Below are 55,648 nucleotides of genomic sequence, written 5' to 3'. Positions count from 1 at the left end.
ATCGAGCGTCTGGCGCCATCGCCGGAAACTGGCAGGCTGACACGCTGAGCCGGCCGCAACCGCGACCGACCGGCCGCCGCCGGGCCACTGCGCCGATGCCGGCCGTGCTGTGCCCGCGGCCGCCTTTTAGCCCGCTGGGCGTAAACACCTACCGGTGGCGCTGCGCTGTTTTCCGGGCGTACGCGCATTGCAGGCCATTGGCGCGCATGTCCCGCCACACGGGCGTTTCCGCCGGATGCCCGCGCATCGCCGCCACGATCCCGCGCGGCGGGCCTATGATCGACATGATCGCCGCCTGATGACGCGGATCACTGCCCGGCAATGTTCGCGCCGCATCGCAGTGCTATCTTCGCGACTGGATGGCGATCTACGTGCGCGAGACCAGGCGGTCTCACCTCCTGCGTAACGCGCGCCCGATCCGCAATGTCGACTGGATTCATCATGACAACGCAACCCATCCGCATCCGTCATCCTCATGGCGTCCGCACGTCCCTCGGCACCGAACGCGCGTGCCTTCGGCGCGATAGCGCCGCACCGGCTCCGTCGTGTGCCCGAACCGCCCCGCTCCCGCTTGCCGCCCCCGCGCCCGCTGACCCACACCGCGCGCCGCGCCGCGCCGTCCCGAACGGAGCGCACTGATGGAAGCGTGGCTCGGCGATCTGCAGCAACTGCTCGCGCACGGTGAAGCAGCCGTGCTCGTGACGGTCGCGCATACCGACGGCTCCGCGCCGCGCGAGGCCGGCACCAAAATGCTGGTCACGCGCGACACGGCCCGCCATACGATCGGCGGCGGTCATCTGGAATGGAAGGCAATCGAGATCGCGCGGCATCTGCTGAAAGACGGTGCGCACGTGCCGCACGCACGCCGGCTCGAACGGCTCGCGCTCGGGCCGAGCCTCGGCCAGTGCTGCGGCGGTGCGGTCGTGCTCGCGTTCGAGCGCCTGGACGTCGGCGACCTCGGCTGGATCATGTCGCTCGCGAAACGCGTCGCGGCCGGCGCCGCGACCGTCCGTAGCGTATCATTCGGCCCCTCGCCCGGCGCGCCGCTGCTGAGCGAGCCCGAACCGCAAGCCGCGCGCGCCGATTGCCTGCTGTGGGAAACCGGCGGCGTGTCGCTGATGACCGAAACGATCGCGCCGTATGCGTTCCCCGTCGTGCTGTTCGGCGCCGGACACATCGGCACCGCGCTCGTGAAGGTGCTCGCGACGTTGCCGTGCCAAGTGCGCTGGGTCGACGGACCCGATGCGGCGTTCCCGCCGGCAGACGCGCTCGCCGGAATCGGCAATCTCTCGATCGACGCGCTGGCGAGCCCGGCCGAGGCCGTCGACGCGGCGCCGCCGCGCGCGTACTTCGTCGTGATGACGCACGATCACGCACTCGACTTCATGCTGGCCGAGCGCATCCTGCGGCGCGGCGACTACGCGTACTTCGGGATGACCGGATCGCGCACGAAGCGCGCGCAGTTCGATCACCGGCTGGCAGCGATCGGCATCGACCCGGCCCAGGTCGCGCGGATGCACTGCCCGATCGGCGTCGACGGCATCGTCGACAAGGCGCCCGAAGTGATCGCGATCTCGGTGGCCGCGCAGTTGCTGCAGGCCGTCGAGGCGAACGCGTCCGCGCAGGTTCCCTCATCTTTCTGACCGACCAAGAACAACGCCATGACCCCGACATTCAAGGACAAGATTGCCCGCGCGCCGAAAGCGGAACTGCACATCCATATCGAAGGCTCGCTCGAGCCCGAACTGATCTTCGCGCTCGCGCAGCGCAACGGCGTGACGCTCGCGTACGAATCGATCGACGCGCTGCGCGCCGCATACGCATTCACCGACCTGCAGTCGTTCCTCGACATCTATTACGCCGGCGCGAGCGTGCTGCTGACCGAGCAGGACTTCTACGACATGACGGCGGCGTACTGCGAACGCGCGCTCGCCGACAACGTCGTCCATACCGAGCTGTTCTTCGACCCGCAGACGCACACCGAACGCGGCGTGCCGATCGAAACGGTGGTTGCCGGCATCGATCGCGCGCTCGCCGATGCCGAGCAGCGCGGGCTGTCGAGCAAGCTGATCCTGTGCTTCCTGCGCCACCTTTCCGAAGACGACGCGCTCGCGACGTTCGAATCCGCATTGCCGCTGTTCGAGCGCTATCGCCACCGGCTGATCGGCGTCGGCCTCGATTCGTCCGAACTCGGCCATCCGCCGACGAAGTTCGCGCGCGTGTTCGAGAAGGCGCGGGCGCTCGGGCTGAAGCTGGTCGCGCACGCGGGCGAGGAAGGCCCGCCAGCGTATATCTACGAAGCGCTCGACGTGCTGAAGGTCGACCGCATCGATCATGGCGTGCGCAGCATCGAGGACGCGGCGCTCGTCGAACGCCTCGCGCGCACGCGCACGGCGCTGACCGTGTGCCCGCTGTCGAACCTGAAGCTGTGCGTGTTCGACGACATGAAGAAGCACACGCTGAAGGCGCTGCTCGACCGCGGCGTCGCGGTGACGATCAACTCCGACGATCCGGCCTATTTCGGCGGTTACGTGAACGACAACTACTTCGCGACGGTCGACGGACTCCAGCTGACGGACGCCGAAGTGTACGCAGTGATCCGCAACGGCTTCGAAGCGTCGTTCGTCGATGCCGCGCAGCGCGATGCGCTGATCGCGCGCCTCGATTCTTACTGGCAGGCGGCGTGACGGCCGGCATCGGGTTTCGCTAGACAGATGAAACGTCGTCACGCCATCCGCTTTCCGGCGCACGATTCGGCGCTGCACCGCGTGTCGCGCATGCGCGCACCGTACACGCATGCCGCGATCGCGGCGGCCGCATCCGTGGCGACGGCGTTGACGGCGTCGTACGCCGTCGCGCGGCGAAGCCGCTTGGGGCGGCTCGTCACGCAGCGCGCTGCCGCGCCGGTTGCCATCGCGATCGCACCGGCGCTCGCGGCAATGTTCGCGGCCCCGCGTCACGCAGCGGCCGCCTCCACGCTCGCGTGCGCGATCGCCGTGCAGTACGCGCTTGCATCCGCATTCGCGGTCGCACACTGCTGCAGCGAAGCGGCGCCCACTCTGCTGTCCGTGCCAGCAAGCGCACGAACCGACCGTTTTCCTCTGTTCGCCTTACCTTGATGCAGGACCCTTCGTCATGACGCAAACCGCTTTTCGTTCCCAGCTGCTGACCTTCAACGGCGACCCGGCGCAATCGAGCCAGGCCGCGAACTACGAGGCCGACGGCCTGCTGATCGTCGACGACGGCAAGGTCGTCGCGGCCGGCCCGCATGCGCGGCTCGCGGCGACACTCGCACGCGACGCGATCGTCCACGACCTGCGCGACAAGCTGATCGTGCCCGGCTTCATCGACACGCACATCCACTATCCGCAGACGGACATGATCGCGTCGCCGGCGCCCGGCCTGCTGCCGTGGCTCGACAAGTACACGTTCCCGACCGAGCGCCAGTTCGGCGATCCGGAGCATGCGCGCGAAGTGGCCGACTTCTTCGTCGACGAACTGCTCGCATGCGGGACGACGAGCGCGCTCGTCTACTGCACCGTGCACAAGCAGTCGGCCGATGCGCTGTTCGCCGCGAGCGCCGCGCGCGACGTGCGGATGATCGCGGGCAAGGTGCTGATGGATCGCAACTGCCCCGAGTTCCTGCGCGACACCGCGCAATCGGGCTACGACGACAGTGCCGAACTGATCAGCCGCTGGCACGGCAACGGCCGGCAGCTTTACGCGCTCACACCGCGCTTCGCGCCGACGTCGACCGAGGCGCAGCTCGAGGCGTGCGGCGAACTCGCTCGCCGCCATCCGGACGTGTTCGTGCAGAGCCACGTCGCGGAAAACGTCGATGAAGTGAAATGGGTGGCCGAGCTGTTCCCCGGCCACCGCAGCTATCTCGACATCTACGATCGCTATGGGCTGCTGCGGCCGCGCGCAGTGTACGGCCACTGCATCCACCTTGACGACGAGGACCGCCGCCGGATGGCCGAGACGCGCACCGTCGTCGCCCACTGCCCGACGTCGAACTTCTTCCTCGGCAGCGGGCTGTTCGACTTCGACAAGGCGGGCGAATTCGACGTGCCCGTCACGCTCGCGACCGACGTCGGCGGCGGCACGTCGTTCTCGATGCTGCAGACGATGAACGAGGCGCACAAGGTCGCGCGGCTGTCAGGCCATCACTTGACCGCCACGCGGATGTTCTGGCTCGCGACGACCGGCGCCGCGCACGCGCTCGATCTAGCCGATACGGTCGGCACACTGGCACCACACACCGAAGCCGACTTCGTCGTGCTCGACCCGCAGGCCACGCCGCTGCTCGCGCGCCGCACGAAGCGCGCGGATTCGCTCGAGGAGTTGCTGTTCGCGTTCGCGCTGCTCGGCGACGACCGCGCCGTGTACCGCACGTACGCGGCCGGCCGGCTCGTGCACGAGCGCGGTACAGCGCGCCGCACTGCGACCCCGGCGTAACCTGCGCCGGTAAGCCTTGCTGCCGCTCCGGCGTGCGCGGCGACGCATACCGGAGCGGCCGAATCCGCATTGCACGCGGCACGCGTCGTGCTAGAATGCGGCCCTCATTGGGGAGTAGCCGCTCCGCTCGATGTCCCGCGCTTTCGGCGCGCATCGTGACGGAGGCGTCCGTCAACAGACTTGGCCGTTCGGCCATGGCGGGCGCAGCCACCAGGGCCTGGCGAGACCGATGGTTCACTGCGCGCCGCATCAGGGCCCGGCGCGCGGCGGATCGTCGCTCGCACGCACAACATCGGCCCGCGGAACCCCGTACGTGTCTCAAGCCTTCCTGATCTCCACCGGCGCCGTCGCCCTCGCTGAAATCGGCGACAAGACCCAACTGCTGTCCCTCGTGCTGGCCGCGCGCTATCGCAGGCCCGTGCCGATCATTCTCGGCGTGCTCGTCGCGACGCTCGTGAATCACGGGTTCGCCGGGGCCCTCGGCGAATGGCTCGGCGTGCTGGTCACGCCGTCGATCATGCGCTGGGCGCTCGCAATCTCTTTCATCGCGATGGGGCTGTGGATTCTCGTGCCGGACAAGCTCGACGAGGACGAAGCCAATGCGACGCGCTCGCGGCTGGGCGTGTTCGGCGCGACGCTGGTTGCATTCTTTCTCGCGGAAATGGGCGACAAGACACAAATCGCGACCGTCGCGCTCGCCGCGCGCTTCCAGGATTACATCGGCGTGGTGGCCGGCACGACGTTCGGGATGATGCTCGCGAACGTGCCGGCGATCGTGCTCGGCGACCGTTTTGCGCACCGCCTGCCGACGAAGTTCGTGCACGGCATCGCCGCGGTGCTGTTCGTCGTGCTGGGTGCGCTGGCGCTGCTGGGCGTCGGAGTTTGATTCGAGTTCGACGCACACCCGCCGCGCGCTAGCGCGCGAGCATGCGGGCGGCGCGGCCGGGGGGCCGCGCGTATCGCGATCGCGTTACTTCGCAGCCGCCGCACCCGATGCCGGGGCCGCCGGCACCGCGCGCTCGTTGGCGGCCGGCGCGGCCGGCCCGCCGCGCTTGTCGACCGGCAGCCGCACCGTACGAATCGCGCCGTTCGACAACGGGAAATCGGCGAGCGCGCTGCGCGCGAGGAACGGCATCGCGTACAGCAACGCGCCGTTGTCGCCGGTAGTGCGTGCGGTCACGTTGTAGACCTCCTTGCCGGTCGCGCGCTCGGTGATCCGGATCCCGAGCGTGTAGTCGAACACCTGATAGGTTTGCGCGACATAGCCGGCCGGCATCCCGCCCCAGGGCCCCCACGGGCCCCACGGGCCGCCCCGCCAGTACGGCCCCGGCCCCATGAACCACGGGTCGTAGTAGACGGGCTGCGGCACCGTCACCAGATCGCTGCCGACGCCGTACGTCAGCCCGACCAGATAGCGCGCCTGCGCGGCCGGCACCGGACGAAACGCGTACGCAGACAATTCGTTTGCGACGATCGGCTCGTAGGTCGACTGCTCGATGCTGTGTTTCTGCGCGTCGGTGCGCGTGAACGCGTACGTGCGTGTGGCGTCGCTGCCGCTCCAGTCCGAGAAGGCCGTGACCTGTATCGTCACATAGCTCGTGCAGCCCGCGAGCAGCGCCACGCACAGCCCCGCCACCCAGCCCGCACCGCGTTGTATCCATTCGCGTTTCATGTCGATCCTCGTCGATCCGTCATCCGTTCGTCGCACCGCGCGAAGCATACGGGATGCCGATAATACGCGGACTCCCGGAACCGGTAAAAAGTTCGCAGCGGCACGCGGCCGCAAGCCTTTGTACAATGGCCCGGTTCGCCCGGCCCGCGTCGCGGGCCCGATCCCCACTCCACCGACCTCGACGACCATGTCCGACAACGCATCTTCCACCGTGATCCGCCGCGCCGACTACACGCCGCCGGCCTTCCTCATCGATTCCGTCGCACTCGAATTCGATCTCGCACCGGCGCGCACGATCGTCAGGAATACGATGCGCGTGCGCCGCAATCCGGATGCCGCACCCAACCCGCATCTGGAGCTGATGGGCGAAGCGCTCGAATTCCTCGGCGCGCAGCTCGACCACGCACCGTATGGCGCCGTGCGCGCGCACGAACACGGCCTCACCGTCGAAAACGTGCCGGACGCGTTCGAGCTCACCATCTCGAGCGCATGCGCGCGGGACCAGAACACGACGCTGTCGGGCCTGTACGTGTCGAGCGGCAACTTCTTCACGCAGTGCGAGGCCGAAGGCTTTCGCCGCATCACCTACTTCCTCGACCGTCCCGACGTGATGGCGTCGTACACGGTCACGCTGCGCGCCGACAAGGCCGCGTATCCGGTGCTGCTGTCGAACGGCAACCTCGTCGACTCGGGCGAGTTGCCCGAAGGGCGCCACTTCGCGAAATGGGAAGACCCGTTCCGCAAGCCGAGCTACCTGTTCGCGCTGGTCGCGGGCAAGCTCGTCGCGATCGAGGAAAAAATCACCACCGGCTCCGGCAAGGAAAAGCTGTTGCAGGTATGGGTCGAACCGTCCGATCTCGACAAGACGCGCCACGCGATGGATTCGTTGATCCACTCGATCCGCTGGGACGAAAAGCGCTTCGGCCTCGAGCTCGATCTCGACCGCTTCATGATCGTCGCGGTCGGCGACTTCAACATGGGCGCGATGGAGAACAAGGGGCTCAACATCTTCAATACGAAGTACGTGCTCGCGAACCCCGAGACCGCGACCGACACCGATTTCGCGAACATCGAGTCGGTGGTCGGCCACGAGTACTTCCACAACTGGACCGGCAACCGCGTGACCTGCCGCGACTGGTTCCAGCTGAGCCTGAAGGAAGGGCTGACCGTGTTCCGCGACCAGGAATTCTCGGCCGACATGGCCGCGGGCGATGACGTGGCATCAGCGGCCCGCGCAGTCAAGCGCATCGAGGACGTGCGCGTGCTGCGCCAGCTTCAGTTCGCCGAGGACGCCGGCCCGATGGCGCACCCGGTGCGGCCGGAAAGCTACGTCGAGATCAACAACTTCTACACGATGACCGTGTACGAGAAAGGCTCGGAAGTCGTGCGGATGTATCAGACGCTGTTCGGCCGCGACGGCTTCCGCAAAGGGATGGACCTGTACTTCAAGCGCCATGACGGCCACGCGGTGACCTGCGACGACTTCCGTCACGCGATGGCCGATGCGAATGGGCGCGATCTCGCGCAGTTCGAGCGCTGGTACAGTCAGGCCGGCACGCCGCGCGTGTCGGTGCGCACCGCGTACGACGCGGCCGCGCGCCGCTACACGGTTACGCTCGCGCAGGGCTACGGCGACGCATCGCCGGCCGCGCGCGCCACGCAGCAAGGCCCGCTGCTGATTCCGTTCGCGATCGGCCTGATCGGCCGCGACGGCCGCGACCTGCCGCTGCGTGTAGACGGCGAAGCCGCTGCATCGGGCACGACGCGCGTGCTCGAGTTCACCGACACCGAGCAAACCTTCACGTTCGTCGACGTGCCGGAACAGCCGCTGCCGTCGCTGCTGCGCAATTTCTCGGCGCCGGTGATCGTCGAGTACGACTACAGCGACGACGACCTCGCGTTCCTGCTCGCGCACGACAGCGACCCGTTCAACCGCTGGGAAGCCGGCCAGCGCCTCGCCACGCGCGCGCTGCTGACGCTCGCGTCGCGCGCGGCCGCGAACGAGCCGCTCACGCTCGGCGAGAACTTCGTCGCCGCATTCCGCCGCGTGCTGACCGATGCGAGCCTGTCGCCCGCGTTCCGCGAGCTGGCGCTCACGCTGCCGTCGGAAACCTATCTGGCCGACCAGATGGCCGAAGCCGATCCGGCCGCCGTCCACCGCGCGCGCCAGTTCGTGCGCCGCCAGCTCGCGACCGCGCTGCGCGCCGACTGGCTCGCAGCTTACGAGCAGCACCAGACGCCGGGCGCGTACGAGCCGACGCCCGAGGCGTCCGGCCGCCGCGCGCTGAAGAACCTCGCGCTCGCGTATCTCGCCGAACTCGAGGATCCGGCCGACGCCGTGCGCATCGCGACCGCGCAGTACGACGCGGCGAACAACATGACCGATCGCGCGGCGGCGCTCGGCGCGCTGCTCGCCGCTGCAGCGGCCGGCGCGGACGACGCGGCCACACGTGCGCTCGACGATTTCTACCGCCGCTTCGAAAAGGAAGCGCTCGTGATCGACAAGTGGTTCGCGATGCAGGCCGCGCAGCGGGGTACGCCGGCCCGGCCGACGCTCGAGAAAGTCCGCAAGCTGATGGCCCACCCGGCGTTCAACCTGAAGAATCCGAACCGCGCGCGCTCGCTGATCTTCAGCTTCTGCGCGGCGAATCCCGCGCAATTCCACGCGGCCGACGGTTCGGGCTATGCGTTCTGGGCCGAGCAGGTGCTCGCGCTCGACGCGATCAACCCGCAGGTTGCCGCACGGCTCGCCCGTTCGCTCGAACTGTGGCGCCGCTTCACGCCCGCGCTGCGCGATCGCATGCGCGAAGCGCTCGAACAGGTCGCGTCAGGCGCCAAGTCGCGGGACGTGCGCGAGATCGTCGAGAAGGCGCTCGCGTAACCGGCCGCCGCCCAGCGATTGCCTCGCGCATTGGCGCGCAGCGAAGCCGGTGCCGTCCGTCGCGGCGCCGGCTTTTTTATCGGCCGAAGTTTGACGGGGTCGGAGCTGGACAGCGCTTTGAGCGCCTGGCCACCACGGCGCTGCAGGCCCGCTTGCGTGCACTGCCCACGCCGGAACGCGCCGTGGCCGCCACCGTGTCGTGTAACCGGACGAAAAAAGGCGGCGGCGCGCGAAGCACGGCGGGTAAAATTGCGGCAATTCAAGGATTCTTTTGGCCTCTCGGAGTCTGTCATGTCCATTGCCCGCCGCACCACGCTGTCCAAGTTCCTGATCGAGCAGCAGCGTGAGACCAACAACCTCCCCGCCGACCTCCGCCTGCTGATCGAAGTCGTCGCCCGCGCGTGCAAGGCGATCAGCTACAACGTGTCGAAGGGCGCGCTCGGCGACGCGCTCGGCACCGCCGGCAGCGAGAACGTCCAGGGCGAAGTGCAGAAGAAGCTCGACATCCTGTCGAACGAAATCCTGCTCGACGCGAACGAATGGGGCGGCAACCTTGCCGCGATGGCATCCGAGGAGATGGAAACGTTCTTCCCGATTCCCGCGAACTATCCGCGCGGCGAATACCTGCTCGTGTTCGATCCGCTGGACGGCTCGTCGAACATCGACGTGAACGTGTCGATCGGCACGATCTTCTCGGTGCTGCGCTGCCCGGACGGCAAGCAGGCCACCGAGGAATCGTTCCTGCAGCCGGGCACGCAGCAGGTCGCGGCAGGCTACGCGGTGTACGGTCCGCAAACGGTGTTCGTGCTGACGACCGGCAACGGCGTGAACTGCTTCACGCTGGACCGCGAAGTCGGCTCGTGGGTGCTCACGCAGAGCAACATGCAGATCCCCGCCGACACGCGCGAATACGCGATCAACGCGTCGAACGCCCGCCACTGGTACGAGCCGGTGCAGCGCTACGTGAACGAACTGAACGCCGGCAAGGAAGGCCCGCGCGGCGACAATTTCAACATGCGCTGGATCGCATCGATGGTCGCGGACGTACACCGGATCCTGAACCGCGGCGGCATCTTCATGTACCCGGCCGACAAGCGCACGCCCGACCGTCCGGGCAAGCTGCGCCTGATGTACGAGGCGAACCCGATGTCGTTCATCGTCGAACAGGCGGGCGGCGCCGCGACGACGGGCACGCAGCGCATCATGGAAGTGCAACCCACCGGCCTGCATCAGCGCGTACCGGTGTTCCTCGGTTCGAAGAACGAAGTCGAGCGCGTGACCGCCTATCACAACGAAGGCAAATAAATTTGCGCTGCAGCACTAGACGAAGGTGCGAGACGTCAGTACAATCGCGCCTTCGCGATGTGGCCCTGACAGGCTGCATCGCAGTGAAGTGAAAGCGGGAAATCCGCCGGATCGATGGTTTCGCGAAGCAGCAGCGGCAAGCTGAAAAAAATTTCGCAAAACCTATTGCCAAGATCGCGGAAATCACCCTATAATTTCACTTCTCTGCTGCCGGTGTAGCTCAGTTGGTAGAGCAGCGCATTCGTAATGCGAAGGTCGTAGGTTCGACTCCTATCTCCGGCACCAAGATATAAAGGCCTGACAAGTGATGCTTGTCAGGCCTTTTCTCTTTTCCGATCGCGTTTTCGGCACACGTTCCGATATTCGAAACGTGTGCACCCTTCCCCCGCGTCGTCGGCTCACGCTTCACTGCCTTGCGTTCACGCTCGACGGCGCCCGCGATCCGGCGCTCGACGATCTCGAACGATGCCTGCACGACGCCGCGCTGCCTTTCGCGCTCGTCACGCCTGCATCGCGCGCGGCACCGCATCGACTCGGGCGGTAGCCAGACGAATCGCCTGGAAAAACCCGTTCAGGGTGCATAACATTACTTAACGATTCCGACCCGTCTATCGCGTTACATTGCGAAGGCGGCGCGGCGGGTCGCAGTGCCGCCTTCATGCAGCTTGCGGCGAAACAGCCGGCGTCCGGTCATTTCGACTCAAACACAAGGAGAGGATCACCATGACTCATGGCTTGATTATGTGGCTCATCATCGGTGCGATCGCCGGCTGGCTCGCGGGACTGCTCGTCAAGGGCGGCGGGTTCGGCCTGATCGTCGACATCATCGTCGGCATCGTCGGCGCGGTGATCGGCGGCTGGCTGGCGGGACTGCTCGGCATCAGCATCGGCAGCGGCTTCATCGGTTCGGTGATCGTCGCGGTCATCGGCGCCGTGATCCTGCTGTTCGTGATCCGGCTATTCAGGCGCGCAGCCTGACGATCTTCTCGCGCGCCTTCGGGCGCGCTTTCTTTTCCATATCGGAACGGCGCGCGGCATCCGTCGCGCGCCGACATTCTCTCAACGGCGCTTGCCGCGCTGCAACCAGCCATCGAGCACGTCGATCGTCAGCAATCCGCTGCGTGCGTCGCGCGAGCCATCGCGCCCGATCCACACGGTACGCGGCATTTCTCCACGCCATCCCGCATCGAGCGCTGTCCGCAGACGTTCGGGCATCGGTTCCGCGCTCGCATACTGCGCGACCTGCGGCGGCACGTTCATCTGCGCAAGCGCCTGTGCGACGGCCGCGCCGTTATCGTCATACGCGTCCATCGCGATCATCGCGAGCTGCACGTCCGGATGCCGGCGCTGCCATGCGACGAGATGCGCGGCGTTCTCGCGGCAGTATCCGCAATCGAGCGACCAGATTTCAACCGCGAGCGGCCGTTCATGCGCGGTCGCATACAGCTTCGCGACGTCGGTCGCGCGCAGCGGCTGCAGTTCGCCGCCCCATGCCGGCAAGCTCGCGAACACCGCACCGACCCAGACCATCCATCGTTTCATCGCGCGCCCTCCACCGGGATCAGCCGGTAGCCGTCGTTGCGCGTTCGCCACGACAGATAAATGCGGCCCGCGTCGTCGAGCAGTTGCGGGTTGTCGCTTGCGCCCGACGTCGAAGCGACCACGCTTGGCGCCGACCAGTGCTCGCCGCGATCGTCCGAGCGGCGCAGCTTGATCTGCATCGAGTCGCCGTCGAACGCCTTCCACGCCAGCCACACGACGTCGCCGCGCGCCACGAGGGCCGCGTGCGACGCCTGTTCGGTTGGCCGCGCGGGATTCGCGCCGAACGCCCACGGTGTACCGCGCGGCTCGCCGTCGGTGCCGATACGCGAATAGAACACGTCGGCGCGGCCGTCGACGACACCGAACCACGCGATATGGCGCGTACCGTCCCGCGTGATCGCCAACGCCGGCCCGTGCTCGGGGCAGGCCTCGACATGCCAGTTCGAGAACGTCGCTCGCACCGGCACGACGGGCTCCGCCGCCGATACCGGCAGCACCGCGAGCGCATGATCGCGAATCTGCCCGGGGAACACGTTGCGCCATACGGCTTCGATGTTTCCAGCCGGGTCGACCGCCATCGCGATCCGGCAACATTCGCACGTGTGATCGGTCACCTTGCGCTCTGGCTCGAACGACGAACCGCCGTCGCGCGACACCGCGTAGTAGACGGCCGCGCCGTCGTAAGGCTGCGCTGCTGCTTTCGCCGCGGCGAGATCGCGCTTGTCGATCCAGGCAATCGCGATGTTGCCGGCCGGATCGACGGCCATCATGTCGAAGCGGTGCGTGATCGCTTGCCGGTCGCGATGCACGGTGACGGGCACGCTCCACGTCGCGCCCCCGTCGAGCGAACGTGCGAAGCGCACCATGCCGGTGTACGGCGCATCGAGCGGCATCGACCACGACACGTATACCGCGCGGCCGTCCGGGCTCGTCGCGAGCTTCGGCCGATTCTCCGCGCTCGTGTAGATCGGCTCGGGCATCGCGTTGACGGGCACGGGCGGGGACAGCGTGCGACCCGCGTCATCCGAATGCGCGACGACGACGTGTGCGCCCTCGACCCATGCGACCCACAGCCGGTGCCGCGCATCGAACGCGGCGCCGGTCGCGAGCGGCTGCTTCTGTTGCGTGGGCGTCGCCTGCATGCTCATGTGCGCGGCATGCGGATCGGCGGCCTTCGGCACACCGGGCGCGTCGTGCGCGCCCGCCGACGACAGCACCGCGAGCCACAGGGCGACGCCTGCTGCGACCGATTTCACAGCGACCATTTCAGTTCTCCAAAGAAAGTGCGGCCCGGATACGGGTGGAACACGTAGTAGCGGCGGTCCGTCAGGTTGTCGATGCCGACCGACGCGCTCCAGTGACGGTCGAACCGGTAGCGCGCCTTCAGATCGACGACCGTGAACACGCTCGTGCCGCCGTACACGTCGGGATTCACGTCGCTGTTGTCGAGTGTGTTGAACTGGCGGCCCGAATAGCGCACGCCGACGCTCGCGAGCAAGTGCTCGTCGAAGCGGTATGACGCAAGCAGGTTCGCGCGCATGCGCGGAATCCGCGGAAAGCGCGAGCCGACGTACGCGGGATTTGCGGCGTCTGCGAGGATCTGCGCATTGCTAGCCGACACGTTCGCGTCGATGTCGAGGCCGCGCAGCCCGACGTTCTGGCCGCTGAAGCCCAGCTCGACGCCGCGCACGCGCACGCGGTCGACGTTCGAGATGTTGGTGACGGTCGACGCGCCCGACACCGTCGTCTGGCTGTAAATCGAATCGCGCAGGTCGCTCTGGAACACGCTCGCGCGCACGACGCCGACACCCACGTCGCGCTCGGCCGTGAAGTCCCAGTCGATCGCCTTCTCCGGCCGCAGGCTCGGGTTGTTGTTGACGATCGCGTTGTTCGAGATCGTGCCCTGGAACAGTTCGCCGACCGTCGGGAAACGCGTGCCGGTCGCAAACGACAGACGGAAGCGCCAGACGTCCGTCGCATCCCATTGCACGGCGACCTTCGGCGACAGCGCGTTTGCACTGCGGTCGGCATAGCCAAGCGTGCCGCTCGCGTTGCCGAGCGCGCCGCCGTACGCATCCCAGCGCTCGTAGCGCAGGCCGAGCGTTGCGAGCCAGCGCGGTGCGAAATGCCACGCATCCTGCGCGAACAGCGCCTGTGTGCGCGTATCGCCCCGGTACACGCTGGCGACCGACGTGGTCGGCCCGGCCAGCCAGTCGGCCGTGTTGTACGTGACGTTGCGCAGGAAATAGTTGTCGTAGTGATAACCGACCGTGAATGTGTGGCCCTTCACTTGCGGCGCCTCAGCCTTGAGATCGAGCGTGCGCCAGCCGGTGCCGTCACCCTGGAACAGCGTGCCGGCACCGCCCTGCACCGTCGACGCCGAGCGCAGCACGTCCCGCGACACGTCGTACGCGGACACCACGCCCGACAGCCGCCAGCCCGAATCCAGCCGGCCGTTGAGTCCGAGCGCGTACAGCCAGTTCTCCTGGTCGCCGCGCTGCGGCGCGAACGCGCTCGGCGCGACGGTCATGTTCCGGCCGCCGATCGACACGTTGCCGCCGTATACCGGATTGCCGGCCGCATCGCGCAGGAAGGTAGCGCCGTGCTGCCGGTAATGGTTCTCCCAGTGGCCGAGCGTCAGTGTCGCGTCGACGTGGTCGGTGAACGCGTAGCCCATTCGGACCGTCTCGTTCAGCTGCTCGGTGCGCTCGATGTTCTGCGCGCCGACGATCGTGCGCGGCTTGCCGTTGGGCCCGATGTCGGTCGCCGCGCCCGTCACGGGCACCGCGCCGCCGAGCCGCGGGTTGTACGTGGAATTGGGGCTCGCGTACTGCATCGGCTGACCGTCGTTCTCGAGCCTGTCCAGCGACAGCGAGAACCAGAATTTGCCGACGCGGTTCGCGATCCGCGCGGTCTGGTGATTGCCGCCGAAACTGTCCGCAAAGCCATAGCCGTCGTGATAGCGCTGCGTGAAGAACTGCGTCGACAGCGATGCCTCGAGCTTGTCGGGGCGCCGCGTCGTCAGCAGCACGGTCGAGCCGATCGCATTGCCCGGGTACAGCGCCGAAAAAGGACCATACAGCACGTCCACGCGGGCGATGTCGTCCGGCGCGATCAGCGACCAGCGCGGCGGATACGCGTAGCTCGAACCGAGCAGGTTCGACAGCAGCAAGCCGTCGGCATACACGAGCCCGCGCGCACTCTGCAGTTCGTTGAAGTCGCGGCCGGCGAACACGCTGTTGCGGTCGCCGATGTAGCGCTTGCGCACCATCAGGTTGGGCGCGTATTTCAGCGCATCCTCGGTCGTGACGTTGGTGTGCGCGTCGATCTGCTCGCGCGTAATCGAGTGGACGACGGCCGGCGTATCGGGATCGATCGCCTGTCGCTGCGCGGTGATACTGACCGCACTCAGCGTATCGCCCGTCGGAGCCGGTGCGACTGCGGCAACCGCAGCAGCATCGGGCCCGGCCGGATTGCGGGAATCGCGCGCCGCCGGAGCGGAGGGTGCGCGATCGATGGAGGCCGCCTGTGCGGCCGGCCAGGCAAAAGCGGCCGCGCACGCGAGCGCGAGCCGACCGCGCGACGCTCGCGCGGCGAAGGTATGCGACATGGAGCCATTCCTGAAAACGTGACCGGATACCGCCGGACACGAGCCGCCGCGCCACGCCGATGCGGCGCGACGCGCGATCCGTGTCGCGAGCGGCACGCGCGCCACCGGGGCGCGCGGACGATATCAATCAGACAGGGACGTTTTCAGGCGGGCCGCGCGGCTGCGCGAGCCGAATGCCGTTGCGCGGAAAATCGGCAACGACAGGCGCGGCAGCGCGGTAGGCGAACGTGCGTACGAAACCCGGCAGCGCCGGCAGGCTCGTGCCGAGCGCAACGTTCGCTGCGAAGCCCGGACAGTACACGCAGTGCGCCACGCCGGCATGGTCGAGCGACGACGTGCCGCGGTCGTCGCCGGACTGTGCGAGCACGATCTGGCGGGCGCCTGCCGCACTGCACAATTCGAGCGTGAGCTCGCCTGAACCGCTCGACGCGAGGCGCGCATAGCCGACGACGGGCGACAGTACGTTCAGTACCAGCGCCAGCCATACGAGGCCAATCCATCGCGTCGTTCGTTTCATCGAGGTCCAGGAAAAAGTGCGCGCCAGTATAACAAGCGCCCCGATTGTTGCCGACTGCGCAGCCTGCAATAGCGGGCATCACGCGGCGCGCGGCGATGCATGTGCCGTTAATACAACAGAGACAAAATCTAACGATTCGCCGCTGGCATAAATCCAAGCACGAGGTTGATAATTATTGAACCTGCTGGAGAAACGACCATGGACGAAAGACCAACCCGCATGCCCCCGCCCGAGCAAGTGATGAGCCCGGATCCGGAACCGGTCGGCGTGGAATTCCTCGCCGAATTGCCCGAGCACGTCCGGGCATTCTTCGACGAGCAGCACAAGCTGTACTCGCCGAAGTGAACCTGCGTTCCGTTCTGTAACCGCCGCGTGTCGATCGAGATCGTGCGGTTCATCGCTGCGTTTTCGGCGCAGATCGCATCGCACCCGGGCTGCAACGGCCTGACGGTGCCGGATCAGCGCGCCCGCTGATTCTTCTGTCGCGACGTTCCGCCGCGCGACTGTCTTCGTCTATCCTTCTGGTTTTCCGTCTCCGGCCCACCGGGCTACCCCGACCATTCCAATGAAGCAAGCCATTCGTGCCAGCCTCGCTGTCGCCGTGCTCGGCGTCGCCGCCCTTTCGTCATCGACAGTCGCCCGCGCAGACGGCGACGATACCGCGCTCACCAATCTCGTTGCGCTCGCATCTCAGCGACTTGCGCTGGCTGAACCCGTCGCACGATGGAAATGGGCCAACCACAAGGCCATCGAGGACGGGCCGCGGGAGGCGGCACTGCTCGCGTCGGTGGAAAAGCGTGCGGAACAGTCCGGTGTCGATGCGGCCTTCGCCCGGACGTTCTTCCAGGATCAGATTGCCGCGAGCAAGGAGGTGCAGAACGCGCTCTTTGCAACGTGGCGCGCGACACGCCCGCCCGAAGGCACACCGCCCGACCTCGCGACCAGCACACGACCGGCGCTCGACCAGCTCACGCAGAAAATGCTGGCCGGTCTCGCGCAGGTGGCGCCGCTGCGCGACGCACCGGACTGCCAGGCGCGGCTTGCCCGCAGCATCGCGAGTTGGAAGACGCTCACCCGCTACGATGCGACCGGGACACGGGCTCTCGGCACCGCGCTGTCGCATGTCTGCGCCGCCGGCGGCGCCAGCGCGATCGGCTGAGCGCGCGCGACGGCACCCGCGGCCAGTGGCGTGCCGCGCTCAGCCAGCCGGCACGGACGCCGCGAGCGGGATCAGTTGCAGTCCGCGTGCGAGATGGGTCTGCAGCAGGCGATGGGTGTGCGGCTCGAACGACCGTTCCGGCCCGTCGGCCGCGAGCTGCGCGGCCGCATCGAGCGACTCGGCTGCACCGAGGTAGCGCCAGCCGTCGATCACGTGAAAGAAGCGGCGCTCGCCGCTCGCTTCGAACGCGACCGCGCCGTCGAACGGCCAGGGCGCGCTGCCCGGCCGCGCCGCGTTCGCGGCGGGACGCCGGTTGTATGACGGACGCAACTGCGCGATCCACTGCGCTTCAGCGAGCATCGCGCCCAGTTCGTTGCCGGTCTCCTGCCATTCGACACGCCGCACCTGCTGGGCAAGCCGCATTTCCTTCGACGAGCGTCGCTCGCCGGTCAGCAGCGCGCGCAGGCGCTGCCGCACGCGCACGCTGCGCCCGACGTACAGGGCTGCATCGCCGTCGCCGAACAGCGCATACGCTCCGCATCCGGCCGGCGCGGTATCGAGCCACGCTTCGGTCAGGTCACCGCCCAGGCGAAAGTGACGCGTCGTGCGCGCGATCTGGTCGCGCAGCCGCTCGATCGGCACGATTTCGTGCAGTCGCCGCCAGAACTGCCACAGCAGATCGGCATCGGCGAGCGCCCGGTGGCGAGCCGCCGGTACGAGGCCATGCCGCTCGATCAACGCATCGAGGCCATGCCGCGACTCGCGCGGAAACAGCGCGCGCGACAACCGCACCGTGCAAAGCACGTCCGGATTGAACGCAATGCCGGCACGCTCGAATTCGGCTCGCAGGAAGCCGCGGTCGAAGCTCGCGTTGTGCGCAACGAACAGCTTGCCGTCGAGTCGCTCGAACAACGCGGGCGCGAGCGACGCGAACGACGGCGCATCTCGCACCATCTCCTCCGAAATTCCGGTCAGTTGCTGGATGAAGGGGGGGATCGGCTGCCCCGGGTTGACGAGCGTCGTCCACGTCGATACGCCGAGCGGCCCGATTTCGACCACGCCGATTTCGGTGATGCGGTGTTCGGCGGACGAGCCGCCGGTGGTTTCAAGATCGACGAAAACGAGCGGCTGTTCGCTGGCGGGATCGGACGGACGGGAATCGGACATGAAAAGACAGGGAAACGATGCTTCCGTGAGTATGCACCGGCATGCGTGCTCACGACCAGTGCGGGCCGGCATCGGTTCGCCCGACGGCGCCTTCCGCGCGCCAGAATGCAAAAGGCCCCCGCATTGCGGGGGCCGGACATGATCGGCAATGCGTGGCGTGTCAGACCGCCTGGATATTCGCTGCCTGCTTGCCTTTCGGCCCGACTTTCACTTCGAAGGAAACGCGCTGGTTTTCCTTCAGCGTTTTGAAGCCGTCCATCCGGATTTCGGAAAAGTGGGCAAACAGATCTTCCCCGCCGTTGTCCGACGTAATGAAACCAAAGCCTTTAGCATCGTTAAACCATTTTACGATACCGGTATCCATACCTTCGTTCCCCACTCGTTTAGATCAAAAAAGCTACTGTTATAGCGCCTCCCGCATTCCCGCGGCAGCACGCCGAGACCCACCCTCAGCGCTCCGCCAGGGGACGGAGTGCTGACTTTATAAATTGGACAATCCGCGCGCGTCAAGGAAATTTTTCGCGCGTTGTTTATCAAGAAAACATCAATAGCGCTGGAATCGATACACCATCGTCTTTTATTAATTGATCCGCGCGGGAAACCTGTCAATATTACCTGGGCACGCTCGTAGATAATCGAGATGATGAAAAACCTACCGGGCGAAAATCGGGTCGGAAAAATCCTCGGGTTTTTTCCGGGTTGCGAAAAACGAAGCGCGTTGCGATGCTGAAGTCATCAGGATGAAAGGAGAAGGTCATGTGGCTGGACGCACTCAAGCGCTTCGCGAGCCGGTTCGCGCGCGTGCGCCGAAAGTCCCGCGCGCTGGCCGAGTCCCGTGAGCTGCTTTGCGACACCGAGTTCGACCCGACGTGGCACGGCGATCATTGGCAGAACCTGTTGGCGTCACCGTTGGACGCCCGTCACTATGTGATGGAAGACTGGACGTACACGCCGCCGCAGGCGGAAACCGACGACACGGAACCGGCCGTCAAGCGCAAGCGACGCTCGTACATGCAATAGGAAGGTGGAAGGACCAGGACGACGGGCAAAAAAAAGCGCGACTGGGAAGTCGCGCCGACAAAGGTTTGGAGATCTTTTCCGTCAACGAAAAAGTCTGCTTCGGAAAGCAGAGATCGCAGTATAGCGAGAGAACATCCTTTCATTATCCATAGTGCGCACAAACCTCTATTGCCGATGTGTCAATAATCGGCTTGCACGCGCGCGGACAGCGCCTTGCACGTCCTCCTGTCGCAATCGTGCAACGGCTTCTTGCAGTGGCCTGATGAAGCGCTGCGCATGCTGCATCGCGGCGAACCGTTGATGGCTGCGGCTCGCCGGGCATTCGTCCATTCTTGCGCGTTCTAAAATACAGTATTGCAGTCAACGGTTTCCTTCAGCGCCCCGCGTGATCCGTACACTGCAGATGGATTTCCGACGAGGGGCGGCGCCCCGCGCGCACGGTATCGACGACCCGCGATGCCGCAGATGCCCGCAACAGGTTCGATCGACCTCATCCTGTTTGGAGACAGATCATGAAAAAGACCCTGATCGTCGCGGTATTGGCCGGCGCGTCCGCCACCGCCGCCCATGCGCAAAGCAGCGTCACGCTGTACGGGCTGATCGACGCGGGCATCACCTACACGAACAACCAGGGCGGCCATAGTGCGTGGCAGGAGACGTCCGGCTCGATCAACGGCAGCCGCTGGGGCTTGCGCGGCACCGAGGATCTCGGCGGCGGACTGAAGGCGATCTTCACGCTGGAAAACGGCTTCGGCATCAACAACGGCACACTGAAGCAGAATGGCCGCGAGTTCGGCCGGCAGGCGTTCGTCGGGCTCGCGGACACCCGCTTCGGCTCGTTGACGCTCGGCCGCCAGTACGACAGCGTCGTCGATTACCTCGGCCCGCTGTCGCTCACCGGCACGCAGTACGGCGGCACGCAGTTCGCGCACCCGTTCGACAACGACAACCTGAACAACTCGTTCCGGATCAACAACTCGGTCAAATACCAGAGCGCGAACTACGGCGGCCTGAAGTTCGGCGCACTGTACGGCTTCTCGAACTCGACCGATTTCTCGAACAACCGTGCATACAGCGTGGGCGCGTCGTACAGCTACATGGGCTTCAACGTCGCGGCCGCGTACATGCAGTTGAACAACAACATCAACGCGCTGGCGCTCGCGGCCAGCGATCCGGGCGCGGTGGCCGGCGACTGGACGTTCGCGGCCAGCCGACAGCGCACGTGGGGCGCCGGTCTCAACTATGGGTTCGGCCCTGCGACGGCTGGCTTCGTATTCACGCAGACGCGGCTGACCGATTCAGCCCGCATCAGCGCCGGACAGTCTGGCGTAACGGGCGGCATCCCGCTTGCGGGCGGCACGCGCTTCAACAATTACGAAGTCAACGGCCGCTATGCGCTGACGCCGGCGTTCTCGCTCGCAGGTTCGTACACCTATACCGACGGCCGGATCGACGGCCAGACGCCGAGCTGGCACCAGTTCAACCTGCAGGCCGACTACGCGCTGTCGAAGCGCACCGACCTGTACCTCCAGGGCGAATATCAGCGGGTCAATGCGGATGGCCTGGCGATCGGCGCGAACATCAACGGGCTCGGCACCGCGTCGTCGACGAACAAGCAGATCGCGGTCACGGCCGGCATGCGCCACCGCTTCTGAGCCGGTCGCCCTGCGCGTCATTCGCGTGACGTCGCGATCACGAAGCGCCCCGCAAGGGGCGCTTTTACGTCGATGCGGCGTGGCGCGTGCGATTCACGCGTCGCCGGGCGCCGGATAGCGGACGTCGAGCACGTCGATCGGCTGCGGACCGGCCGGCGTCATCAGCGTGACCGTGTCACCGATCCTGGCCTTGATGAGCGCGCGCGCGACCGGTGAGATCCAGCTGACGTGACCGCGATCGAGATCGACCTCGTCGATCCCGACGATCGTGACGGTATGATCCTCGCCGTCCTCGGTCGCGTAATCGACGGTCGCGCCGAAAAACACCTGATCGACGTTCTCCTGCCGGCTCGCGTCGACGACTTCCGCGAGATCGAGCCGCTTCGTCAGGAAGCGGATCCGGCGGTCAATCTCGCGCAGCCGCCGCTTGCCGTAGATGTAGTCGCCATTCTCGGAGCGATCACCGTTCGACGCAGCCCACGACACAAGCCGCACGACCTCGGGACGCTCTACGTCGATCAGGTTCAGCAGTTCGTCCCGGAGCCGCTTGTGGCCGGCCGGCGTGATGTAGTTCTTAGTGCCCGCAGGAATCGCGGGCTGCCCCGCTTCGAGATCGTCGTCGTCGCCGTCCGACTCTTTGACAAACGCCTTGTTCATGATGCAGATTCAATACGTGGATGACCGATGCTTCAAGGTTACACGAAGGTGACCGCGCAAGATTGTGCGACATATTTCGCGAATAAGGCTTCCCTTTTTATACAACTCTGCTATACTTCCGCTTCTGCGTGCGGCTGTAGCTCAGTTGGATAGAGTACTTGGCTACGAACCAAGGGGTCGTGGGTTCGAATCCTGCCAGCCGCGCCACCTTTTTCGAGGGCCTTCCGAACCGAAGGCCCTTTCAGTTCGAAGTAGTAGCAGTTTTGTTGTTGCGTGCGGCTGTAGCTCAGTTGGATAGAGTACTTGGCTACGAACCAAGGGGTCGTGGGTTCGAATCCTGCCAGCCGCGCCACCTTTTTGGGGGCCTTCCCATCGTAGAAGGTTCCGACAGTTGAAGTAGTACCGCTTTGCGTGCGGCTGTAGCTCAGTTGGATAGAGTACTTGGCTACGAACCAAGGGGTCGTGGGTTCGAATCCTGCCAGCCGCGCCACCTCAGAAGGGCCTTCCTCCGGGAAGGCCCTTTTTTCTTTTCCGCTCCCCTCTTCTCGGTTGCGCACACGTGATCGCGGCACGCGGGCCGGTCATCGCGGCACCTGCACCGCGTGCGCATCGCATACAAAAACGGCGGCCTCGTGGCCGCCGTCGTAGCGTGGCTGCGACGCAATGCGCGGCTTCAGTAATCCTGCCGCTCGCGCTCGATGCGCATGCCGCCGTCGTGACGTGCATGCGCGCCGTCGTCGGTCGAGCGCTCGCGCATGATCCGCATCACATCCGGGTTGGTCCGTACGCGCCGCATCACGTTTGCAAGGTGCACGCGGTCGCTGACCTGGATCACGAAACGCAGCACCGTCGATTCGTGCGTCAGATCCTCGTCCATCGCGATGTGAACGATGTTCGCATCGGCCGACGTGATGTCCGCCGCGACGCGCGCGAAGATGCCCTTCGTGTTCTTCACGAGCGCCTTGACCGCGACGTCGAACAGACGGCCCGGCTGCGGCGCCCATTCGACGTCGATCCAGCGGCCCGGATCGCGGCGATGGATGCGCTGCGCGACACGGCAATCGGTCGTATGAATCGCCATCCCGAGGCCGATGCCGATGTAGCCCATGATCGCGTCGCCCGGAATCGGGCGGCAGCAGGCGGACAGCTGCACCGACATCCCTTCGGTGCCGGTAATGACGACCGGCGGCGCGTTGTGCACCGGATGACGCTCGGACTTCGGCAGATCGTCGTCCGCATCGCGGCCGCTCATCAGCACCTCGATGCGCTTGGCCATCACCGCGGCAACGCGGCGGCCAAGGCCGATGTCCGCAAAAATCTCCTGGCGGCTCTTGTTGCCCGTCCACTGCACGAGCTTTTCCCATACTTCCGGGCCGACGTCGGACAGCGCGAGCCCGTAGGCTTTCAGGCTTTGATCGACGAGTCGCTCGCCGAGCTGCACCGACTCGTTCAGGCGCATCGTCTTCAGGTAGTGACGAATCGCGGAGCGCGCCTTGCCGGTGCGCACGAATCCGAGCCACGCGGGGTTCGGCTTCGAATACGGTGCAGTGATCACCTCGACGATGTCGCCGCTCTTCAGCTCGGTACGCAGCGGCAGCAGTTCATTGTTGATCTTCACGGCCACGCACTGGTTGCCGAGATCGCTGTGGATCGAATACGCGAAATCGAGCGCCGTCGCGCCGCGCGGCAGCGCCATGATCTTCGACTTCGGCGTGAACACGTACACCGCATCCGGGAACAGATCGATCTTCACGTGCTCGAGGAATTCGCTCGAATCGCCGGCTTCGCTCTGAATGTCGAGCAGCGACTTCAGCCACTGGTGCGCACGCTTCTGCACGTCGTTCAGGTCGGCGCCGCCGTTCTTGTACAGCCAGTGTGCGGCCACACCGGCCTCCGCGATCTCGTGCATCTTGCGCGTGCGCACCTGGAACTCGATCGGCGCGCCGAACGGGCCGACGAGCGTCGTGTGCAGCGACTGATAGCCGTTGATCTTCGGAATCGCGATGTAGTCCTTGAACTTGCCGGGCACGGGCTTGTACAGCGCATGCAGCGCGCCGATGCACGTGTAGCAGTCGAGCGGGCTGTCGACGACGACACGAAAGCCATACACGTCGAGCACCTGCGAGAACGACAGCTGCTTGTCGCGCATCTTCCGGTAGATGCTGTAGATCGTCTTTTCGCGGCCGGTGATTTCGGCGTCGATCTTCGCGTCGGACATCGCGCGCTGCGCGGCCTCGAGGATCTTGCCGATCACTTCGCGGCGGTTGCCGCGCGCGGCCTTCACCGCTTTCTCGAGCGTCGCGTAACGATGCGGGTTGAAATTCGCGAAGCTCATGTCCTGCAGCTCGCGATACGTGTTGTTCAACCCGAGACGATGCGCGATCGGCGCGTAGATGTCGAGCGTTTCGCGGGCGACGCGGCGGCGTTTTTCCATCGGCACCGCGCCGAGCGTGCGCATGTTGTGCAGGCGATCGGCGAGCTTGACGAGGATCACGCGCACGTCGCGCGCCATCGCGAGCAGCATCTTGCGGAAGTTTTCCGCCTGCGCTTCCTCGCGGCTGCGGAACTCCATCTTGTCGAGCTTGGATAGCCCGTCGACCAGTTCGGCGACCTTCGGGCCGAACCGCTCGGCCAGCTCGCTCTTGGTCACGCCCTGGTCTTCCATCACGTCGTGCAAGAGCGCCGCCATCACGGCTTGCGCATCGAGCTTCCAGCCGGCGCAGATTTCCGCGACGGCGACGGGATGGGTGATGTAGGGTTCGCCGCTCTGGCGATATTGACCGAGGTGGGCTTCGTCGCTGAAGTGGAACGCCGCCTTGACCTCTTTGATTTCCTCCGGAGGGAGATACTCGGCAAGCGCGGCCGTCAGATTCGCGATCGAAACGACGCCGTGCTTGCGCGGCTGCTCCGGAGTGGCGGTCGGCCCGAACAGATGCCGGAAGGACTGTTCGAGGACCGCGTCGATGTACTGGCGCGCAGGCGACTGGGCCATGGCTTCGGTGGTCGAATCCGCGGAGGCGGACGATGGGGTGGTGCTCATATTCGCCTCCAGGTCGAGTCGTTGCGCGCAGGGATTACATGGCTGGAACGGGCCGGATGCGCGTTACACCGGCACCTTCTTCAGCATCTCGACGCCGACCTGGCCGGCAGCGATTTCGCGCAGCGCGACGACGGTGGGCTTGTCGCGGCTCTCGATCTTCGGCGTATGGCCTTGCGCGAGCTGCCGCGCGCGGTAGGTGGCGGCGAGCGCCAGTTCGAAGCGGTTGGGGATTTGCTTCAGGCAGTCTTCGACGGTAATGCGAGCCATGTTGGAAATTCCTTCTGAATATAGTCCTTATTCTACCTTATGTCCCTCAACCCCCGCGTCATTCCGCGTGGGGCAGATGGATGCCTAGCTCGATGAACAGCTCCGCATGTCGCGCGTACTGCGAAGCAAAGCGCAGGCGGGTCGCAGCGACGATGCATTCGAGCTCCGCCAGCGCACGATCGAAATTCTCGTTGATCACGACATATTCCGCTTCGGACGCGTGCGCCATCTCGCTGCCCGCGGCGAGCAGGCGTCGCGTGATCACGTTCGGCTCGTCCTGGCCGCGCTTTTTCAGACGCTCCTCGAGCGCGTCGAGCGACGGCGGCAGGATGAAGATGCCGACCGCGTTGCGGAACTGCTTCTTCACCTGCTGCGCGCCCTGCCAGTCGATTTCGAGCAGCACGTCGTGGCCGCTCGCCATCTGCTCTTCGATCCAGACGCGCGACGTGCCGTAGTAGTTGCCGTGCACTTCCGCGCTCTCGAGGAATTCATGCGCGGCGTGACGCGCGCGGAAATCCTCGACGGTCGTGAAGTGATAGTGCTGGCCATCCTGCTCGCCCGGGCGCGGCTTGCGTGTCGTGTACGAAATCGACAGACAGATGTCGCGGTCCTTCGACAGCAGCGCGTTCACGAGCGTCGACTTGCCGGCGCCCGACGGCGCGATGACCATGAACAGGTTGCCGGGATAGACGCCGCCGTGCAGCGCATGCGGCGCGTGGCCGTCGCGGTGTGGGTCGGTCATGTCAGCCTCCGCCGGGCCGCCCCAAGGCGGCTGACCGCCGCTTCGGGCGGCAGTGAACGCAGTGAGCGTGGGGGTCGTTTCATCTGTTACTCCAGGTTTTGCACTTGCTCGCGCATCTGCTCGATCAGCAGCTTCAGCGCCATCGATGCGTCGGCGAGTTCCTTCGCCGCCGCCTTCGATCCGAGCGTGTTCGCTTCGCGATTCAGTTCCTGCATCATGAAGTCGAGCCGCTTGCCGACGCGGCCGCCCTTCTCGATCACATGACGCGTTTCGTTCAAATGCGCGGTGAGTCGCGACAGCTCTTCCGCGATGTCGATTCGGATTCCGTACATCGTCACTTCCTGACGGATGCGCTCCGCGGCCTCCTCCCGCGTGACGTTCGCGGCGCTGCCTTCGGGCGCCGCGATACCGAGCGCTTCCTGCAGCCGCTCGACGATCTTCTGCTGATGCTTCGCGATCAGCTCCGGCACGAGCGGCGTGATACGCGCGACGATCGCTTCCATCTCGGTGACGTTGGCCAGCAGCATCGTCGCGAGCTGCGCGCCTTCGCGCGAACGCACGACGACGAGCTCGCCGATCGCTTCCTTGCCGCACGCGAGCACCGCGTCGCGAATCGCCTCGGCCGACACCCCGCTCTCGGCGAGCACGCCCGGCCAACGCAGGATCTCGCCCGCGCGCAGGCGGCCGACGCCCGGAAATGCGTCGAGCACGGAACGCTCCAGTTCGGCGAGCTGGCCGAGCGCGGTCTGGTTCAGCGCACCCGCGCCGATGCTCTGCTCGCCGCGCTGCAGATTGATGCGCACGTCGACCTTGCCGCGCGACAGTTTGTTCATCAGCATCTCGCGCAGCGCCGGCTCGCACGCGCGCACGTCGTCCGGCATGCGGAAATTCAGGTCGAGGAAGCGCGAGTTCACGGTGCGCAGTTCGACCGACACGCTGGTACCGCCGTTGCCGGCCGCCGTCGCGAGTTCGCGCGTCGCGCTCGCATAGCCCGTCATGCTGTAGATCATGGTTCGTCTCGCCGTCTGGGTGCCCTTTTCGGGCGGGAATATGTCGAGGCGCCCGGCGCATTCCAAGGCGCGGGGCGGGAAGCGCGCATTATCCCATTTTTGTGCCGCACCCCGCCGGGCGCGCGTGCCGTTCGGCGCTAAAATCGGGGTTTCCTCTTCCGTCCACGACTCCCCGATGACGTCTTCCCTGTCCCGCCCGAGCGGCCGCCGCGCCGACGAACTGCGCAAGGTCGCGCTCACCCGCCACTACACGAAACACGCCGAAGGCTCGGTGCTCGTCGAATTCGGCGACACCAAGGTGATCTGCACCGCAAGCGTCGCCGAACGCGTGCCCGAGTTCCTGCGCGAGCGCGGCCAGGGCTGGCTGACCGCCGAATACGGCATGCTGCCGCGCGCAACCCACACACGCAGCGACCGCGAAGCCGCCCGCGGCAAGCAGACGGGCCGCACGCAGGAAATTCAGCGCCTGATCGGCCGCGCGCTGCGCGCGGTGTTCGACCTCGACGCGCTCGGTCCGCGCACGATCCATATCGACTGCGACGTGATCCAGGCCGACGGCGGCACGCGCACCGCGAGCATCACCGGCGCATTCGTCGCCGCGCACGACGCCGTATCGAAGCTGATCGCGGCCGGCAAGCTCGCGCGCTCGCCGATCACCGACCACGTCGCCGCGATCTCGGTCGGCGTGTACGAAGGTGCACCGGTGCTCGACCTCGACTACGCGGAAGATTCGCAGTGCGACACCGACATGAACGTCGTGATGACGGGCGCCGGCGGTTTCGTCGAAGTCCAGGGCACCGCCGAAGGCGTGCCGTTCTCGCGCGCCGAGATGAATGCGCTGCTCGATCTCGCGCAAAGCGGAATCGGCCAGCTCGTGCAACTGCAGAAGGACGTGCTGGGCGCCGGCCATGTCTGACGATCGCACCGTCGCACCGCTGTCGCGCATCGTGCTCGCGTCCAACAACGCCGGCAAGCTGCGCGAATTCACCGCACTGTTTTCCACGGTCGGCATCGAGATCGTGCCGCAGGGCGACCTGGCCGTACCCGAAGCCGAAGAGCCGTTCGGCACGTTCATCGAGAATGCGCTGACGAAAGCGCGGCACGCCGCGCGCGTCACCGGGCTGCCCGCAATCGCCGACGATTCGGGCCTGTGCGTGCGTGCGCTGCGCGGCGCACCGGGGGTCTATTCGGCGCGATACGCGCAGCGCGCGGGCCGCGACAACGGCGACGCGGCGAACAATGCGTACCTCGTCGAGCAACTGCGCGGCGTCGACGACCGGCGCGCATACTATTGCTGCGTGCTCGCGCTCGTGCGTCACGCGGACGATCCCGAGCCGCTGTTCGCCGAAGGCCGCTGGGCGGGCGAGATCGTCGACACGCCGCGCGGCGAGCACGGATTCGGCTACGACCCGTATTTTTATCTGCCGTCGCTCGGCGCGACGGCGGCCGAGCTCGAGCCAGCCGTCAAGAACACGCACAGCCATCGCGCGCTCGCGCTGAAGGCGCTGCTCGCGCGGCTCGCAGAGGAACCCGCATGATCGTTTTCGTCACGCATTCGCAGCCGGAGGCCGTATGAGCCGGGCCGCGGAAACCGGCGCGCGCGTCGTCGCGACGTTCACGTCGCCCGGCCAGGTGCGACTCACGTCGCTGCCGCCGCTCGCGCTGTACGTGCATTTTCCGTGGTGCGTGCGCAAGTGCCCGTACTGCGATTTCAACTCGCACGAATGGAAAGGCGAGCGATTTCCCGAAACCGAGTATCTCGATGCGCTGCGCGCCGATCTCGAGCAGGCGCTGCCGCTCGTATGGGGGCGCCAGGTGCATACGGTGTTCATCGGCGGCGGCACGCCGAGCCTGCTGACGGCAGCCGGCCTCGATCGTTTGCTGTCCGACGTGCGTGCATTGCTGCCGCTCGACGCCGATGCGGAGATCACGCTCGAAGCGAATCCCGGCACATTCGAGGCCGCGAAGTTCGCGCAGTTTCGTGCGAGCGGCGTGAACCGCCTGTCAGTCGGCATCCAGAGCTTCAACGAAGGGCATCTGAAGGCGCTCGGCCGCATTCACGACACCGCGCAGGCGCGCGCGGCCGTCGAGATCGCCGCGAAGACGTTCGACAACTTCAACCTGGACCTGATGTTCGCGCTGCCGAACCAGACGCTCGACGAATGCCGGGCCGACATCGAAACCGCGCTGTCTTACGCGCCGCCGCATCTGTCGCTGTATCACCTGACGCTCGAGCCGAACACGCTGTTCGCGAAGTTCCCGCCGGCGGTGCCCGACGACGACGCGTCGGCCGACATGCAGGAGTGGATTCACGCACGCACGGCCGAGGCCGGGTACGAGCGCTACGAGGTGTCCGCGTATGCGAAGCCGAACCATCAGTGCAAGCACAACCTGAATTACTGGCGTTTCGGCGACTATCTCGGGATCGGCGCGGGCGCGCACACGAAGCTGTCGTTCCCGAACCGGATCCTGCGGCAGGCGCGCTACAAGCATCCGGCGACCTTCATCGAGCAGGCGATGGCCGGCACGCCGGTGCAGGAAGAGCGAGAAGTGGGCGCGCGCGACCTGCCGTTCGAGTTCATGCTGAACACGCTGCGGCTCGTCGAGGGCTTCCCAGTGCACAGCTTCGTCGAGCGTACCGGTTTGCCGATCGGCACGATCGAGCCGGCGCTGCAGGAAGCGGAGCGGCGCGGGCTGATCACGCGCGATTTCGCGCAAATCGCGCCGACCCCGCTTGGCCAGCGTTTCCTCAACGATCTGCAGGAATTGTTCCTGCGCGACGATTGACGCGGAACGACGCGACATTTCGGTTACAATGCCGCCTCGTGTGGAAGCGTGGCCGAGCGGTTTAAGGCACTGGTCTTGAAAACCAGCGACGGGAAACTGTCCGTGAGTTCGAATCTCACCGCTTCCGCCACGCAATTCGCCAAACCCCGTCCATTCATCGAATGACGGGGTTTTTGTTTGCCCGCTGCATTTTTTTGCCGCATCGCGCGCCCAACGGCCCGACGCATCGCCGCCGATGCCGTTACAATCCGGCGCTCCGAACCGCGAAACGGGAAACCACGTCATGAAGCCCTTCATCGCCTCGGCGCTCGCCGCCCTGCTCGCCGCTGCCTGCACGCACGCAGCGGCCGCCGACTCTGCCTCCGGCGCCGACGCGCCGACGCCGTCGTGCGCGATCGCGTACGTGAAGGGCGTCGGCGGCTCGCCGCGCAGCCTGCGCGAATATCTCGCGAGCCCGACGCCGTACAACTACCTGAAGGAAAACGAACTCCAGTGCAAGGTGTCGGACGACGGCCGCGCGTCTAACTGCACCGGCGTCACCTATATCCGCAACGAGCAGGTCAGCGTGTACGACGATTCCGACCCGGCCACGCTGACGGTCGTCGCGCCGGTCGAACTCGAGCACGGCGAGAAGTATCCGGTGATCCTCGTCGTGCAGCGCAAGGACGCACGCTGCACGCGGTAATGCGGGGCGCGGCCCGCATCGCGCCATGGCCTCGCCGGACGGCGCGTCATCGCCTAGAATTCGATCAGCACGGCGACACGACCGCCGCCGCGACTCGATGCCGTTCGCGCCATCCGCGCGTGCGGCGCACGGAGACCGCCATGACCGAACTGTCGACCGCGACCGATCACGTCGATTACGAAGGCTTCGAGATCCACGTCGTACCGGGCCTCGTTCCCGGCAGCGACGCGCGCTATACGTACACCGGCTACGTATGCCATCCGGGCGTGAATCCGGCCCTCCCCGATCATGCGGTGCCGTTTCACGCGGACGGCGAGGAAAGCTTCGCGAACGCCGACGACGCGATTCGCGAGGCCGTGCACATCGGCAAAAGCATCATCGACGGCACGCATCCGGACCTGTCCGTTCTGTCGCTCGTGACGCACGGCTACTGAGCGCATCCGACTGTGCCGCCATCGCCGCTTCGCGGCGAGCGGGCACGCGCGTTGCGCACGCGTCGCGTGCCGTCAAACATCACATCACTTCAGAACGCCGCCCGCCGCACAGCCGGGCGATCGTTCGCGCGCATGCCGTCACGCATCGCGCGTTATGCGTTTCTCCCGATAACGCGCCGCGCCGGGGCGACTATCATTTTTTTATAGTCACCCTCCGGTTCACCTCCCATGCTGCCTCTATCCCGCCCGGGCGCCGACCGGCCGCGCATTGCCGCGCTGGTCGCCGCGCTGTTGCTTGCTGCCTGCACGATCACGCCGCCGCCTTCGCTGCACTCGGTGGTGACGATCCCGTCGATCACGCGCGGCGCGAATCTCGACCAGTACCGCGTGGAAGTCGCGCGGTGCGTTGCCGAGCACAATCCGTCCGCCGTATCGCGCGGCACACCGCAGGCGATGCTGCGTTCGCTCGTCGTCGTCGCGTTCACCGTCGATCGCGGCGGCCGCCTCCTCAATGCGTCCGTCTATCGGAGCAACGGCGACAGCGAAGCGGAAGCGCTCGCGCTCGCATCGCTGCGCCGCTCGGCGCCGTTGCCGGCGCCGCCGTCGAGACTGCTGGACGGCGACGGACGGATCGAGCTGATGGAAGGCTGGCTGTTCAACGACGACGGCCGCTTCCAGTTGCAGAGCACCGCGTCCGCGCAAGCCCAGTCGATCGACTGAGCCGCACGCCGCCCGCGATTGCCGCCATGTCGCGGCGCTGGCTATAATTTTCCGCAATCGCGCGGCCACCTTCCGCGCGCGCGTTCGCGCGCCGCACCCGGCATGCGAGCCGACCACGCCGGCACCGGGCGGCGGCGACCTATCCGTCTCCATCGTCGACCGGCGGGTGACGTCCGCGCCACGGCGCGCGCTCACGCCGCCACCGCATCATCCGCCCGGCTGCATCCGGCAGGCATCCGCGCCTGCCCGACCGCACGCCCCAACGACAAAACGGAGACATCCATGTCCGCATCTCCCCCGGCCGTTGCACACGCAACCGGTTCGGCCGCCGCCGTCAGCCACCGGCGCATCGTGTTCGCCAGCTTCATCGGCACCGCGATCGAGTTCTACGATTTCTATGTGTACGCAACCGCCGCGGCACTCGTCATCGGCCCCGTGTTCTTTCCGCACGGCTCGGCGACCGCGCAGGCGCTGTCCGCATTCGTCACGTTCGGCATCGCATTCATCGCACGACCGATCGGTTCGTTCCTGTTCGGCCACTTCGGCGACCGGATCGGCCGCAAATCGACGCTTGTCGCGTCGCTGCTCGTAATGGGCGTATCGACTACCGCAATCGGCTTCGTGCCCGGCTACGACGCGATCGGCACGCTCGCGCCGGTACTGCTGTGCGTGCTGCGCTTCGGCCAGGGGATCGGCCTCGGCGGCGAATGGGGCGGCGCGGCGCTGCTGGCGACCGAGCATGCGCCGCAAGGCAAACGCGGCTGGTTCGGGATGTTTCCGCAGCTCGGGCCGTCGGTCGGCTTCCTGATGTCGAACGGTCTGTTCTTCGCGCTCGCGCTGTCGCTGTCCGACGAACAGTTCCGCAGCTGGGGCTGGCGTATCCCGTTCCTCGTCAGCGCGGTGCTCGTCGCGCTCGGCCTGTACGTGCGGCTGAAGATCAGCGAAACGCCGGCGTTCCAGGCCGCGCTCGACCGCAACGAGCGCGTGCGCGTGCCGGTCGCGGCGCTCGTGTCGCAGCACTGGCAGCCGACGTTGCTCGGCGCGCTCGCGATGGTGGTCTGCTACACGCTGTTCTATATCTCGACCGTGTTTTCGCTGTCGTACGGCGTGTCGGCGCTGCATATTCCGCGCCAAAGCTTCCTCGGGCTGCTGTGCTTCGCCGTCGTGTTCATGGGGCTTGCGACACCGCTGTCGGCGTGGGCGTCGGACCGCTTCGGCCGCAAGCCGGTGCTCATCGCCGGTGCAATTGCCGCGCTGCTGTCCGGCTTCGCGATGGAACCGCTGCTCGGCAGCGGCTCGATGCCGCTCGTCGCGCTGTTCCTCACGATCGAGCTATTCCTGATGGGCGTGACGTTCGCGCCGATGGGTGCGCTGCTGCCCGAACTGTTCCCGACCAACGTCCGCTACACGGGTGCGGGCGTCGCATACAACCTTGGCGGGATTCTCGGCGCGTCGATTGCACCGTACATCGCGCAACTGCTTGCCGCGCGAGGTGGGCTGTCGTGGGTCGGCGGCTACGTGTCGGTCGCGGCGGCGATCAGCGTAATCGGTGTGCTGTTGATGCGCGAGACCCGCGACACGTCGCTGCTCTGACCTTCGGGGCGCCCCGGGTTGTGCAGCGGGCGGCGCTGCCTATACTCGATTCCGGGGCGCCGCCGTGCGCACACGGGTTCGCTTCCCGAAGGAGCCGCCGCGATAAACGTTCATCTCAACAATGCCGACCTCGTCATGATCCTCGCGCTCGCGCTGGGCGGCGCGCTGCTGCTCGCGGCGCGCTTGCGACCGAAAACCTGGCGGGGTTTGCTGTTCGACGCATTGCTGGCGAATCTGGCGGCCATCGCCGCCGTGGTCGCCGTCGAGGCGCTGCTCGCCTGAACCGGCCAGCGTTACCACGCGCGCCGGTTCGCGCCGCCAATCGGCGCTACGCCGTCAATCGAGCGCGCAACGCGCCATACGCCGGGCAGACTGCATCGATGGCATCAAGCGCCTGCGCAACCGACGGCGGTGCACCAGGCTCTCCGATCGACAGCGCGTTCGGCGCGCCGCCGATCCCGCAATGGTGGCGCGACGTCGCAACGAAAATCATCACGGTCGGGCGCTTCAGTGCATGGGCCATGTGCACGAACCCCGTGTCGACCCCCACCACCAGCGCGGCCCGGCCGATCGCAGCGCCCAATTCGCGCACCGACATTGCCGGCAGCACAACCGCGCCGGGCGCGCGCGCGGCAATGTCGCGCGCATCGTCATGCTCGGCCGCCGATCCCCACGGCAGCAGCACGCGCAAGCCACGCGCCATCATCTGCGTCGCGAGCGCGGCCCAGTGATTGGCCGGCCATTGCTTGTCAGGGTTCGACGTCGCGTGAAACAGCAGCATGAACGGCGCGCCGTCGGTCACGGCAGCCGGCAGGCTCGCAACCTGCGGCGCGACCACACCATAGTCGGCAATGCCTTGCGGGACATAGCCCAGCGCCTCGCCCGCGCTCACGCGCATCCCGTGCCAAGCGTCGCAGTCGGGCCGCGGGCCGAACCGATGTGAATACGCGAAACGCGCGCCCGTCTCACCGAGATCCTGCGTTTGATAGCCGAACCGGCGCACGGCGCGCGCGAGCGCGGAGATGATCGCGCTCTTGTAGACCCCGTGCAGGTCGATGACCGCATCGTAACGGTGCGCGCGCAGCGCGCCGATCGACGCCGAAATCGCCTTCAGGTCGCCGCCGTTGCGCAGCTTCTTGAACCGCCGCAGCGGTGCGCAAAGCACGTTGGTCACGCCCGGGTGCCAGCGCACGACTTCGGCGCACGACTCGTCGACGGCCCAGTCGACCTGAACGCCGGCAAAAGCGCGATGGAGGTCCGCGACGACGGGCAGCGTCTGGACGACATCGCCGAGCGACGTCACTTTCACGATGAGGATACGTTTCACGTTTCTTGTGGGAATGGGGGGTGGACGGCCATTTGGTGATGCTAACGATGCTTGCCGCGCCGATACATTACATCGACATTACATTTGCAACAAATTGCATCTCGTTTGTGAATAATTGTCGAGTCCGGACGGATCCCATTCTTTTTATAATGCGTCTTTGCCTGCCGGCCCGGTTCCCCGATGCAACGCCCCTCTCTCGCCGCCCTGCTTCCCGGATTGTTTCCCGCCCTCACGCGCCGCTCGCTGCGGATCTGGCGCCAGTACGGCGTGTTCTGGCTGGGTGCGATCGCGGTTGGCCTCGCAGCCGTATTGTATGCGCGACTGATCGACTGGGGCTACGACGCCTTCCGCACGATGCGCGCGCATGCCGCGTGGCTGCCGTTGCTGCTGACGCCGGCGATCGCCGCGGCGTCGGCGTGGCTCACGCGCCGCTTCTTCCGCGGCGCCGAGGGCAGCGGGATCCCGCAGGTCATCGCAACGCTGCATGCCAGCCCGAGTTCATTCGGCGCGCGGCTTCTGACGCTGCGCATCCTGTTCGGCAAGGTGCTGATTTCGCTGATGGGGATCCTCGGCGGGTTCACGATCGGCCGCGAAGGCCCCACCGTGCAGGTCGGCGCGGCACTGATGTTCAATCTGCGGCGTTTCTATCCGCGCTCGAATGCGCTGATCGAACGGCAGCTCGTGCTCGCGGGCGCGGCCGCGGGCCTGTCGGCGGCGTTCAATACGCCGCTTGCCGGGATCGTGTTCGCGATCGAGGAACTGACCCGCAGCTTCTCCGCGCGTGCAAGCGGCGTGCTGATTACCGCGATCATCCTGGCGGGCGTGGTCGCGCTCGGTCTGAACGGCAACTACACGTACTTCGGCACGATCGATGCGGGCCAGCATTTCCCGAAGATGCTCGCCGTCGCCGTGCTGGTCACGGCGATCGTTACCGGGATCGCCGGCGGCCTCTTCAGCTGGCTTCTGCTCAATACCGGGCGCTGGCTGCCCGCGCGCGTGCTCGGCCTCTATCGCGAGCGCCCGATCGCGTTTGCGGCGCTGTGCGGCTTCGTGATCGCCGTCGTTGGCATCGTATCGGGCGGGACGACGTTCGGCAGCGGCTATGCGGAGGCGCGCGGCCTGCTCGACGGCCACGAACAGCTGTCGCTGTTCTATCCGGTCCTGAAGATGGTGTCGATGGTGGCGTCGTATCTGCCGGGGATCCCTGGCGGCATCTTCGCGCCGTCGCTGTCGATCGGCGCAGGCTTCGGCAACGTGCTGCACGTCGTGTTCGACGACATGAGCCTGCCGATGCTGATCGCGCTCGCGATGGTCGGCTATCTCGCGGCGGTCACGCAGTCGCCGATCACATCGTTCGTGATCGTGATGGAAATGATCAACGGCCACGCGCTCGTGATTTCGCTGATGGCCACCGCGCTGGTGTCGAGCCGCGTCGCGCGCTTCTTCGCGCCGCCGCTTTACGAAACGCTCGCGCAGCGCTATCTCGCGCCGCCGCCGGCCGCCGCGCCGCACGCGGCCGATTCGGCGCAAGCTGCCGAGGAAACTGCAACGGCGACCAGCGTGACCGAGCCGCAGGATGCGGCGGCGGCGCCCGCCGATCCGCTCGACACGCTGCGCGAACAACCCGCGAACGCATCGGACGTTCCGGCGGCAACCCACGGGGCCGCTCCGGCAGCGGCGACGCAGGAGCGCGACGACCCGCCCGCTTCGGACGCGAACGGCGCCGCGCAGACGGGCCCGCGCGAACCTCAGTAAATGACGACAGGTGCCGGCCGATAGTAGACGGGACGCGCCGGCACGACGATGCAGCCGGCGACGGTGATCGCGACGAGCGCGATGGCGATGGCGGTTTTCTTCATCGTGCGCGCCCGTTACGCCCAGTGGCCGCGCGTCCAGAACCAGTTCGGACCACGCTGGTCCCAATGGCCCGGCACCCAGTGCATGCCGATCCGTTCGGCTTCCCAATGGCCGCCAATCCAGACGTAGCGCCCATGATCCCAATGCCAGTGGCCGCGCTCCCACACATAGCCGACGCGGGCGTCAGGCACGACCTCGTAGCGCACGGGCGGCGGCGCGTTCGGCGCAACGACGACGATTTCTTCGGCAGGGGCGGCCACGGGCTCGGCGACGATCATGCGGCCGGACTGCACGAGCACCGGCGCGCCGACGAGAATTTCGTCCGCGCGGGCGGCGAGCGGCGCGACGATGGCGGACAGGCCCGCGGCGAGCAGCGCGAGAGAAACGATACGGCGTTGAACGGTAGAGACAGCCATCACAACCTCCTGATTGACGAATGACGCGAACGTATTCACTTCAATGCGGGAGGACGGCGAACGGCAGACAGACGCCGTGTTACGGCGAGCCCGAAAGTGCAACAGGGCGTAAGACGCGCACGGCGGCGTACACCGCCGTGCGGGGGAAAGCGGCAACGTTCAGGCTTGCGGGATCTCGATCTTCACTTCGAGGACTTCGAGATCGTCCTGCCGCTCAAGGCTCACGCGGATGTCGTCGTTCGAAATATGGACGTACTTCGAGATGACCGCGACGAGTTCTTTCTGCAGCGCCGGCAGGTAATCGGCCGGCGGACGGCCGCCGACCCGCTCGTGCGCGATGATGAGCTGCAGGCGCTCCTTCGCGACCGATGCGGACTTCTTCTTCTCGCCGAGGAGAAACGAAAGGATGGACATGGACGGCCTCCGTTACTTGCTGCCGAAGAGGCGCTGCAGCAGGCCCGGCTTCTGGTAGTCGGTGAAGCGCAGCGGCTTGTCTTCGCCGAGGAATCGGGCGACCACGTCCTTGTACGCTTCCGCGACGTCGGTGCCGTCGATATGCACGGCCGGCAAACCCTGGTTCGACGCATGCAGCACGGCTTCCGATTCAGGCACCACGCCGATCAGCTTGATGCGCAGGATCTCGCTGATGTCCTCGAGCGACAGCATCTCGCCTTCGCTCACGCGCTTCGGGCTGTAACGCGTGATCAGCAGGTGTTCCTTGATCGGCTCCTTGCCTTCGGTCGCGCGCTTCGTCTTCGACGACAGAATGCCGAGAATGCGGTCCGAGTCGCGCACCGACGACACTTCCGGGTTCGTGACGATCAGCGCTTCGTCCGCGAAGTACATCGCGTGCAGCGCGCCGGCTTCGATACCGGCCGGCGAATCGCAGACGATGTATTCGAAATCCATCGCGGCCAGGTCGTTCAGCACCTTCTCGACGCCGTCACGCGTGAGCGCATCTTTGTCGCGCGTTTGCGACGCCGGCAGGATGAACAGGTTCTCGCACTTCTTGTCCTTGATCAGCGCCTGATTCAGGTTCGCTTCGCCCTGGATCACGTTGACGAGGTCGTACACCACGCGCCGCTCGCAGCCCATGATGAGATCGAGGTTACGCAGGCCGACGTCGAAGTCGATCACGGCCGTCTTGTGGCCGCGCAGCGCGAGGCCGGACGCGAAGCTCGCGCTGGTCGTCGTCTTGCCCACGCCGCCCTTGCCCGAAGTCACCACGATGATTTTTGCCATTTACCCAATACCCTGTGTTCGTCAATGAGAGCCGATCGATCCGGAGCGTGCCGCGTGAATCACGTCAGGCGCAGCGGTTCGATCATCAGTTTTTCCTCTTCGAGCCGGATCTGCACCGATTTGCCCAGTATGTCGGCGGGCAACGGGTTCTCGGTCGTGCGATAGATACCCGCGATCGAAATCAGTTCCGGTTCGAGACACGTGCAGAAGATGCGCGCGTCGTGATTGCCGTGCACGCCCGCGAGAGCGCGGCCGCGCAACGGCGCGTAGATGTGGATATTGCCTTCCGCGATGATCTCGGCGCCGTGACTGACCGGCGCGAGCACCACGAGGTCCCCTTTCGCGTAAATCTGCTGTCCCGAGCGCAGCGGCCGATCAACGACCAGCGTCTGGCCGCCCGCCGAAACCGGCGTCGGAGCAGGCTCCGGCGCCGGTTCCGCCGCCGCGGCGGCAGACGTGGCAACGGCAGCGGCCGGCTGCGCCGCATCGTCGGCCGGCTTCGCGGCCGCCACGCGGCGATCGCGCGCTTCGAGCAGCGGCAGGCCGGCTTCCGCCGCCCACGCCTGCGTCGGCAGCGCGACCACGCCCACCGGGCGCATCCGCACGTCGTTCAGCATTTGGCCGATATCGGCGAGCGCGACGCGTTCACCGTCCGCGAGACGGCGAACGTCGATCGCGACGACGTCGTCGGCGAAAAACTCGGGAGTCGCTTCGAAGCGCTTGACCAGTTCGGTACGCAACGCATCGAGATCGGTCGTCTTCACGGTGAACAGCAACGTATCGACCGATCCGCTGCGCAGCTCGAAGAATGGCGATTTTTTAAGCGACATGGACACTCTGCAAAAATTTTTTGCGTATTTTACAGGCGTCCGCGCGTGCGGCCATTATTTTTGGGGAATCTGGATGGCGACGGTCGCGGCCGCCGCACCGCGGGCCGGAGGGCATCGAGACGGCGCGAGCGAGGTGCGATCGCGCCGTGCGGCCTCGGCCGTCATGTGTCAGGGTGCATTGATGTGGGACACGAACAACGACTTCATCGCGCCGGGCATCCGCGCGATCGGTGCATGCTCGCCCGTGTTGCCGAAACCCGCCCGTTCGTAGAAGCGAATCGCGTTGCGGTTCGCATCGGCGATCCATGCGTAGACGTCCTGCGCGCCGCGCTCGGTCAGCCACGCGGTGGCCGTTTCGAGCAACAGCACGCCGCCGCGCAAGTGGCGGACCGCGTGCGCGACCCACAGCTCGCTGACGAACGCGCGCCGCTCGGGCGAATTGTCGAAATATGCACCGATCATGCCGGCCGGGTGGCCCTCGGTGTACAGAACGAAGGTCGTCGATTCGTCGGACGCGGCGCGCAGCGCGGCGATGGCCGCCGCCGCGTCGGCATCGACGGTCAGCAATTCGGCCTCCGGCGCTTCGCCGGGCGCGTACGGCTCACGCAGCGATGCGGCGCGGAGTTCGCGATACACGTTGCCCTGGTCGGCAGCGATACGACGAACGGTCAAGGTCGAACTCATGCAGGCACAGCCCCCTTCGGACAGCAAGTTACTAGCTTCAACCGAAAGCGGGGCATGAGTCAAATCGTTATTTTCAAATGGCGGCGCGAATCGAAAGTCGGCAGGCACCGCGCGGGCTGCCGCCCCCATGTGCTTGTGCGAGTGCAACATCGGCCTCGGCTGCATGCTCGCGTAGCGCCGCGCGGACGCCGTCGGCACGTGGGTCGCCGTGCTTGCGTTGTCATACGCGGCATTTCTGCGCGCGCATTCGCAGTTTCCCCGTCGCGATCGCAATCGTCCGTAATATGCGGCCGCGCATGCACCACGACGACGCGCGTGCGGATGCAGGAGTTATTGCATTGCAACATTCGTTGCGGCGTCCCGAAGCCGGTCGCTGACGCGCTTGTCGCGACGATTTGGTCAGACGAGAAAATCGTCCGCACGGGCGGATCGCGCGCCACCGCCGGTTTCAATCACCCCTTCGTCGGCCCTTCCCGACCGGCGCAATGGATGCGCCGCCGTTTGGAGTTTCCCGCCTAGCGCCCGGGTTTGGAAAGCCTGCACGACCGTCGTATAACTGGCACAACCGGACCATCGATCGGGTGCCGCGCTCCATGCCGCGGCCGAACGACGATCGGACCGGCAACAGAACGAGACATGCGGCCGCCTCGCCCCGCGCGCAAGCCCGCGCCAACAGGAGGGAGACAATGGCAATGACCGACGGACCGGCCGCGCGCTGGTCGGATGGCAAACGTTATCTGTGGCTGCTTGGCGCGCTGACGATCACGCTGCCGATCCTCGCGGCCCAGCTCGCGCTGTCGACGGGCGTGCACCTGTTCTGGTGGTTCGGCCCGCTGTTCGCGTTCGGCGTGATACCGATTCTCGACACGCTGATCGGCGACGATCGCGACAACCCTCCGGAAACCGCCGTCCCGCAGCTCGAGCGGGAACGCTACTACCGCTATATCGTCTATCTCGCGACGCTCGTCGAATACGTCGCATTCTTCATGTGCGTGTGGATCGTCGGCACGCATTCGCTGGCGTGGTACGACTACGCAGGCTTCGCGTTGTCGCTCGGCGCCGCGACGGGCATCTCGATCAATACCGCGCACGAACTCGGGCACAAGACGAGCCGCTTCGAGCGCTGGCTCGCGAAAATCACGCTCGCGCCGGTCGCGTACGGGCACTTCTTCGTCGAACACAACCGCGGCCATCACGTGCGCGTCGCGACGGCCGAGGATCCGGCAAGCGCGCGCTTCGGCGAATCGTTCTGGGCGTTCCTGCCGCGCACGGTGACGGGCAGCATCCGTTCGGCGTGGCGGCTCGAGAAGACGCGCCTCGAACGGCTCGGGCAGTCGCCGTGGACCTGGCGCAACGAGGTGCTGCACGCGTGGGCAATGACGGCTGGCGTCTGGGGCATCGCGATCGCGCTGGCCGGCAAGGCCGTGATCCCGTTCCTTGTGATCCAGGCCGTGTACGGCGCGTCGCTGCTCGAAGTCGTGAATTACATCGAGCACTACGGGCTCGGCCGGCGCAAACTCGCGAGCGGCCGCTACGAACGCTGCACGCCGCAGCATTCGTGGAACAGCAATCACGTCGTCACCAACCTGTTCCTGTATCAGCTGCAGCGGCACGCCGATCATCACGCGAACCCGACGCGCTCGTACCAGGCGTTGCGCCACTTCGACGACTCGCCGCAATTGCCGGCCGGCTACGCGACGATGATCCTGTTCGCGTATGTGCCGCCGCTCTGGTATCGCGTGATGAATCCGCGGGTCGTCGCGCACTATGGCGGCGACATGGCGCAATCGAACATCAAGCCGTCGATCCGCGCGCGTGTGCTCGCGCAGTATTCGGCCGCGGTGTGACATGCGTCGGCGCGGTCGAACGCACGAGCGTCACGCGGCCAGCGGCAACTTGAATACCGAGACCGCGTGCCGCAGCGCACTCGCCTGTTCGGCCAGCGCCTGCGTCGCCGCCGACGCCTGCTCGACGAGCGCTGCGTTGCGCTGCGTCGCCTCGTCCATCTGCGTGACCGCGACGTTCACCTGCTGGATGCCGCCGCTCTGCTCCTGCGACGCGGACGAGATCTCGCCCACGATCGTCGTCACCCGCTGCACCGCGCCGACGATCTCGTGAATCGATTCTCCCGCTCGGGCGATCAGTACGGCACCGTCGTCGACGCGACGCGTCGATTGCTCGATGAGCGTCTTGATCTCCTTCGCCGCGGCAGCACTACGCTGCGCCAGCGTGCGCACCTCGGATGCGACGACCGCGAAGCCGCGCCCCTGTTCGCCCGCCCGCGCCGCCTCGACGGCCGCGTTCAGCGCGAGGATGTTCGTCTGGAACGCGATGCCGTCGATCACCGCGATGATCTCGCCGACCTTCGCCGAGCTCGCGGCGATTCCGCTCATCGTCTCGACGGCGTCCGTCATCACGCTGCCGCCCGCGGACGCGATGTCCGACGCGTCCCTTGCGAGCTGCGCCGCGTGCTGCGCATGCTCGGCCGACTGGCGCACGATGCCTGTCAGCTCGGTCATGCTGGCGGCCGTTTCCTCGAGCGACGCGGCCTGCGCCTCCGTGCGCGACGACAGGTCGTGATTGCCCGATGCGATCTGCGCACTCGCCGTCGCGACGGCTTCGGCATGCGTGCGCACCTCGAGCACCACGCTCGACAGGCTGGCCTGCATCGTCTGCAACGCGCGCAGCAAGTCGGCGATCTCGTCGCGACCGGCCACGTCGACGTCGCGCGTCAGATCGCCGCCGGCCACCGCCTGCGCACAGGCGACTGCACGATCGAGCGGCCGCAGGATCGCACGGCTGAACAGGAATGCGCCAATCAGCGCGATGCCGAGCACGATCAGCATCAACACTACGCTCGCCACGGTCGCGCGGCTCGCATCGCGGCTCGCTCGCGCCGACACCGCGGCACTTTCGTCGGCGATCGTCTTCGCCGCGCGCTCGAGCAACGTCGCTGGCGCACGATCGACGCCCGCGACGGCAGCATCACCGGCCGCCGGCTCGAATCCCGCCGCCTTGAATGCGTCGAAGCCGCGCCGATAACCGTCGCCCATCGCCGCATGCGCGCGCATGAACTGCTCGACGAGCGTGCGGCTCTCGCCGGGCGGCAACTCGTTGACGAGCTGCGCGGCGAGCGTATCGACCGCGCGTTCGCGCGTCTGGAATGCCTGCCAGTACGTGGCGAGCTTGTCGGGCTGCTTGCCGCGCAGCAGCGTGTCCTTCCACTCCTGGACCTGCAGCTTGAACTGCACGAGCGTCGCCGATACGAGCCGCTCGTCGGCGACATGCGTCTGCACGTCGTTCGCGAACGTATCGATCGACCGGTTGAGGATGTGGATGCCGTACAGCGCGCCGCAGAACATCAGCAGCAGCGCAACGGCGAATGCGAAGGGAATCTTGTAGCTCAGTTTCATGGGACCTTGGATCGATGCATAACGACGACGGCGCGAAAAGCGCGCGTCGCCGTCCGCTGTTAACGGCGCACGAAGCCAGGGCTGAAGCGCGAACGGCGGCTGGGCCGCCGACGCTGGGCGGTCGGGTGCGGCCGCGACGGCCGACCGGCAGGCGTGAGCGCCCCCGCCGACGCGTGGAGATGGATGCGAATGCCGATGCGCGGGGGCGCATACCGCGGCATCGACAATGCACGGGAATGGGCGACCAAAACGAAAAACCCCGTGATCCTTTCGAATCACGGGGCTTCGTATTTTGGCGGAGAGGGTGGGATTCGAACCCACGGTACGGGGAAACCGTACGCCTGATTTCGAGTCAGGTACATTCGACCACTCTGCCACCTCTCCTTCCTTGCTGCTTCATTTCCCGGTTGGTCGTGTCCGGGAAAGCAAAGATTATAGAACGATATCTTCGAAACTCACAAGCCCTTTTTGCAAATTTTTTTGCCGGCCGTCGAACGGCGATCGTTGCGCGATCTCACGACGCCTGTGCGGGCGCTTCGATGCGCTCGAGTCCGCCCATGTACGGACGCAGCGCCTCGGGCACCGTAACCGAGCCGTCGGCGTTCTGGTAGTTCTCGAGCACCGCGACGAGCGTGCGGCCGACCGCGAGACCGGAGCCGTTCAGCGTATGCACGAGTTCCGGCTTGCCCTGCGCGTTGCGGAAGCGCGCCTGCATCCGGCGCGCCTGGAACGCCTCGGTGTTCGAGCAGCTCGAGATCTCGCGATAGGTGTTTTGCGCGGGCAGCCACACTTCGAGATCGAACGTCTTCGCGGCCGAGAAGCCCATGTCGCCCGTGCACAGCGTGATCACGCGGTACGGCAGGCCGAGCTTCTGCAGGATCGCTTCCGCGTGGCCGACCATTTCGTCGAGCGCCGCGTACGATGCGTCCGGCGCGACGATCTGAACCATCTCGACCTTGTCGAACTGGTGCTGACGGATCATCCCGCGCGTGTCGCGGCCGTACGAGCCGGCTTCCGAGCGGAAGCACGGCGAATGTGCGGTGAGCTTGATCGGCAGCGCGGAGCCTTCGACGATCGATTCGCGCACGGTATTCGTCAGCGAAATCTCGGACGTCGAGATCAGGTATTGCGTGATGGTGTTCTCGGCACCGCCCTTCTCGACGCGGAACATGTCGTCGGCGAACTTCGGCAGTTGGCCCGTGCCGTACAGGATTTCCGGGTTCACGATGTACGGCGTGTACGTCTCGCTATAGCCGTGCTGCTGCGTGTGCGTATCGATCATGAACTGCGCGAGCGCGCGGTGCAGGCGTGCGATCGAGCCGCGCAGCATCGTGAAGCGTGCACCGGCGAGCTTCGCGCCCGTCTCGAAATCGAGGCCGAGCGGCGTGCCGACGTCGACGTGATCCTTTACCTCGAAGTCGAACTGGCGCGGCGTGCCCCAGCGGCGCACTTCGACGTTGTCGGCCTCGTCCTTGCCGACCGGCACGCTTTCGTGCGCGATGTTCGGCATGCCCAGCATCAGGTCGGACAGACGCGCCTGAATCTCGCCGAGCTTCGCTTCCGACGCCTTCATTTCTTCGCCGATCCCGCCGACTTCAGCCATCACGGCCGACGTGTCCTCGCCCTTCCCCTTCATCGCGCCGATCTGCTTCGACAGGCTGTTGCGGCGCGCCTGGAGCTCTTCGGTACGGGTCTGGATCGCGCGGCGTTCCGCTTCGAGCGCGGAGAACGCGGCGACGTCGAGGGTGTAGCCGCGATCGGCGAGGCGCTTCGCGACGCCGTCGAGGTCTTTGCGCAGCAACTGGATGTCGAGCATGGGAGGACTTTGGAAAATCGTTGTGTAAGACGGGAATTCTAACGCACCGCGGGGCCGCTACGGCACTGGCCGGACGGACGATGGCGCAAACGCGCGCCGCGCATGGCAGTATTGCGGTGCGCATCGCGTATCGCGCCGCCGGCGAAAGCGCGCCGTGCAACAGCGCCGCGCAGCGCGCGACGGCGGCTCCGCCCTGATATCACCATTACCCGAGGGACCCCGATGGCCATCGAACTCGACAGGGACGTCCGCGACCGCGCGGTCGCGTCGCTGCAACGCTATTTCGCGGAAAACTTGGACGAGCCGATCGGCAACATCCAGGCCGGCGCGCTACTGCACTTCTTCGTCGAGGAAATCGCGCCGGCAATCTACAACCTCGCGATTGCCGATGCGCAGGAGCGCCTGCAGGCGCGGGTCGCCGAGCTTGACATCGAATGCCACGCGGAGCCGTTCGAGTACTGGAAAAAGCAGCCGGGCCCCAAGCGCTGACGCACCGGCCAGCTGCGCCGGGCGGCGGTCAGTCCTTCTTGCCGGCCTCGCGGTCGAGCTCGCGCAGCCATGCGAGCTTGTCGGCGATCTTCGATTCGAGCCCGCGCGGCACCGGCTTGTACCAATGCGGCTCGCGCATCCCTTCCGGCAGATAGCTCTCGCCGGCCGCATACGCGTTCGGCTCGTCGTGCGCGTAGCGGTACGCGTGACCATAGCCGAGTTCCTTCATCAGCTTGGTAGGCGCGTTGCGCAGATGCACGGGCACTTCGCGCGACTTGTCCTGTTTCACGAACGCCATCGCCTGGTTGAACGCGTTGTAGCCCGCGTTGCTCTTCGCCGCGCACGCGAGATAGATTACCGCCTGACCGAGCGCCAGCTCGCCTTCCGGAGACCCGAGCCGCTCGTAGGTTTCTGCTGCGTCGTTCGCCATCTGCAGCGCGCGCGGGTCGGCGAGGCCGATGTCTTCCCACGCCATCCGCACGATCCGTCGCGCGAGATATTTGGGATCCGCACCGCCGTCGATCATCCGGCAGAACCAGTACAGCGCGCCGTCCGGGCTCGAGCCGCGCACCGACTTGTGCAGTGCCGAGATCTGATCGTAGAAATTGTCGCCGCCCTTGTCGAAGCGCCGTGCGTTCAGCGTCATCGCATTGCTGACGAAATCGGCGTCGATGGTCGTGACCCGGGCCGAGGATGCAGCCGTTTGCGCCTGCTCCAGCAGATTCAGGAAGCGCCGCGCGTCACCATCCGCGTAACCGATCAGCGTATCGATCGCCTTGTCGTCGAACGCAAGCCCATCGAGCGCGATTTCCTGCGCGCGCTTGAGCAACTGCCGCATCTCGTCGTCGTTCAGCGACTTCAGCACATACACCTGCGCCCGTGACAGTAGCGCCGAGTTCACTTCGAAACTCGGGTTCTCGGTCGTCGCGCCGATGAAGGTCACGAGCCCCGACTCGACGAACGGCAGCAACGCGTCCTGCTGGCCCTTGTTGAAGCGATGGATTTCGTCGACGAACAGGATCGTGTGGCGGCCGGTGCGGTTCAACGTGTCCTTCGCCTGCTCCATCGCCTCGCGTATGTCCTTCACGCCGCCGAGCACCGCCGACAGCGCGATGAATTCGCAGTCGAAAGCGAGCGCGGTGAGGCGTGCAAGCGTCGTCTTGCCGACACCGGGCGGCCCCCACAGGATCATCGAATGCGGTTTGCCGGATTCGAACGCGAGCCGCAGCGGCTTGCCTTCGCCCAGCAGATGCGTCTGGCCGATCACCTCGGCGAGCGTCTTCGGCCGCAGCGCCTCGGCGAGCGGCCGGCGCGGCTCGACTTGAAACAGGTCGGACATGAACCCTCGCTCCAGATCAAACGATGGCGGCCGGACCGGCCGCCGGACCAGACATTATGACAGCGGCACGTCCGTGCCGCCGCGGGTGGCGCGTGGTAGCCGCGCGTCGTACTCGCGTCCGGTGACCGGGTCGGGTGTACACGTCATGTGCCCGCGCCTGGTGCCCGTGCCCGGTGCCCGCGCCCGGTGCCCGCGCCCGGTGCCCGCGCCCCCAAACAACACGGGCCTGCCGTTGCCGGCAGGCCCGTGGCGGGAAAACGGCGTAACGAACGTCAGCCGTTGATCACGTCCGCGCCTTTCGGCACGACGAACTTGAACGCATCGCCCTTCAACGGCGGGTTCGTCTGGATGTTCGTGAACGTCAGCAGCGTGACGTTGCCGAACACGTCGTGCAACTCCATTGCCGCAAGCGTGCCGTTGCGAAAGCCGATGCCGATCCGCTGGAACTGCGTGTCCTGCGCCTTCGGCAGCATCTCGAGCCATTCGATGCCGCCCTTCTCGCCAGCATCGCGCAGCGTGTAGTTCTTGTCGAGGTCGTTGCTGCCGAACAGGATCGCGGCCGGGCTCGCGCCAAGCGCGCCGTTCAGCTTGCGCTCGGTGACCTGGTTCAGGTCGCGGTCGTACACGTAGAGCTTGTCGCCGTCGGCCTGCAGCACCTGCTGGTACGGCTTCTGATAAGTCCAGATGAACTTGCCCGGGCGCGAGAACACGAACGTACCGCTCGAATTGTCGTTGGGCTTCGGTGCGGCTTGCGCGGCGCTCGCGCCCTTGGCCGGCGCCTTGACGATTTGCTGCGTGAAATCGCCCTTCGCCGAACGCACCTGCGACACGAAGGCCTTCAGCTGCTCGGTGCCGCCCGCGAACGCGTGCGTCGCCGCGAGCATCAGCGATGCGCCAACGCACGCCGCGCCGAGCCAGCGCCGCGTCGAACGAAGGGAAGGGACGAACGAAAGTTGCTGCATGATGCGGTTTTCTCCCTGGGTGGCCGGCGCTGCGAGCGCCGCGGACTCATTCCGCGTCGCGCACCGGCACAAGAATTTCGCGGTTGCCGCTCGACGACATCGCCGACACAAGCCCCGACTGTTCCATCTGTTCGAGCAGCCGCGCCGCGCGGTTGTAGCCGATCCGCAAATGGCGCTGCACGAGCGAGATCGACGCGCGGCGGTTCTTGATGACGATTTCGACCGCCTGGTCGTACAGCGGATCTGACTCGCCGCCGCCTTCACCGGTTCCCGCACCGGCCGAGCCCTCGTCGCCGTCGGCGGCGCCGCCTTCGAGCAGCCCTTCGACGTAGTTCGGCTCGCCCTGTTCCTTGAGCTTCTCGACGACGCGATGCACTTCGTCGTCGGCGACGAACGCGCCGTGCACGCGCACCGGCAACCCGGTGCCCGGCGGCAGGTAAAGCATGTCGCCCATGCCGAGCAGCGATTCGGCGCCCATCTGGTCGAGAATCGTGCGCGAGTCGATCTTCGACGACACCTGGAATGCGATTCGCGTCGGCACGTTCGCCTTGATCAGGCCCGTGATCACGTCGACGGACGGACGCTGCGTCGCGAGGATCAGGTGGATGCCGGCCGCGCGCGCCTTCTGCGCGATCCGCGCGATCAGCTCCTCGACCTTCTTGCCGACGACCATCATCAAGTCGGCCAGCTCGTCGATCACGACCACGATGTTCGGCAGGCGGCCGAGCGGCTCGGGATCGTCCGGCGTCAGGCTGAACGGATTCGGAATCTTTTCCTCGCGCTTCGCCGCGTCGTCGATCTTGTTGTTGTAGCCGGCGAGGTTGCGCACGCCGAGCTTGCTCATCAGCTTGTAGCGGCGCTCCATTTCCGCGACCGTCCAGTTCAGCGCGTGGCCGGCCTGGCGCATGTCGGTGACGACCGGACACAGCAGATGCGGAATGCCTTCGTAGACGCTCATTTCGAGCATCTTCGGATCGATCAGGATCAGGCGCACCTGCTCGGCGGTCGCCTTGTACAGCAACGACAGGATCATCGCGTTGATCCCGACCGACTTGCCCGAACCGGTCGTGCCGGCGACGAGCAAGTGAGGCATCTTCGCGAGATCCGCGCACACGGGCTTGCCGCCGATGTCCTTGCCGAGGCTCAGCGTCAGCGCCGACGATGCTGCCGCATAGACCTCCGAGCCGATGATCTCGGACAGATGGACTGTCTGGCGGCGCTGGTTCGGCAGCTCGAGCGCCATGTAGTTCTTGCCGGGGATCGTTTCGACCACGCGGATCGACACGAGCGACAGCGAACGTGCAAGATCCTTCGCAAGGTTGACGATCTGGCTGCCCTTCACGCCGGTGGCCGGCTCGATCTCGTAGCGCGTGACGACGGGGCCCGGATACGCGGCCACGACGCTCGCCTCGACGCCGAAATCCTTCAGCTTCTTCTCGATCAGGCGCGACGTGAATTCGAGCGTATCGGCCGAAATCGCTTCCTGCGTCTTGGGTGCGGGATCGAGCAGCGACACCGGCGGCAGCGTCGAGTCGCCCGGCAGATCGGTGAACAGCGGCACCTGGCGCTCGCGCTCGACGCGCTCGGACTTCGCCGGCGTGACGACCGGCGGCACGATCGTCACGGGCTCGTGATCCTCGATGCGCACACGCTCTTCCTCGACCTTGCCTTCGCGACGCACGGCCGCTGCCTCGCCGAGCTTGCGGTCGCGCTCGGCCTCGCGGCGCAGCTTCGCGACGTTGACGGCCGACAGGATCGCGCCGCCGACGCGCTCGGCGACCGACAGCCACGAAAAGCGGAAATACAGCGACAAGCCGATCGCCAGCAGAATCAGCAGCAGCAGCGTGCCGCCAGTGAAGCCGAACGCGTGCGACATCGCGCCGGCGACGGCCTCGCCGATCACGCCGCCCGGCGCGCGCGGCAATTGCACCTTCAGCGACCACATCCGCAGCGCTTCGATGCCATCGCACGCGAGCACGACGAGCACGAACGCGAAGATTTCGGTAAGCCAGCCGATCGGCCGCTCCGGTTCGTCGACGACCGCCTCGTGACGCGTGATGCGCCGGTAGTTGACCGCGATGCGCCGCGCGAGCGGCACGATCAGCCAATACGCGGACAGCCCGAACAGCAGCAGGATGATGTCGGCCGTCCACGCGCCGACGCGCCCGGCCCAGTTCGAGATGTGGTCCACCTGCGCGGCATGCGTCCAGCTCGGATCGCGCCGGCTATAGCTCAGCAGGGCCATCACCAGAAAAGCGCAGAGCGCGACCTGGAGAATCCAGCGGATCTCCGTGAGGAGCTTCGACATCCGGTGCGGCAACGCCTGTGCCTGGGCGGAATAAGGAGCTTTTGCCATGAATCCGTATAAAGAGGACGGGCCGCGCGCCCGCCTGTCGTTCGATCGCGCTTATTGTAAACGCTGCATCGGGCCGCCAAGTGTAAATGACGGTTACATCAAAGCGACGCGCCGCTCATCCGGTGGCTAAGGCGGCTACGGCGGATGCGAGCCGGACGCGCCGGCTGCGACAATGCACCGCGCGGTGCGCCGCCGCCGGTAGTCGGCGCTTCCGCCCGGCCGCCCATGGCTGCGCGCGCCGGCCAGCCGCGAAACGCTATCGTCGCGATTGAAACTCTCGTTCGGCAGCGCAGCAACGGGGCCTTTATAATGCGCGTCTGATACCCATCTACGACGGCATCCCGGTCAACCAGACCGCTCGGCGCGCCTTACCCAGCCCGCCGCGGCCGACTTTTACGGATTCGCACATGTCCACGCCCAAACACGCCAAAGTCCTGATTCTCGGTTCCGGCCCCGCCGGCTACACGGCCGCCGTCTACGCGGCACGCGCCAACCTGTCCCCGGTGCTGATCACCGGCATCGCGCAGGGCGGCCAGCTGATGACGACGACCGACGTTGAAAACTGGCCGGCGGACGCGAAGGGCGTGCAAGGCCCGGAACTCATGGCGCGCTTTCAGGAGCACGCGGAGCGCTTCAACACCGAAATCGTCTTCGACCACATCCATACCGCGAAGCTGCACGAGAAGCCGATCCGGCTGATCGGCGACTCGGGTGAATACACGTGCGATGCGCTGATCATCGCGACCGGCGCATCCGCGCAGTATCTCGGCCTGCCCTCCGAGGAAGCGTTCATGGGCAAGGGCGTGTCGGCCTGCGCAACCTGCGACGGTTTCTTCTATCGCAACCAGGAAGTCGCGGTGATCGGTGGCGGCAACACGGCCGTCGAGGAAGCGCTGTACCTGACGGGCATTGCGAAGAAGGTCACGGTGATCCACCGCCGCGACAAGTTCCGCGCCGAGCCGATCCTGATCGACCGGCTGCTCGAGAAGGAAAAGGAAGGCGTCGTCGACATCAAGTGGGATCACGTGCTCGACGAAGTGACGGGCGAGGAGTCGGGTGTCACGGGCCTGCGCATCAAGAACGTGAAAACGGGCGCGACGCAGGATCTGACCGTGCAGGGCGTGTTCGTCGCAATCGGCCACAAGCCGAACACCGACCTGTTCCAGGGTCAGCTGGAAATGAAAGACGGCTACATCCTGACGAAGAGCGGCCTGCAGGGCAACGCGACGTCGACGAGCGTGCCGGGCGTGTTCGCCGCCGGCGACGTGCAGGACAACGTGTATCGCCAGGCGATCACGAGCGCCGGCACCGGCTGCATGGCCGCGCTCGACGCGCAGCGCTACCTGGAAAGCCTGCACGACAAGAAGTAAGCCGCAAGCGTTTGCCGCGGCGGGCGCTACAATGGCGTCCGCTGCCGTGCAGCGCGCTTGACCGGAAAGCCGCTGCCGCGCAGCGGCTTTTTTGTGCCCGCGCGCCCGAACGCGCTTGCCCCGTTATCGAATCATGGCGAAGAACCAGCCTCATCCGAGCGATCCCGCGAAGCGGCAGATCGCTGCCCGTTCCGCGAATCCCGCGCCCGCGGCGCCGCCGCCCGTGCCGGCCCCCTCCGCGCTGCGCGGCCAGGGCCTCGCGGGCCTCGGCGCGTTGCGCAGCGCACTGCAGGGCGAAGCCGAGCGTCGCGAGCGCGCGCGGATCGAAACCGCGCAGGCCGCACGCAAGGCCGAAGCCGACGCGAACCTGTTCCGCAACGAAATCGGCGCGATCCGCCCGCTGAACGCGCCGCCGCGGGCAGCGTCCGGCCGCATCCCGCCCGCGCCAGTGCCAAAGCAGACCCAGCGTGACGAGGAAGCGGTGCTGAACGCGACGCTGTCCGACGAATTCGATCCGGAGACGCTGCTCGACAGCGACGAATCGCTGTATTACCACCGCCCGGGCATCAGTCGCGACGTCGTGCGCAAGTTGCGCAGCGGCGCGTGGATCGTGCAGGCGCAGCTCGACCTGCACGGGATGCGGCGCGACGAGGCGCGCGACGCGCTCGCCGAATTCATCCGCGAAGCCGGCAAGAAAGGGCTGCGCTGCCTGCGCGTAATCCATGGAAAAGGGCTCGGGTCGATCGGCAAGGAACCCGTGCTGAAGGGCAAGGTGCGCGCGTGGCTCGTGCAGAAGGAGGAAGTGATCGCGTTCTGCGAAGCGCGCGGCCACGACGGCGGCGCCGGCGCGGTGCTCGTGCTGCTGCAGCCGCTGACGGCGCCTGCCGAACGGGGGCCGCGTGCCGCATCCTAGGCTGACGCTTGCGATCGCGGTGCTTGAGGCGATCGCGACGCTGGCTTTCGCGATCTCGGGGTTCATCGAGGCGCGCAAGAATCGCCTGGACTCGGTCGGCACGTTCGTCGTCGCGCTCGCCACCGCGTTCGGCGGCGGCACGCTGCGCGACATCCTGCTCGAGCGCCGGCCGTTCTACTGGGTCGTGCACGACGACTACGTGATCGCCATCTTCGTGCTCGCGCTGTTCGCACCGTTCGTGCTGCGCTTGCTGTCGCGGCTCTCGGCCGAGCGGATGCTGCTGGTGGCCGACGCGATCGGGCTCGGCATCTTCAGCATCTCGGGCACCGCGATCGCGCTCGATGCCGAGATGCCGCGCTTCATCGCGGTGATGATGGGCGTGATCACCGGCGTGGTCGGCGGCATCATTCGCGACGTGCTGTGCAACGACATCCCGCTGATCCTGCGCGATTCGCGGCCGTACGCGACCTGCGCGTTCGTCGGCTGCTGGTTTTATCTGCTGCTCGTGTGGCTGCAGTGCGACCTGGTGTACAGCATGCTGCTCGCGACCGCGCTTACGCTCGTCGCGCGGCTCGTCACGTTCAAACTCGACGTGCGGTTGCCGCACTGACGCAAACCGTTTTCCAGCATCTCAAGGGACCGATTCGGCAGTCCCTTGCCGCTGGACGCTCGTGATTCAGATCAAAACGAGCGAGTGCATATCGACACAATTCTTTACATTCTCCTTTCATTTCGCGACAAAACCATGCTACGTTCCGCCGCATGATTTCAACCTAGCGGCAGCGACATGGTCATCTTTTATGCGGTGGTCGAAGACGATCCACTGGACAGTGGCGGCTACGTCCTCGACGGGGGCAAATGCGGAACGATCGTCGGTGACGACGGCAAGCATCGAAGAATCACGTTCGTCGGACAACGTGCATGGTGTAGCACCTGCGAAAGCATCGGAACAATTGAAGCTGCACCCTGGGCTCCAAATGCAAAGCGATTACGCGACTTCACATGCGCAGGAAGAGTTCAGGCGCTGAGCGGAGATTGGGTTCGATGCCAATGCGACCGTCCTCCACGCATCAACTCCCGGTACGGACGCAAATGGAAAATAGAAGGAATAGCGCACAACGTGGAAATACCCGCCCCCGCCGCGATGTCGTCCCTCCAGCCGCCTGTGCCGCTCGTCTATGACGATCGCTTCGTCCTTCGGGACATTGCCGGCAATCCTCTGAGCTACGCCCGTTATGCGCTGCGGCGTGACACGGGAACGTTCGAATACGGCACGACGGACAGGCTGGGATACACGCACCTGCTTGCCTCGGTGCGGCACGCGGAAAACATAACGATCTATCTCGCGGAATAGCCATGCCGGACCATACTCACGTGTCGCCTGACGGCAATCGATACAAGCGGATCGCAACACGCACGACCACGCCAACGAGCGATACTTCACCGAAGCCGGTCACTGCGCGGTTCAAGACATTCTGGAAAACGGTCCGTCAGTGGACTGATACCGACATCGCTGAATACCATCTCACGCTGCCACAGCTGGCAACACAAATCCAGACAGAAACTTATTGGGATCGCAATGGAAGCACGCGCGCGAATCGATTTACGTGCGAGGACTTCGCACTACGCGTGCTTATCCAGTTTTCCGCCTTGCGAGGGCTGCCGCTCTGCCTGACAACGGACGTACGAAGCTATCGGAATATCGAAATCTACGGCGAGTCCGAGCATGGACGATACGATTCGACAATGTACGGTTTCGCCGATATGGTATCGCTGACTTTCGGCGCACCAGACTTACAGCGTACAGATTCGAACACCGTGCATCTCCACGCGCCGGAGTCACTGCTGCCTGGAGACATGCTTGTACAGGCCAATGATCGCGCAGGCATCGGACACCACGTTCAAATGGTCATAAGGGTCTCGCCGTCGTCCATTGCGATCATGCAGGGTAATTCGAGTGGCGTGATCGTTCGCCCGTTCACAACAATCATGCGAATCTTCGGTCGCAATCGTGCGGATCCGCGAAGTGGCAGCTACGCAGGCATGAGGGTCGAGAATGGGCATTACACATCCGGCGAGGACGGGTGGGACTACAGAAACGAGACAACAGGCGCCGAAGTCAAAGACTTTCTGAAGCAGTTTCAGCTGTATCGCTGGAATTTCACCGCATTTAACCAGTAAGCCGTGGAACGGACATGCGTGCGCTTTTTCTGATGATCGCGGATAGCGATCTATTCGGTGCACTCGCGACAGTGTGTTTGCTTGTCGCAGTGGCCGGCTTATTTCCCAAGATACGCCGCTCGAATCTTTATTTTCCAGCCGTCTTCACGTGTCTTCTGTTCATGCCTGCGCTACACGCGATCGGTTCATATTTCCTCTCACTGCCGCATCCGTGACTGCACCGTGCGGCCCTCAGACATCGAGGAAAGGCTGTAACGACCGCGAATGCAGCGGCCTGGCTTACGCCCGGGCAGTCGACGAGCAGCCAAACCATCTGTGGCCTGAACACATCGTCGATAGCCCCAAGCGTGTTTGCCTCACGCAATCCGCTCTTCCGACGCCGGATCGAACAGCACCGCCTTCGACACGTCGAACAGCAACGACTGCGTCTGCCCCGGCTGCGGATTCGCGGCCGGATGCACGCGGCTCACGATCCGCTTGCCGTTCACCTGCGCGAACACGTGCGTGTCCGGCCCCGTCGGCTCCGTCACGTCGACGCGCACGTCGATCGGCTGCAGCTTCGACGCCTCGCCGTGATGCGCGTTGCGCGCGTCGGTGATGCGCTCCGGACGCAGGCCGAGGATCACCTCGCGGCCGACGTGGCCGTTCATCCGCTTCGCGTCGAACGGCAGGTTCAGCGCGCTGCGCCCAAGCCCCGTGTCGATCTCGAGCGCGACGCCGCTGCCCTGCTCCACCAGCTTGCCGTTGATGAAGTTCATCGGCGGCGCGCCGATGAAGCCGGCGACGAACAGGTTCGACGGCGAATCGTAGATTTCCTGCGGCGCGCCGAACTGCTGGACGACACCGTCCTTCATCACCGCGATCCGGTCGCCAAGCGTCATCGCCTCGATCTGGTCGTGCGTCACGTAGACGATCGTCGTGCCGAGGCGCTGGTGCAGCAGCTTGATTTCCGCGCGCATCTCGATGCGCAGCTTCGCGTCGAGGTTCGACAGCGGCTCGTCGAACAGGAACAACGACGGATCGCGCGCGAGCGCGCGGCCCATCGCGACGCGCTGGCGCTGGCCGCCCGACAGCTGGCCAGGCTTGCGGTCGAGCAGATGCTGGATCTGCAGCATCGCGGACACCCGCTCGACGATCTGCTGCTGCTCGCTCTTCGGCACCTTGCGGATGTTCAAGCCGAACGAGATGTTCTCGCGCACCGTCATCGACGGATACAGCGCGTACGACTGGAACACCATCGCGATGTCGCGATCCTTCGGCGACAAGTCGTTGACGACCTTGCCGTCGATGCAGATCTCGCCGCTCGTCACGGTCTCGAGGCCGGCGATCATGTTGAGCAGCGTCGATTTCCCGCAGCCCGATCCGCCGACCAGGATCAGGAACTGTCCGTCCTCGATCTCGATGTCGACACCCTTCAGGACCGGCACCCCGTTCGGGTAGGTCTTGTACACGTCACGGATGGAAAGGCTTGCCATGCTGTGAATCCTCTGTCTCGTCTCGCGCGGCGCTACGGCGCCGCGTCGGGTTCGTTT

The 55,648-nt window shown here is 65.9% G+C and carries 54 protein-coding genes, 6 tRNA genes and 1 riboswitch (1 of these 61 only partly in view); of the genes, 35 read left to right on the top strand and 25 right to left on the bottom strand.

Annotation, left to right across the window (positions count from 1 at the left end):
- From KDW55_RS01095 to KDW55_RS01070, 6 genes are all read left to right on the top strand, one after another.
- Positions 1-40: the end of a disulfide bond formation protein B gene (locus KDW55_RS01095; RefSeq protein ID WP_212159828.1), read on the top strand. Its footprint begins 473 nt before the window's first position; the window shows 40 of its 513 coding nt (coding positions 474-513); its start codon lies beyond the left edge, outside the window; its stop codon occupies positions 38-40.
- 598 nt (positions 41-638) lie between these two features.
- On the top strand, positions 639-1,643 hold the full coding sequence (xdhC, locus tag KDW55_RS01090; protein WP_069241099.1) for a xanthine dehydrogenase accessory protein XdhC: 1,005 nt from the start codon (positions 639-641) through the stop codon (positions 1,641-1,643).
- A gap of 18 nt (positions 1,644-1,661) precedes the next feature.
- A complete protein-coding gene (locus tag KDW55_RS01085) occupies positions 1,662-2,687 on the top strand; it encodes an adenosine deaminase (protein ID WP_040143670.1) in 1,026 nt (341 codons plus the stop codon).
- 27 nt (positions 2,688-2,714) lie between these two features.
- Positions 2,715-3,119: a hypothetical protein gene (locus KDW55_RS01080; protein WP_212159827.1), complete on the top strand. Its 405-nt coding sequence runs from the start codon at positions 2,715-2,717 to the stop codon at positions 3,117-3,119.
- 16 nt (positions 3,120-3,135) lie between these two features.
- A complete protein-coding gene (guaD, locus tag KDW55_RS01075) occupies positions 3,136-4,458 on the top strand; it encodes a guanine deaminase (protein WP_212159826.1) in 1,323 nt (440 codons plus the stop codon).
- Positions 4,459-4,552: 94 nt separating this feature from the next.
- Positions 4,553-4,693: riboswitch (yybP-ykoY riboswitch) on the top strand.
- A 78-nt stretch (positions 4,694-4,771) separates the two neighbouring features.
- Positions 4,772-5,344 (top strand): TMEM165/GDT1 family protein, encoded by a 573-nt coding sequence (locus tag KDW55_RS01070; protein ID WP_040143667.1) that lies wholly within the window; start codon positions 4,772-4,774, stop codon positions 5,342-5,344.
- Between the two features lie 84 nt (positions 5,345-5,428).
- Here the strand turns inward: KDW55_RS01070 and KDW55_RS01065 are convergent, their stop codons facing one another.
- Complete coding sequence (locus KDW55_RS01065) at positions 5,429-6,130, bottom strand: DUF4136 domain-containing protein (RefSeq protein ID WP_212159825.1); 702 nt, start codon at positions 6,128-6,130, stop codon at positions 5,429-5,431.
- Positions 6,131-6,317: 187 nt separating this feature from the next.
- Here KDW55_RS01065 and pepN point away from each other — a divergent pair, with 187 nt between their 5' ends.
- From pepN to KDW55_RS01040, 5 genes are all read left to right on the top strand, one after another.
- Positions 6,318-9,011, top strand: coding sequence for an aminopeptidase N (pepN, locus tag KDW55_RS01060; protein ID WP_212197799.1), 2,694 nt, complete (start codon positions 6,318-6,320; stop codon positions 9,009-9,011).
- Between the two features lie 291 nt (positions 9,012-9,302).
- Positions 9,303-10,316 (top strand): class 1 fructose-bisphosphatase, encoded by a 1,014-nt coding sequence (locus KDW55_RS01055; RefSeq protein ID WP_040143664.1) that lies wholly within the window; start codon positions 9,303-9,305, stop codon positions 10,314-10,316.
- A 209-nt stretch (positions 10,317-10,525) separates the two neighbouring features.
- Positions 10,526-10,601, top strand: a tRNA-Thr gene (locus KDW55_RS01050).
- Between the two features lie 85 nt (positions 10,602-10,686).
- Entirely contained in the window at positions 10,687-10,860 is a 174-nt protein-coding gene (locus KDW55_RS01045; RefSeq protein ID WP_156789004.1) for a hypothetical protein, read from the top strand.
- 179 nt (positions 10,861-11,039) lie between these two features.
- Complete coding sequence (locus KDW55_RS01040) at positions 11,040-11,294, top strand: GlsB/YeaQ/YmgE family stress response membrane protein (RefSeq protein WP_006476609.1); 255 nt, start codon at positions 11,040-11,042, stop codon at positions 11,292-11,294.
- Positions 11,295-11,375: 81 nt separating this feature from the next.
- On the opposite strand, the gene KDW55_RS01035 is transcribed toward KDW55_RS01040, so the two are convergent.
- The 4 genes from KDW55_RS01035 to KDW55_RS01020 all read right to left on the bottom strand — a co-directional run bounded on the left by KDW55_RS01035 (position 11,376) and on the right by KDW55_RS01020 (position 15,985).
- Positions 11,376-11,858: a TlpA disulfide reductase family protein gene (locus tag KDW55_RS01035; protein WP_069241094.1), complete on the bottom strand. Its 483-nt coding sequence runs from the start codon at positions 11,856-11,858 to the stop codon at positions 11,376-11,378.
- Entirely contained in the window at positions 11,855-13,123 is a 1,269-nt protein-coding gene (locus KDW55_RS01030; RefSeq protein WP_212159824.1) for a sialidase family protein, read from the bottom strand. Before KDW55_RS01030 ends, KDW55_RS01035 begins: the two co-directional genes overlap by 4 nt.
- On the bottom strand, positions 13,111-15,468 hold the full coding sequence (locus KDW55_RS01025) for a TonB-dependent receptor (RefSeq protein WP_212159823.1): 2,358 nt from the start codon (positions 15,466-15,468) through the stop codon (positions 13,111-13,113). The genes KDW55_RS01030 and KDW55_RS01025 overlap by 13 nt, the downstream gene beginning before the upstream one ends.
- Positions 15,469-15,595: 127 nt before the next feature.
- A complete protein-coding gene (locus KDW55_RS01020; protein ID WP_040143661.1) occupies positions 15,596-15,985 on the bottom strand; it encodes a DUF2946 domain-containing protein in 390 nt (129 codons plus the stop codon).
- Positions 15,986-16,183: 198 nt separating this feature from the next.
- Between KDW55_RS01020 and KDW55_RS01015 the strand changes: the two genes are divergently transcribed.
- Entirely contained in the window at positions 16,184-16,330 is a 147-nt protein-coding gene (locus KDW55_RS01015; RefSeq protein WP_009690993.1) for a hypothetical protein, read from the top strand.
- A gap of 220 nt (positions 16,331-16,550) precedes the next feature.
- A complete protein-coding gene (locus tag KDW55_RS01010) occupies positions 16,551-17,144 on the top strand; it encodes a chorismate mutase (protein ID WP_069241091.1) in 594 nt (197 codons plus the stop codon).
- A 39-nt stretch (positions 17,145-17,183) separates the two neighbouring features.
- Here the strand turns inward: KDW55_RS01010 and KDW55_RS01005 are convergent, their stop codons facing one another.
- Positions 17,184-18,311, bottom strand: a complete 1,128-nt coding sequence (locus KDW55_RS01005) for an exonuclease domain-containing protein (RefSeq protein ID WP_069241090.1) — start codon at positions 18,309-18,311, stop codon at positions 17,184-17,186.
- A 160-nt stretch (positions 18,312-18,471) separates the two neighbouring features.
- Positions 18,472-18,675: a cold-shock protein gene (locus KDW55_RS01000; protein ID WP_027783827.1), complete on the bottom strand. Its 204-nt coding sequence runs from the start codon at positions 18,673-18,675 to the stop codon at positions 18,472-18,474.
- Positions 18,676-19,067: 392 nt separating this feature from the next.
- Here KDW55_RS01000 and KDW55_RS00995 point away from each other — a divergent pair, with 392 nt between their 5' ends.
- Together KDW55_RS00995 and KDW55_RS00990 are read left to right on the top strand one after the other, a co-directional pair.
- Entirely contained in the window at positions 19,068-19,331 is a 264-nt protein-coding gene (locus KDW55_RS00995) for a hypothetical protein (RefSeq protein ID WP_212159822.1), read from the top strand.
- Between the two features lie 512 nt (positions 19,332-19,843).
- The gene (locus tag KDW55_RS00990; RefSeq protein ID WP_040143657.1) at positions 19,844-20,986 is read left to right on the top strand and encodes a porin; all 1,143 of its coding nucleotides are present in this window, start codon (positions 19,844-19,846) and stop codon (positions 20,984-20,986) included.
- A 93-nt stretch (positions 20,987-21,079) separates the two neighbouring features.
- On the opposite strand, the gene greB is transcribed toward KDW55_RS00990, so the two are convergent.
- On the bottom strand, positions 21,080-21,643 hold the full coding sequence (gene greB / locus KDW55_RS00985; RefSeq protein ID WP_069241089.1) for a transcription elongation factor GreB: 564 nt from the start codon (positions 21,641-21,643) through the stop codon (positions 21,080-21,082).
- A gap of 130 nt (positions 21,644-21,773) precedes the next feature.
- On the opposite strand from greB, the gene KDW55_RS00980 reads away from it, so the two are divergent.
- The 3 genes from KDW55_RS00980 (at position 21,774) to KDW55_RS00970 (ending at position 22,133) form a co-directional block, all read left to right on the top strand.
- A tRNA-Arg gene (locus tag KDW55_RS00980) sits at positions 21,774-21,850 on the top strand.
- Between the two features lie 68 nt (positions 21,851-21,918).
- Positions 21,919-21,995 (top strand) — tRNA-Arg (locus KDW55_RS00975).
- Between the two features lie 61 nt (positions 21,996-22,056).
- A tRNA-Arg gene (locus KDW55_RS00970) sits at positions 22,057-22,133 on the top strand.
- A gap of 183 nt (positions 22,134-22,316) precedes the next feature.
- Here the strand turns inward: KDW55_RS00970 and KDW55_RS00965 are convergent.
- From KDW55_RS00965 to KDW55_RS00950, 4 genes are all read right to left on the bottom strand, one after another.
- Complete coding sequence (locus tag KDW55_RS00965; RefSeq protein ID WP_040143655.1) at positions 22,317-24,683, bottom strand: bifunctional (p)ppGpp synthetase/guanosine-3',5'-bis(diphosphate) 3'-pyrophosphohydrolase; 2,367 nt, start codon at positions 24,681-24,683, stop codon at positions 22,317-22,319.
- A gap of 63 nt (positions 24,684-24,746) precedes the next feature.
- On the bottom strand, positions 24,747-24,950 hold the full coding sequence (gene rpoZ / locus KDW55_RS00960; RefSeq protein WP_006025620.1) for a DNA-directed RNA polymerase subunit omega: 204 nt from the start codon (positions 24,948-24,950) through the stop codon (positions 24,747-24,749).
- 58 nt (positions 24,951-25,008) lie between these two features.
- Positions 25,009-25,692 carry a guanylate kinase gene (gmk, locus tag KDW55_RS00955; protein WP_040143654.1) on the bottom strand — a complete coding sequence of 228 codons (684 nt, stop codon included), beginning with the start codon at positions 25,690-25,692 and terminating at the stop codon, positions 25,009-25,011.
- Positions 25,693-25,778: 86 nt separating this feature from the next.
- Positions 25,779-26,702 carry a YicC/YloC family endoribonuclease gene (locus tag KDW55_RS00950; RefSeq protein WP_040143653.1) on the bottom strand — a complete coding sequence of 308 codons (924 nt, stop codon included), beginning with the start codon at positions 26,700-26,702 and terminating at the stop codon, positions 25,779-25,781.
- Between the two features lie 175 nt (positions 26,703-26,877).
- Here KDW55_RS00950 and rph point away from each other — a divergent pair, with 175 nt between their 5' ends.
- The 9 genes from rph to KDW55_RS00905 all read left to right on the top strand — a co-directional run bounded on the left by rph (position 26,878) and on the right by KDW55_RS00905 (position 33,203).
- Positions 26,878-27,618 (top strand): ribonuclease PH, encoded by a 741-nt coding sequence (gene rph, locus KDW55_RS00945; protein ID WP_040143652.1) that lies wholly within the window; start codon positions 26,878-26,880, stop codon positions 27,616-27,618.
- Positions 27,611-28,240, top strand: coding sequence for an RdgB/HAM1 family non-canonical purine NTP pyrophosphatase (gene rdgB / locus KDW55_RS00940; RefSeq protein WP_059543865.1), 630 nt, complete (start codon positions 27,611-27,613; stop codon positions 28,238-28,240). Before rph ends, rdgB begins: the two co-directional genes overlap by 8 nt.
- Positions 28,241-28,274: 34 nt before the next feature.
- Positions 28,275-29,489, top strand: coding sequence for a radical SAM family heme chaperone HemW (gene hemW, locus KDW55_RS00935; protein ID WP_212159821.1), 1,215 nt, complete (start codon positions 28,275-28,277; stop codon positions 29,487-29,489).
- 42 nt (positions 29,490-29,531) lie between these two features.
- Positions 29,532-29,619, top strand: a tRNA-Ser gene (locus KDW55_RS00930).
- A gap of 153 nt (positions 29,620-29,772) precedes the next feature.
- Positions 29,773-30,174: a hypothetical protein gene (locus KDW55_RS00925; RefSeq protein ID WP_212159820.1), complete on the top strand. Its 402-nt coding sequence runs from the start codon at positions 29,773-29,775 to the stop codon at positions 30,172-30,174.
- Positions 30,175-30,314: 140 nt separating this feature from the next.
- A complete protein-coding gene (locus KDW55_RS00920) occupies positions 30,315-30,608 on the top strand; it encodes a hypothetical protein (protein ID WP_059543868.1) in 294 nt (97 codons plus the stop codon).
- A gap of 228 nt (positions 30,609-30,836) precedes the next feature.
- A complete protein-coding gene (locus tag KDW55_RS00915; protein ID WP_040143647.1) occupies positions 30,837-31,328 on the top strand; it encodes an energy transducer TonB in 492 nt (163 codons plus the stop codon).
- A 282-nt stretch (positions 31,329-31,610) separates the two neighbouring features.
- A complete protein-coding gene (locus tag KDW55_RS00910; protein WP_040143646.1) occupies positions 31,611-32,921 on the top strand; it encodes an MFS transporter in 1,311 nt (436 codons plus the stop codon).
- A 102-nt stretch (positions 32,922-33,023) separates the two neighbouring features.
- Positions 33,024-33,203, top strand: a complete 180-nt coding sequence (locus KDW55_RS00905) for a hypothetical protein (RefSeq protein WP_040143645.1) — start codon at positions 33,024-33,026, stop codon at positions 33,201-33,203.
- Between the two features lie 46 nt (positions 33,204-33,249).
- Here the strand turns inward: KDW55_RS00905 and waaC are convergent, their stop codons facing one another.
- On the bottom strand, positions 33,250-34,248 hold the full coding sequence (gene waaC / locus KDW55_RS00900) for a lipopolysaccharide heptosyltransferase I (RefSeq protein ID WP_209821499.1): 999 nt from the start codon (positions 34,246-34,248) through the stop codon (positions 33,250-33,252).
- Between the two features lie 180 nt (positions 34,249-34,428).
- Between waaC and KDW55_RS00895 the strand changes: the two genes are divergently transcribed.
- Entirely contained in the window at positions 34,429-36,003 is a 1,575-nt protein-coding gene (locus KDW55_RS00895; RefSeq protein WP_040143643.1) for a chloride channel protein, read from the top strand.
- A 116-nt stretch (positions 36,004-36,119) separates the two neighbouring features.
- Here the strand turns inward: KDW55_RS00895 and KDW55_RS00890 are convergent, their stop codons facing one another.
- The 5 genes from KDW55_RS00890 to KDW55_RS00870 all read right to left on the bottom strand — a co-directional run bounded on the left by KDW55_RS00890 (position 36,120) and on the right by KDW55_RS00870 (position 39,406).
- Positions 36,120-36,521: a YXWGXW repeat-containing protein gene (locus tag KDW55_RS00890; protein ID WP_040144900.1), complete on the bottom strand. Its 402-nt coding sequence runs from the start codon at positions 36,519-36,521 to the stop codon at positions 36,120-36,122.
- A 159-nt stretch (positions 36,522-36,680) separates the two neighbouring features.
- A complete protein-coding gene (gene minE / locus KDW55_RS00885; RefSeq protein WP_006486661.1) occupies positions 36,681-36,935 on the bottom strand; it encodes a cell division topological specificity factor MinE in 255 nt (84 codons plus the stop codon).
- Positions 36,936-36,947: 12 nt separating this feature from the next.
- Positions 36,948-37,763, bottom strand: a complete 816-nt coding sequence (minD, locus tag KDW55_RS00880; RefSeq protein WP_040143641.1) for a septum site-determining protein MinD — start codon at positions 37,761-37,763, stop codon at positions 36,948-36,950.
- Between the two features lie 59 nt (positions 37,764-37,822).
- A complete protein-coding gene (gene minC / locus KDW55_RS00875; RefSeq protein ID WP_040143640.1) occupies positions 37,823-38,593 on the bottom strand; it encodes a septum site-determining protein MinC in 771 nt (256 codons plus the stop codon).
- Between the two features lie 168 nt (positions 38,594-38,761).
- Positions 38,762-39,406 (bottom strand): GNAT family N-acetyltransferase, encoded by a 645-nt coding sequence (locus KDW55_RS00870; protein ID WP_226208937.1) that lies wholly within the window; start codon positions 39,404-39,406, stop codon positions 38,762-38,764.
- Between the two features lie 557 nt (positions 39,407-39,963).
- Between KDW55_RS00870 and KDW55_RS00865 the strand changes: the two genes are divergently transcribed.
- Complete coding sequence (locus KDW55_RS00865) at positions 39,964-41,124, top strand: alkane 1-monooxygenase (protein WP_069241080.1); 1,161 nt, start codon at positions 39,964-39,966, stop codon at positions 41,122-41,124.
- Between the two features lie 30 nt (positions 41,125-41,154).
- Here KDW55_RS00865 and KDW55_RS00860 read toward each other — a convergent pair whose 3' ends face one another.
- The 3 genes from KDW55_RS00860 to serS form a co-directional block, all read right to left on the bottom strand.
- Positions 41,155-42,690: a methyl-accepting chemotaxis protein gene (locus KDW55_RS00860; RefSeq protein WP_209825028.1), complete on the bottom strand. Its 1,536-nt coding sequence runs from the start codon at positions 42,688-42,690 to the stop codon at positions 41,155-41,157.
- Positions 42,691-42,983: 293 nt separating this feature from the next.
- Positions 42,984-43,074: transfer RNA gene (locus KDW55_RS00855), tRNA-Ser, on the bottom strand.
- 130 nt (positions 43,075-43,204) lie between these two features.
- Entirely contained in the window at positions 43,205-44,506 is a 1,302-nt protein-coding gene (gene serS, locus KDW55_RS00850; protein WP_040143636.1) for a serine--tRNA ligase, read from the bottom strand.
- Positions 44,507-44,728: 222 nt separating this feature from the next.
- On the opposite strand from serS, the gene KDW55_RS00845 reads away from it, so the two are divergent.
- Positions 44,729-44,995, top strand: coding sequence for a DUF2164 domain-containing protein (locus KDW55_RS00845; protein ID WP_209825283.1), 267 nt, complete (start codon positions 44,729-44,731; stop codon positions 44,993-44,995).
- A gap of 28 nt (positions 44,996-45,023) precedes the next feature.
- On the opposite strand, the gene KDW55_RS00840 is transcribed toward KDW55_RS00845, so the two are convergent.
- The 3 genes from KDW55_RS00840 to KDW55_RS00830 all read right to left on the bottom strand — a co-directional run bounded on the left by KDW55_RS00840 (position 45,024) and on the right by KDW55_RS00830 (position 49,652).
- Entirely contained in the window at positions 45,024-46,334 is a 1,311-nt protein-coding gene (locus KDW55_RS00840; protein WP_040143634.1) for a replication-associated recombination protein A, read from the bottom strand.
- Between the two features lie 272 nt (positions 46,335-46,606).
- A complete protein-coding gene (lolA, locus tag KDW55_RS00835) occupies positions 46,607-47,296 on the bottom strand; it encodes an outer membrane lipoprotein chaperone LolA (protein WP_040143633.1) in 690 nt (229 codons plus the stop codon).
- 46 nt (positions 47,297-47,342) lie between these two features.
- Entirely contained in the window at positions 47,343-49,652 is a 2,310-nt protein-coding gene (locus tag KDW55_RS00830) for a DNA translocase FtsK (RefSeq protein ID WP_212149461.1), read from the bottom strand.
- Between the two features lie 407 nt (positions 49,653-50,059).
- On the opposite strand from KDW55_RS00830, the gene trxB reads away from it, so the two are divergent.
- The 5 genes from trxB to KDW55_RS00805 all read left to right on the top strand — a co-directional run bounded on the left by trxB (position 50,060) and on the right by KDW55_RS00805 (position 54,116).
- Positions 50,060-51,022 (top strand): thioredoxin-disulfide reductase, encoded by a 963-nt coding sequence (gene trxB / locus KDW55_RS00825; protein WP_059543883.1) that lies wholly within the window; start codon positions 50,060-50,062, stop codon positions 51,020-51,022.
- Between the two features lie 133 nt (positions 51,023-51,155).
- On the top strand, positions 51,156-51,935 hold the full coding sequence (locus KDW55_RS00820; protein ID WP_209825024.1) for a Smr/MutS family protein: 780 nt from the start codon (positions 51,156-51,158) through the stop codon (positions 51,933-51,935).
- Positions 51,922-52,545, top strand: coding sequence for a trimeric intracellular cation channel family protein (locus KDW55_RS00815; RefSeq protein WP_069241078.1), 624 nt, complete (start codon positions 51,922-51,924; stop codon positions 52,543-52,545). Before KDW55_RS00820 ends, KDW55_RS00815 begins: the two co-directional genes overlap by 14 nt.
- Before the next feature lie 177 nt (positions 52,546-52,722).
- The gene (locus tag KDW55_RS00810) at positions 52,723-53,289 is read left to right on the top strand and encodes a hypothetical protein (protein ID WP_212149495.1); all 567 of its coding nucleotides are present in this window, start codon (positions 52,723-52,725) and stop codon (positions 53,287-53,289) included.
- A gap of 2 nt (positions 53,290-53,291) precedes the next feature.
- Positions 53,292-54,116 (top strand): hypothetical protein, encoded by an 825-nt coding sequence (locus tag KDW55_RS00805; protein WP_212197866.1) that lies wholly within the window; start codon positions 53,292-53,294, stop codon positions 54,114-54,116.
- A gap of 356 nt (positions 54,117-54,472) precedes the next feature.
- Here the strand turns inward: KDW55_RS00805 and ugpC are convergent, their stop codons facing one another.
- Positions 54,473-55,591, bottom strand: a complete 1,119-nt coding sequence (gene ugpC, locus KDW55_RS00800) for a sn-glycerol-3-phosphate ABC transporter ATP-binding protein UgpC (RefSeq protein ID WP_069241075.1) — start codon at positions 55,589-55,591, stop codon at positions 54,473-54,475.
- Positions 55,592-55,648 lie beyond the last annotated feature (57 nt).

Origin of the sequence: Burkholderia sp. AU19243, assembly GCF_018148075.1 — a bacterium.
In the GTDB taxonomy this organism is placed as follows: Bacteria; Pseudomonadota; Gammaproteobacteria; order Burkholderiales; family Burkholderiaceae; genus Burkholderia; species Burkholderia latens_A.
The sequence above is the reverse complement of the archived record's forward strand: the minus strand, read 5'-3'. Positions and strand labels throughout refer to the sequence as shown.

Excerpts from the sequence above, each read along its gene's own strand:
- xdhC (WP_069241099.1), top strand. The coding sequence starts at position 639 with ATGGAAGCGTGGCTCGGCGATCTGCAGCAACTGCTCGCGCACGGTGAA.
- KDW55_RS01085 (WP_040143670.1), top strand. The coding sequence starts at position 1,662 with ATGACCCCGACATTCAAGGACAAGATTGCCCGCGCGCCGAAAGCGGAA.
- KDW55_RS01080 (WP_212159827.1), top strand. The coding sequence starts at position 2,715 with ATGAAACGTCGTCACGCCATCCGCTTTCCGGCGCACGATTCGGCGCTG.
- guaD (WP_212159826.1), top strand. The coding sequence starts at position 3,136 with ATGACGCAAACCGCTTTTCGTTCCCAGCTGCTGACCTTCAACGGCGAC.
- KDW55_RS01065 (WP_212159825.1), bottom strand. The coding sequence starts at position 6,130 with ATGAAACGCGAATGGATACAACGCGGTGCGGGCTGGGTGGCGGGGCTG.
- pepN (WP_212197799.1), top strand. The coding sequence starts at position 6,318 with ATGTCCGACAACGCATCTTCCACCGTGATCCGCCGCGCCGACTACACG.
- KDW55_RS01055 (WP_040143664.1), top strand. The coding sequence starts at position 9,303 with ATGTCCATTGCCCGCCGCACCACGCTGTCCAAGTTCCTGATCGAGCAG.
- KDW55_RS01040 (WP_006476609.1), top strand. The coding sequence starts at position 11,040 with ATGACTCATGGCTTGATTATGTGGCTCATCATCGGTGCGATCGCCGGC.
- KDW55_RS01035 (WP_069241094.1), bottom strand. The coding sequence starts at position 11,858 with ATGAAACGATGGATGGTCTGGGTCGGTGCGGTGTTCGCGAGCTTGCCG.
- KDW55_RS01030 (WP_212159824.1), bottom strand. The coding sequence starts at position 13,123 with ATGGTCGCTGTGAAATCGGTCGCAGCAGGCGTCGCCCTGTGGCTCGCG.
- KDW55_RS01025 (WP_212159823.1), bottom strand. The coding sequence starts at position 15,468 with ATGTCGCATACCTTCGCCGCGCGAGCGTCGCGCGGTCGGCTCGCGCTC.
- KDW55_RS01020 (WP_040143661.1), bottom strand. The coding sequence starts at position 15,985 with ATGAAACGAACGACGCGATGGATTGGCCTCGTATGGCTGGCGCTGGTA.
- KDW55_RS01015 (WP_009690993.1), top strand. The coding sequence starts at position 16,184 with ATGGACGAAAGACCAACCCGCATGCCCCCGCCCGAGCAAGTGATGAGC.
- KDW55_RS01010 (WP_069241091.1), top strand. The coding sequence starts at position 16,551 with ATGAAGCAAGCCATTCGTGCCAGCCTCGCTGTCGCCGTGCTCGGCGTC.
- KDW55_RS01005 (WP_069241090.1), bottom strand. The coding sequence starts at position 18,311 with ATGTCCGATTCCCGTCCGTCCGATCCCGCCAGCGAACAGCCGCTCGTT.
- KDW55_RS01000 (WP_027783827.1), bottom strand. The coding sequence starts at position 18,675 with ATGGATACCGGTATCGTAAAATGGTTTAACGATGCTAAAGGCTTTGGT.
- KDW55_RS00995 (WP_212159822.1), top strand. The coding sequence starts at position 19,068 with ATGTGGCTGGACGCACTCAAGCGCTTCGCGAGCCGGTTCGCGCGCGTG.
- KDW55_RS00990 (WP_040143657.1), top strand. The coding sequence starts at position 19,844 with ATGAAAAAGACCCTGATCGTCGCGGTATTGGCCGGCGCGTCCGCCACC.
- greB (WP_069241089.1), bottom strand. The coding sequence starts at position 21,643 with ATGAACAAGGCGTTTGTCAAAGAGTCGGACGGCGACGACGACGATCTC.
- KDW55_RS00965 (WP_040143655.1), bottom strand. The coding sequence starts at position 24,683 with ATGAGCACCACCCCATCGTCCGCCTCCGCGGATTCGACCACCGAAGCC.
- rpoZ (WP_006025620.1), bottom strand. The coding sequence starts at position 24,950 with ATGGCTCGCATTACCGTCGAAGACTGCCTGAAGCAAATCCCCAACCGC.
- gmk (WP_040143654.1), bottom strand. The coding sequence starts at position 25,692 with ATGACCGACCCACACCGCGACGGCCACGCGCCGCATGCGCTGCACGGC.
- KDW55_RS00950 (WP_040143653.1), bottom strand. The coding sequence starts at position 26,702 with ATGATCTACAGCATGACGGGCTATGCGAGCGCGACGCGCGAACTCGCG.
- rph (WP_040143652.1), top strand. The coding sequence starts at position 26,878 with ATGACGTCTTCCCTGTCCCGCCCGAGCGGCCGCCGCGCCGACGAACTG.
- rdgB (WP_059543865.1), top strand. The coding sequence starts at position 27,611 with ATGTCTGACGATCGCACCGTCGCACCGCTGTCGCGCATCGTGCTCGCG.
- hemW (WP_212159821.1), top strand. The coding sequence starts at position 28,275 with ATGAGCCGGGCCGCGGAAACCGGCGCGCGCGTCGTCGCGACGTTCACG.
- KDW55_RS00925 (WP_212159820.1), top strand. The coding sequence starts at position 29,773 with ATGAAGCCCTTCATCGCCTCGGCGCTCGCCGCCCTGCTCGCCGCTGCC.
- KDW55_RS00920 (WP_059543868.1), top strand. The coding sequence starts at position 30,315 with ATGACCGAACTGTCGACCGCGACCGATCACGTCGATTACGAAGGCTTC.
- KDW55_RS00915 (WP_040143647.1), top strand. The coding sequence starts at position 30,837 with ATGCTGCCTCTATCCCGCCCGGGCGCCGACCGGCCGCGCATTGCCGCG.
- KDW55_RS00910 (WP_040143646.1), top strand. The coding sequence starts at position 31,611 with ATGTCCGCATCTCCCCCGGCCGTTGCACACGCAACCGGTTCGGCCGCC.
- KDW55_RS00895 (WP_040143643.1), top strand. The coding sequence starts at position 34,429 with ATGCAACGCCCCTCTCTCGCCGCCCTGCTTCCCGGATTGTTTCCCGCC.
- KDW55_RS00890 (WP_040144900.1), bottom strand. The coding sequence starts at position 36,521 with ATGGCTGTCTCTACCGTTCAACGCCGTATCGTTTCTCTCGCGCTGCTC.
- minE (WP_006486661.1), bottom strand. The coding sequence starts at position 36,935 with ATGTCCATCCTTTCGTTTCTCCTCGGCGAGAAGAAGAAGTCCGCATCG.
- minD (WP_040143641.1), bottom strand. The coding sequence starts at position 37,763 with ATGGCAAAAATCATCGTGGTGACTTCGGGCAAGGGCGGCGTGGGCAAG.
- minC (WP_040143640.1), bottom strand. The coding sequence starts at position 38,593 with ATGTCGCTTAAAAAATCGCCATTCTTCGAGCTGCGCAGCGGATCGGTC.
- KDW55_RS00870 (WP_226208937.1), bottom strand. The coding sequence starts at position 39,406 with ATGGGGGCGGCAGCCCGCGCGGTGCCTGCCGACTTTCGATTCGCGCCG.
- KDW55_RS00865 (WP_069241080.1), top strand. The coding sequence starts at position 39,964 with ATGGCAATGACCGACGGACCGGCCGCGCGCTGGTCGGATGGCAAACGT.
- KDW55_RS00860 (WP_209825028.1), bottom strand. The coding sequence starts at position 42,690 with ATGAAACTGAGCTACAAGATTCCCTTCGCATTCGCCGTTGCGCTGCTG.
- serS (WP_040143636.1), bottom strand. The coding sequence starts at position 44,506 with ATGCTCGACATCCAGTTGCTGCGCAAAGACCTCGACGGCGTCGCGAAG.
- KDW55_RS00845 (WP_209825283.1), top strand. The coding sequence starts at position 44,729 with ATGGCCATCGAACTCGACAGGGACGTCCGCGACCGCGCGGTCGCGTCG.
- KDW55_RS00840 (WP_040143634.1), bottom strand. The coding sequence starts at position 46,334 with ATGTCCGACCTGTTTCAAGTCGAGCCGCGCCGGCCGCTCGCCGAGGCG.
- lolA (WP_040143633.1), bottom strand. The coding sequence starts at position 47,296 with ATGCAGCAACTTTCGTTCGTCCCTTCCCTTCGTTCGACGCGGCGCTGG.
- KDW55_RS00830 (WP_212149461.1), bottom strand. The coding sequence starts at position 49,652 with ATGGCAAAAGCTCCTTATTCCGCCCAGGCACAGGCGTTGCCGCACCGG.
- trxB (WP_059543883.1), top strand. The coding sequence starts at position 50,060 with ATGTCCACGCCCAAACACGCCAAAGTCCTGATTCTCGGTTCCGGCCCC.
- KDW55_RS00820 (WP_209825024.1), top strand. The coding sequence starts at position 51,156 with ATGGCGAAGAACCAGCCTCATCCGAGCGATCCCGCGAAGCGGCAGATC.
- KDW55_RS00810 (WP_212149495.1), top strand. The coding sequence starts at position 52,723 with ATGGTCATCTTTTATGCGGTGGTCGAAGACGATCCACTGGACAGTGGC.
- KDW55_RS00805 (WP_212197866.1), top strand. The coding sequence starts at position 53,292 with ATGCCGGACCATACTCACGTGTCGCCTGACGGCAATCGATACAAGCGG.
- ugpC (WP_069241075.1), bottom strand. The coding sequence starts at position 55,591 with ATGGCAAGCCTTTCCATCCGTGACGTGTACAAGACCTACCCGAACGGG.